Source organism: Dethiosulfatibacter aminovorans DSM 17477 (assembly GCF_900142005.1).
Lineage (GTDB): Bacteria > Bacillota > Clostridia > Tissierellales > Dethiosulfatibacteraceae > Dethiosulfatibacter > Dethiosulfatibacter aminovorans.
Window position 1 is genome coordinate 1 of record NZ_FQZL01000030.1, and the last position, 48556, is coordinate 48556.

Sequence of the window (48556 nt, forward strand, 5' to 3'; positions counted from 1 at the left end):
CCAGCACGACGAGGCGTGGCTCATATTCATAGACATGGTGAACAACCAGATACCGACATTCGAGGAAAAGGCGGAAGCCCTCCACTACTTCCCAATGTTCAGGACATGGTTCGGACTCCTTGGCCTGTGCAAGCTGCCGTGGAACGACATAGCACCTGCAAACAACTCCGAGACGGACGAACCTGCAAAGATACCCGAGCACGTTCAGAACTACCTTGACCTCTACTACGGAATAACAGGAACAAGGATGACTCCTGAAGAAATGGTAGACCAGTCGGAAAGGACATACAACTTCCAGAGGATATTCAACATAAGGATGGGCAAGGGACTGAGAATAAACGACAAGACCCCTTACAGGACCATGGGACCTGTAACACCCGAGGAATACGAATCAAGGGCTGAAAGATACGACAAGCAGCTGAAGGAGACAGTGGGATACGATCCAAAAGGAAAGACAGTTGAAGAAAAGATAGCTGCAATGAGGGCATACAGGGAAGACCAGTACGAGAAGCTTACGGATGCAGTATACAAAAGACGTGGCTGGACAGAGAACGGAGTGCCCACTCCGGAGAAGCTAAAGTCAATAGGCATGGACTTTCCGGAACTTCTTGATGTTGTGGAGAAGCATATATAAAAAATGATGATTTTTGATTATATATTGATGACATCATGGAACAGCTTAAAAAGTAGAAAATAAATAGTATAAAGCCTGATGATCATCTCTAATCATGAGATTGGTTGTGAGGCTTTTCTTTTTTACATATATAGAATTGAAAATGCTTATGACTTGATGTTGCAAACTACCTGAATTTTAAGTAGCTGACAGATATCATTAATAAATGTTATAATACTATTAAAAGATATTTATGAGGTAAGTTATGGATTATAAGAAAATACTTGAATTGGTAACGGATAATATAGATGACGGGATATTTGTAGTCAATAAAAATGGTGAGGTTATATTTTACAATGAATCTGCAGATAACCAGGCAGGTGTAAGCATGAAAAATGCTATTGGAAAGCATATACTTGATATATTTCCAAAGCTCACAGAGAAAACCAGTACAATATTGAGGGTGTTGAAGACAGGTACGCCCATAGTTGGCGATATACAGGAATATTACAATCATAACCACAAGAAAGTTACAATACTTTCCACTTCATATCCGATTATTGAAGATGGAGAGATAGTTGGAGTCGTTGAGGTGGCTAAGGATATGATTAAATACGGAGATTTCAACGAGAAAATAGACAAAATCAGAAACAATAAGGGCAAGAAAATCTCCAATGAAGAGATAATATACAGTCTCAACAGTATACTTGGTGAAAGTGATAAAATACTGGAAATCAAGGAGAAGATAAAAAAAGTGGCGAAAGCAAGTTCGCCGGTGCTCGTATGGGGAGAGACAGGAACAGGAAAGGAACTGGCTGTCCAAAGTATACACAACTGCAGCAAAAGAAAGAACAAGCCCTTTATAACCCAGAACTGTGCAGCCATACCTGTGACCTTGCTTGAAGGGATACTTTTCGGAACCTCACTGGGAAGTTTTACGGGATCAAAGGATTCGCCGGGACTTTTTGAGCTTGCAGACGGTGGAACGCTCTTTCTAGATGAAATCAACTCTATGGACATAACACTTCAGGCAAAGCTTTTAAGGGTCATACAGGATGGATATATTAGAAGGATAGGGGACAAGAAGACCAGAAAGGTGGATGTGAGGGTTATTGCTGCAATGAACATGAACCCTGTTAAAGCCCTTGAAGAAAAAAAGATAAGGGAAGATCTCTTCTATAGAATAAATGTATTGAATATGGAAATGCCTCCTCTTCGTGAAAGAAGGGAAGACATTTCCATACTGGCAGATTATTTCATGAAGGAAATGGAGTATAAGACGGGAAGAGAAATATCCGGACTGAGTGAAGATGTTTATGAGTTTTTCAATGCCTATGACTGGCCTGGAAACATAAGGGAACTTAAGCATGTTATAGAGCATGGGGTGATAATGTCCACAGGAGAAGAGATAACCCTAAAGGATATGCCTGTGGTACTGAATGAAAAAAGAAGTACTATTGAAAAATCGGTTCACGAAGAAACAATAGGAATCGGGGAAATAGTCTTTGATAAGCCTCTAAAGTCAATAGTCAATGATTATGAGAAGCAGGTAATAGAAAAGGCATTGAAGGAAAAGGACTATTCCATCAATGAAACATCCAGCCTTTTAAACATCCCAAGGCAGACACTTCACTATAAGATGAAGAATCTGGGAATAAGCATAAAAAAGACATTGTAAGTTGTTGGGGTGAGTCGAATGGACTGAAAACCAGTCCCTGACTTGGTTTTGGCGACCGGGACAAAAAATGACACGGGATGGATGATGAAAAACAGGTTTGACTAGAAAAAACCTGTTTTTTTATTGTTGAATTTAAATAAACCTAAATTATTTAAGGACTTAATAAAATAATATAAAAACTGCAAAAACTTTTCAAAATCAAATAAAATAACATAAAAACATTGTAAAAACTATTTATCCCATACTAAATAGATGCTATAATCCATAAGTATAACACATTGAAAAAAGAGGATATATTAGGAGGATACTTTGGCAACGGTAAACAAAAAGAGTTATTCGAGACTTAGGTCGACTATAGAGACGGCATTTTTCAGAAACAACATAAGGAATGTAGACAATTTGAAGGAAGCATATGAAATGGCTAAGGATTCACCTGGTACAATAGTAACGGACCAGGCTGTATATGGTGCCGAAACCATAGGTCTTGAAAAGGATTCAAAGGTATTGCTATTTAATGACGGGTCAATAACCGGGAGATACAAGGATGCCAGAGTAGTGCTGGGAGAGCCTGGAATCGATTCGGAAAAATATGCATCCATATTAAGGGATGCCATGTATCAAAGCAGATACAGCAGTCATTGGGCTGCAACATCATATATCGGACTTGACGAAGAGTTCATGCTTAAGGCCAGATTACTGATTACAGAAGGAAACGAGAACCTCGTGTACAACTGGCTTCTGAACTTCCAATATGTAAATGAAGAATATAAAGCACTGTACAATAAATCAACAGTTCACGATGAAGAGGATATACTTATATATTCCAATCCCGACTGGTATCATCCTGAACATCCATGCGGACTTGCAATCTTTGATCCTGACAACAATTGTGCTGCGATACTGGGCCTCAAGTATTTTGGAGAGCACAAAAAGGGAAGTTTGACACTGGCATGGAATGTAGGAAGAAAGCTTGGATATGCTCCATGTCATGGTGGAATAAAGGAGTTTACTCTTGGAGATGATGAAAAGTATGTAATGAGCTTCTTTGGACTGTCAGGTTCTGGTAAGTCAACATTGACTCACCATAAACACAACAATAAATATGAAACAAAAATACTCCATGATGATGCATTTGTCATTTCAACTGAAGACGGAGCGACTATAGCTCTTGAACCATCATACTTCGACAAGACACAGGACTATCCGGAAGGATGCGAAGACAACAAGTACCTTCTTTCCGTACAGAACTGCGGAGCAAGGATGAATGAAGATGGCAAGGTGGTACTTGTTACTGAGGATATAAGAAACAACAACGGCAGGGCAATCAAGTCCGTATTGTGGAAGGAGAACAGGGTAAACAAGTTTGACAGAAGCATAGATTCAATAGTCTGGATAACGAAGGATCCGGCGCTGCCGCCTGTACTGAAGGTCAGCGACCCTGTTTTGGCGGCCACCTTTGGAGCAACACTTGCAACCAAAAGGTCTTCAGCAGAAAGAATCAAGGAAGGTGCAAGCTACAACGACCTTGTAATAGAACCTTATGCAAATCCTTTCAGGACATATGCCTTGTCGGAAGACTATGCCAAGTTCAAGTATCTGTTTGAAAACATGGATGTGGACTGCTATGTAATAAACACCGGCAGCTTTGTGGAAAAGGATGTAAACAAGGAAGTGACGATAGAAGCTATTGAAAGGATTGTAGAAGGAAGAGCGGAGTTCAAGCCTTTTGGGTATCTTGAAAACATGGAATATCTGGATTTCGACGGATTCAACCCTGAGTTTGACAATGAAGACTACGACGAGCTTCTTAAAAACAGCATAAAGATAAGGATAGATTATCTCAAGAAAATGATGGTTGAGAGACAGGGAATAGATTCCCTTCCTGTAGAAACAATCAATGCGCTGGAGAAATTCCTCGCAAAAAGGAAGAAGGCAGCGTAGAGGGAAGATAAATAAGTTGAAAAATTAGATATAATTGGATTAAAACAGTACGAAAATCTAAACGGACTTGATGGTCCGTTTTATTTTTATATTTTTTTGTGGCTCTTTTTAAATTTAATTTATTTATCCCTTGACTTTTCAACAGATTCATATATAATCAAAAGGCAGTTTTATTTTTGATGGATTCAGCAGGATATGACATAAGCATACCTGCTATTATTTTGTTACAGGACAACAATTTTTGACAGGGCCGTTAAAGTAATGTGGTTGCTATGCCTGGATAAATGTTAAGTTTTTGTAACAATTAAAATTTATCTTGATTTATTACTGCGGTTTATGTAAAATGTTCTAGTGTGCCGCGTGCGAGGAAGCAGGAGGTTGCCGGTTTACCGGGTAATTTTTGCGGAGCAAGTCTTGCTATAAGCAAGGCGAAAAGGAGTTCCATCTTTTTAAAAAAAAGTCAGTGAACACCCGGAGGGGTGTACACGGGGATTGCCTTTTCGTATGAATGGTTTACAATACGAATAAATAAGGGAGGTAACACAATGGAAAATAGTCAAAAGATTAGAATTAGGTTGAAAGCATACGATCATCAGTTACTTGATCAATCAGCTAAGAAAATAGTTGAAACTGCTAAATCAACAGGAGCTGACGTTGCAGGGCCGATTCCTCTGCCAACTGAAAAGCAAATCATTACAATCTTGAGAGCTACTCACAAGTACAAAGATTCCAGAGAGCAGTTCGAACAAAGAACACACAAAAGATTGATTGATATTTCTAATCCTACGCCAAAGACTGTGGATTCACTTATGAAACTGAATCTTCCTGCTGGTGTAGACATTGAAATCAAACTGTAAAAGTAGAGAAAAATATAGACACTCTGCTTAGTATGATTGCAGTAATTGTAATCCGCTGTAAGAAAAATGGAGGTGTAAACGGATGAAAGCAATTATAGGTAAAAAAGTAGGTATGACTCAAATCTTTGTTGAAGATGGGTCCCTTGTACCTGTAACAGTAATTGAATCAAAAGGAATGGTTGTAGTTCAAAAGAAAACTGTCGACAAAGACGGCTACAATGCAATCCAGGTTGGATTTGGCGAGATTAAGGCTAAAAACGTCAACAAACCAAAAACAGGCCACTTTGAGAAAGCTGAAGTGGAAGCAACAAGACTTTTGAAGGAATTCAGAGTTGAAGATCCAGACGCATATGAGGTTGGACAGGTGATAACTGTTGAAGCATTTGCGGCAGGAGACAAAATCGACGTTGTAGGAACATCAAAAGGTAAAGGAACTGCAGGTGTAATCAAGAGACACGGACATTCAAGAGGTCCTGAGACTCACGGTTCCAAGTCACACAGAGTAACAGGTTCTTTGGGATCTTCTGCATACCCTGGAAGAGTATTCAAGGGAATGAAGAGCGCCGGAAGAATGGGTAACGAAAGAGTAACAATACAAAACCTGGAAGTGGTGAAAGTTGATGCTGAGAAAAACTTGCTGCTTGTTAAGGGTGCAGTACCTGGACCTAAGAAAGGTTTTGTAACAGTAAGGGAAACAGTAAGATAATCAATATTTAGTGAAAGGAGGATTATGTATGCCTAAAGTAGCTCTTTATAATGTATCAGGCGAACAGGTTGGAGACATCGAGTTGAAAGATGACGTGTTCGGCATTGAGATAAATACGCATGTAATGTATGAAGCGGTTAAGGTTTACCTGGCTAATCAGAGACAGGGAACACAATCGGCAAAAACGAGAAGTGAAGTAAGAGGTGGAGGAAGAAAGCCTTGGAGACAAAAAGGAACTGGTAGAGCGAGACAAGGTAGTATCAGATCACCTCAGTGGAAAGGCGGCGGAGTTATATTTGCTCCAAAACCAAGAGACTACAGCATGAAGTTGCCAAAGAAGATAAGAAGACTTGCATTGAAATCGGCGTTCAGCGCTAAAGTTGAAGCTAATGAAATAATAGTACTTGACGCTTTGACAATGGAAGCACCAAAAACAAAGGAAATGCTTAAAGTTCTTGGAAACCTTAAGGTTGAAAAGAAGGCATTGGTTGTAACTCCTGACAAGGATGAGAATGTTGTGTTGTCAGCAAGAAACATCCCTGGAGTAAAAACGGCACAGGTTGGAACATTGAATGTTTACGACATTTTGAATCACGATGCATTCATCATAACCAAGGATGCAGTTAATAAAGTGGAGGAGGTGTATTCCTAATGCGCAGTCCACATGATGTAATAATAAAACCAATAGTAACAGAAGCCAGTATGGATGCTATGGCTGAAAAGAAATACACATTCAAAGTAGATAAAAAAGCCAACAAGACTGAAATCAAAAATGCTGTCGAGCAGATTTTCAGTGTCAAGGTAGCTAAAGTTAATACTATGAATATGACTGGAAAGATGAAGAGAATGGGTGCGAATCTTGGTAGAAGGGCAAGCTGGAAGAAGGCTATTGTTACTCTTACTGAAGACAGCAACACTATCGAATTCTTTGAAGGAATGTAATAAACGAAGGAGGAACGAAAATGGGTATTAAAAAGTTTAGACCTACTTCTCCGGCTTTGAGACAAATGACGGTATCGACTTTTGAAGAAATTACCACTACTGAACCAGAAAAGTCACTGTTGGCTCCTCTTAAGAAAAATGCAGGAAGAAACGTAAGAGGAAAGATCACAGTTAGACACAGAGGTGGCGGAAACAAAAGAAAGTACAGAATCATAGATTTCAAGAGAAATAAAGACGGAGTACCAGGAAAAGTAGCAACTATAGAATATGATCCTAACAGAAGTGCGAATATAGCGCTTATAAACTATGCTGATGGTGAAAAGAGATATATCATTGCTCCGAACAAGATCAAGGTGGGCGACCAGATTCTTTCTGGACCAACTGCCGACATCAAAGTGGGTAATGCTCTTAAGCTTAAGAACATACCTGTTGGTACAATCATACACAATATAGAGCTTAAAGCTGGAAAGGGAGCACAACTTGTAAGATCTGCAGGTAACTCGGCTCAGCTTATGGCAAAAGAAGATAAATATGCACAGGTAAGACTTCCATCCGGTGAAGTTAGACTTGTAAGCGTTGAGTGTAAGGCAACTATCGGACAAGTTGGAAATCTTGATCACGAGAATATCACAATCGGTAAAGCCGGTAGAAAGAGACACATGGGTATAAGACCTACAGTTAGAGGTTCTGTAATGAATCCTAACGACCACCCACACGGTGGTGGTGAAGGTAGAGCACCAATTGGTAGACCTTCTCCTGTGACTCCATGGGGTAAGCCTGCATTAGGTTTCAAAACTAGACAGAAAAACAAGAAGTCTGACAAGATGATTGTTAAGAAGAGAAAGTAAAGGTATTCGGTGAAAGGAGGAACTTCTGATGGGTAGATCGTTAAAAAAGGGACCTTATTGTGAACCTAGTCTTTTGAAAAAGATTGACGACATGAACAGCAAAAATGAAAAGAAAGTTATCAAGACATGGTCTAGAAGATCAACAATATTCCCTGAAATGATAGGTCATACATTGGCAATTCATGATGGTAGAAAACATGTTCCCGTATATATTACTGAAGATATGGTAGGGCACAAGCTTGGAGAATTCGCTCCAACTAGAACTTACAGAGGACATGACAAAACTGAAAAATCTTCGAAAGTAAGATAGAAGAAGGGAGGTATTTTTAGTGGAAGCTAAAGCAACTGCGAAGTATATAAGAATCTCACATAGAAAAATGAAATTCATTTGCGATATGGTTAGAGGTAAAGATTTAGACGAAGCATTGGCAATTTTGAAATTCACTCCCAAAAAAGGAGCACGTGAATTAGAAAAGGTAGTTAAGTCTGCAGCAGCTAATGCGGAAAACAATTTTGATCTTGACAGAGACAAATTGTACGTAAGTAAAGTAAGCGCTGACATGGGACCAACTCTTAAGAGATGGAGACCAAGAGCAAAAGGTGCAGCGTATAAGATATTGAAAAGAACAAGCCACATAAACGTTACTGTTGAAGAAAGAGTATAGTAAAGGAGGTAGACGATGGGTCAAAAAGTTAATCCTCACGGACTTAGAGTTGGTGTAAACAAGAATTGGGACTCAAGATGGTATGCAGACAAGAAAAACTTTGCAGACAACCTTATTGAAGACCATCAAATACGTGAGTTTATTAAAAAAGAACTTTACTTAGCTGGAATAGCAAAGACGGAAATTGAGAGATTTGCTAACAGAGTTAAAGTGAATATATTTACTGCAAAGCCAGGAATGGTAATAGGTAAAGGCGGATCTGGTGTTGAGATAATCAGAAACAAGCTTGAGAAAATGACTGGAAAAACTGTAATAATCAATGTTGAAGAAGTTAAGCGTCCTGACTTGGATGCACAGCTTGTAGCAGAGAGTATTGCAAGCCAGATAGAGAGAAGGGTGTCCTTCAGAAGAGCTATGAAGCAGTCTATCCAAAGAAGTATGAGAATGGGAGCAAAGGGTATAAAGACTTTGGTTTCAGGAAGACTTAATGGAGCGGACATGGCTAGAAGCGAAGGCTACAGCGAAGGTAAGATACCTCTTCAAACTCTTAGAGCTGACATCAGTTACGGATTTGCTGAAGCAGACACTACTTATGGAAAAATCGGTGTCAAGGTATGGATCTGCAGAGATGAAATACTTAGAGCAAAGCAAAGACCTGAAGACGACAGAGACAAAAGAGACAATAGAGACAACAGAAAAAGAAAACCAAAGAAAAACTTTAATAAATAACAGTAATCCCGCAGGAAGGAGGACGTCGAATTATGTTAATGCCTAAAAGAGTAAAGCGTAGGAAACAACACAGAGGAAGAATGACTGGTGTAGCTACGAAAGGCAATAAATTATCTTATGGTGAGTTCGGTATCCAGGCATTAGAGCCAGCATGGATAACATCTAATCAGATAGAAGCAGCCAGAAGAGCTATGACTAGATATATAAAAAGAGGCGGTAAAATCTGGATAAAAATATTCCCAGATAAGCCTATAACGCAAAAACCTGCAGAGACAAGGATGGGTAAAGGTAAAGGATCTCCAGAGTACTGGGTAGCAGTAGTTAAGCCGGGCAGAGTAATGTTTGAAATGTCAGGTGTATCTGAAGAAGTAGCAAGAGAAGCGATGAGACTTGCTATTCACAAGTTGCCTATCAAATGCAAGTTTATAATGAAAACTGAGCAGGTAGAAAAGGAAGGTGAAGCTAATGAAAGCTAATGAATTGAAGAGTAAAACAGTTAGCGAATTGAACGGATTGTTAGTGGATCTTAAAACAGAATTATTCAATTTGAGATTTCAGTTAGCTACAGGTCAACTGGACAATACATCAAGAATCAATATAGTTAAGAAAGATATTGCTAGAGTTAAAACGGTTTTAAGAGAAAACGAACTAAGTATTAACGCACAGTAGTAAGCTAAGAAAGGAGGACTATTTGGTGGAAAGAGGAAACAGAAAAGTAAGAATAGGAAAAGTAGTTTCTGACAAGATGGATAAAACCATTGTAGTAGCAGTAGAAACTTTCGTATCACATCCTTTATACAGCAAAAAAGTTAAAAGCACCAAGAAGCTGAAAGCGCATGATGAAACAAACCAGTGCGGAATCGGCGACAGGGTAAAAGTAATGGAAACTAGACCACTATCTAAGGACAAAAGATGGAGATTGGTGGAAATAATAGAAAAAGCTAAATAAACCTTACGATTAGCGAAGGGAGGTTAACAAATGGTACAAACAGAATCGAGACTTAGGGTTGCCGATAATTCAGGAGCTAAGGAAATACTAGTAATCAGGGTTATGGGTGGTTCAAGCAGAAGATATGCCAATATAGGCGACATCGTGATTGCGACTGTTAAAAGCGCAACACCAGGTGGAGTTGTAAAAAAAGGTGATGTTATAAAAGCTGTAGTTGTTAGAACTAAGAAGGGTGTTGGAAGAAACGACGGCACTTATATCAAGTTCGACGAGAATGCTGCAGTAATAATAAAAGAAGATAAGACGCCAGTAGGTACACGTATATTTGGACCTATCACAAGAGAATTGAGAGCTGGTAACTTCATGAAAATAATATCATTAGCACCTGAAGTACTTTAATGGGAGGTGTAAACATGCACGTAAAGAAAGGCGATAAAGTAGTAGTTGTTTCCGGAAAGGACAAAGGCAAGTCTGGCAAGATATTGGCTTGCATGCCTAAGGAAAACAGAGTTATCATAGAAGGAATAAACATGCTTACAAAACACAAGAAAGCCAGCAATCAAATGCAGCAGGCAGGTATCATCCATCAGGAGGGTCCTATTAATGCTTCAAATGTTATGGTTTACTGTGAAAAATGCAAGCAGGGTGTTAGAACTTCTGTAAAAGTTCTAGACAATGGCAAGAAAGTAAGAGCTTGTGTAAAATGTGGAGAAATGTTCGAATAATTCATTGAAAGGAGGTACAGACAATGGCTTCAAGGTTACAAGATAAATATAATAATGAAGTGGTGCCGGCTTTAATGGAGAAATTTAAATATGACAACATTATGCAGGCACCAAAAATCGACAAGGTCGTAATAAACATGGGAGTAGGAGAAGCTAGGGAAAATCCCAAGGCTTTGGAAAATGCAGTCAATGAAATGACTATAATTTCCGGTCAGAAACCAGTTGTTACTAAGGCTAAAAAGTCGGTTTCAAACTTTAAACTTAGAGAAGGTATGAACGTAGGTTGCAAGGTGACTTTAAGAGGAATGAAAATGTATTATTTCCTTGACAAGTTCATGAATATTGCACTACCTAGGGTAAGAGACTTCAGAGGAGTATCAAACAAGTCTTTCGACGGAAGAGGAAACTATGCTATGGGTGTTAAGGAGCAATTGATTTTCCCTGAAATCGACTATGACAAGATAGATCAAATCAGAGGTATGGACATAATTATAACAACAACTGCCAACACTGATGAAGAGGCAAGAGAGCTTCTTAAATTAATGGGAATGCCTTTTACCAGGTAGAAGGAGGATAAAATGGCTAAAACGTCGATGAAAGTAAAGCAACAAAGAAAACAGAAATTTAGTACAAGAGAATATTCTAGATGTAGAATCTGTGGAAGACCACATGCGTACTTGAGAAAATATGGAATTTGCCGTATATGCTTCAGAGAATTGGCTTACAAAGGTCAAATCCCTGGCGTAAGAAAAGCAAGTTGGTAATCTATAGTATTAATGAAAGGAGGTTACATAAATGGTAATGACTGATCCTATTGCTGATATGTTAACAAGAATCAGAAACGGAAATCATGCAAAACACGAATCTGTTGATATCCCGGCATCAAATATAAAGAAGGAATTAGCAAATATTTTATTGTCTGAAGGATATATCAAGGGATTTGATGTAATCGAAGATGGAAAACAAGGTATAATCAGAGTTGAATTGAAATACACTGACGACAAAGGCAGAGTAATCACAGGAATAAAGAGAATTTCCAAGCCTGGATTGAGAGTATACGTTAAGAATGACGAGATACCAAAGGTACTTGGAGGACTGGGCATAGCAGTTCTATCTACTTCAAAAGGCATTCAGACTGGCAAAAACGCCAAGAAGCAGGGAGTAGGCGGAGAAGTAATCTGCTACGTTTGGTAATTTACACGAGGAGGTGCTAAAATGTCAAGAATAGGAGTAAAACCTATAGAAATACCTGCAGGTGTAGAAGTTAAGATAAGCGATAATAATTTCGCTGAAGTTAAAGGACCAAAAGGAACTTTGACTGAACAACTTCCAAGAGACATGCAGATAGATATAAACGACAATGTAATAGAAGTTAAAAGACCTACAGAAAACAAGAAACATAAGTCTTTGCACGGTTTGACAAGAACCTTGATCAGCAACATGGTTGTTGGAGTTACAGAAGGTTATGCAAAGAAGCTTGAGATTGTTGGTGTTGGTTACAGAGCTAAAAAAGAAGGAAAGAAGCTTGTTATGAACCTTGGATTTTCTCATCAGGTAATCATGGAAGATCCGGATGGAATAGAAACTGCTGTTGAAGGACAAAACAAGATAACAGTTTCAGGAATAAACAAGCAACAGGTAGGAAACTACGCTGCAGTCATAAGAGACTGGAGAAAGCCTGAGCCTTACAAAGGTAAAGGAATTAAGTACGAAAACGAGTATATCAGAAGAAAAGCTGGTAAGACTGGTAAATAATAGAAAGGAGTGAGTCCGGATGATAAAAAAAGTTAATAAGAATAAAAAGAGACAAAAGCGTCACATGAGATTGAGAAATAAAATCCAAGGAACTCCTGAGAGACCAAGATTGAATGTATTCAGAAGCTCGAAGAACATATATGCTCAAGTTATAGATGATTCTCAAGGATTTACTATAGCGTCGGCATCGAGCAATGATAAGGAAATTATCGAAAAAATAAATGGTCTTAACAAAACAGAAGCCGCTAAAATTGTTGGCCAGGAAGTAGCTAAGAAAGCTATGGATAAAGGCATCGAGACTGTAATATTTGATAGAGGTGGATATCTTTACCACGGTAGAGTTAAATCTTTAGCAGATGGAGCAAGAGAAAGCGGACTTAAGTTTTAGTAAAGGAGGTAATGATAGTTAATGGAACGTAGCCGAATAGATGCAAGTCAATACGATTTGCAGGAAAAAGTTATAAACATCAGCAGGGTAACAAAGGTTGTTAAAGGTGGTAGAAACTTTAGGTTCAGTGTTCTTGTAGTTGTCGGTGATGAAAACGGACACGTAGGTGTAGGAACAGGAAAAGCCATTGAGATACCTGAAGCAATCAAGAAAGCTATCGAAGCTGCTAAGAAAGCCATGATAGAAGTTCCTTTGGAAGGAACAACAGTACCTCATCAGATGGTAGGTGAGTTCGGAGCTGGTAGAGTTCTGGTTAAGCCTGCTTCACCGGGTACAGGAGTTATAGCTGGAGGACCGGTTCGTGCGGTACTTGAGTTGGCTGGAGTAAAGGACATAAGAACTAAATCATTAGGTTCTAACAACCCTAGAAATATGGTTAATGCTACAATGGTAGCTTTGAAAAGCCTTAAAAAGCCGGAAACAGTAGCACAACTTAGAGGTAAAACCTTAGAGGAAATCCTATAAAAAAGGAGGAAGAACCTTGGCAACAATTAAAGTAAAACTAGTTAGAAGTAAAATTGGAAAGACTCAAAAACAAAGAAGAACAGTCGAAGCTTTAGGTTTGAGAAAAATTGGTCAAGTGGTTGAAAAAGAAGATACGCCTCAATTAAGAGGAATGATCAACGTAGTAAATCACATGGTCCAAGTAGAAGAGTAAAAACAAACCAAAAGGAGGTGCAAAAATGAAACTTCATGAATTAAAACCAAATCCGGGCAGTGTTAAGAACAAGAAAAGACTTGGTAGAGGAACAGCTACAGGTCAGGGTAAAACTGCAGGAAGAGGCCAGGATGGTCAAAATTCAAGAGCTGGTGGAGGAACAAGACCAGGATTTGAAGGTGGTCAGATGCCTCTATACAGGAGAATTCCAAAAAGAGGATTCACAAATATATTCGCTACAAATTATTCAGAGATCAACATTGACACTTTGAACAGATTTGAAGATGGAACTGAAGTTACTCCTGAAATGTTGAAGGAACTTGGAATCGTTAAGAAGCAACTTGACGGCGTTAAGGTTCTGGGCAGAGGAGAACTTGAAAAGAAACTTACAGTAAAAGCTCACAAATTCAGCAAGAGCGCTATAGAGAAAATAGAAGCAGCAGGCGGAAAGGTTGAGGTGATATAAGTTGATTGAAACCCTAAGAAATGCATGGAAAATTCCGGATCTAAGAAAGAGGATATTATTTACTCTTGCGATGATTGCAGTGTATAGATTAGGTTCACAAATACCGGTACCTGGAATTGACAGGGCAGTTATTGCTCAGATGTTCAGCGGAAATACGGGTGCTGGATTATTAGACTTTTTCGACTTGATGTCTGGTGGAGCATTTAAGAACTTCACAATATTTGCTCTAAACATATATCCATACATAACTGCTTCAATCATTCTTCAATTGTTGACTATAGCAATACCAAAACTTGAAGAAATTGCAAAAAGAGAAGACGGAAGGCAGAAACTTGCTCAATATACAAGATACTTGACAGTAGTATTGGCATTGATACAGGCAGTAGCTTATACAGTGGGATTCTTTAACCAGGCGTTGTTGTCGTCAAGTGCTCTTGACATAATAACCGTAATCCTCACGTTGACTGCTGGTACGGCATTCCTGATGTGGTTGGGAGAAGAGATAACTGAAAAAGGTATAGGAAATGGAATATCCATTATTATCTTCATCGGTATAGCTTCGAGAATACCTGCAGGAATAGGTAAAACTTTTGGACTTCTACAGGCTGGAACGGTTAACATTTTCGAAGTATTGCTGTTTGTAGTATTTGCGCTTGTAATAATAGTTGCAGTTATTGCGGTACAGCAGGGTGAGAGAAGAATAAACGTTCAGTATGCCAAGAGAGTAGTAGGAAGAAAGATGTATGGTGGACAAAGCACACATATTCCAATTAAAGTATTGATGGCTGGAGTTATTCCTGTAATATTCGCATCATCATTACTGGCATTTCCACAAACACTTGCATTCTTCTTTAAAGGAGATTTTGTAAACTGGGTTGAGAAATACTTATCACCGGCTGGAAATCCTGGAGTTTGGATTTATTCCATACTCAACATATTGCTGATTATATTCTTTACATACTTCTATACGGCGGTTCAATTCAACCCGTATGAGTATGCAAACAACTTGAAGCAATACGGTGGATTCATTCCTGGCATAAGACCTGGAAAACCTACAGCAGAGTATTTGAACAAGGTATTGTCTAGGATAACAATAGTTGGAGCAGTAACACTGGCGTTTATAGCATCCATACCAACATTGATATTCTCATTCACAAACCTTAGCCTTAGATTCGGAGGAACAGCGCTGCTCATCGTAGTAGGTGTTGCCCTTGAAACAATGAAGCAGGTTGAATCTCAAATGCTTATGAGACATTACAAAGGATTTTTGAAATAAATCATTTAGGAGATGATACTATGAGATTGATACTTTTAGGACCTCCAGGAGCTGGCAAGGGAACGCAGGCAGAAGGTATATCAAAAGAATTTAATATTCCTCATATATCAACTGGAGATATATTCAGAAAAAACATAAAAGAAGGAACCGATCTTGGCAAGAAGGCACAGGAATACATGAACAAGGGACTTTTGGTTCCCGACGAGTTGGTTGTTGATCTTGTAAAAGACAGAATTACTCAGGATGATTGTGAAAACGGATTTTTGCTGGATGGATTTCCAAGGACGATTCCACAGGCTGAAGCACTGGATACAGAGCTTGACAAGCTTGGAATGAAACTGGACAAGGTAGTAAATATAGAAGTTGACAAAGAGATTTTGGTTGAGAGAGCAGTGGGCAGAAGAGTCTGCAAGCAATGTGGAGCTGCTTTTCACGTAAAATTCAATCCACCTGAAGCTGAAGGCATTTGCACAAAGTGCGGTGGGGAACTTCAACAGAGAAAAGATGACACAGAAGAAACTGTTACAACCAGAATAGAGGTTTACCTGGAACAAACTGAACCTTTGATAGACTACTATTCACAAAAGGAAGGAACAGTATTGAATATTAACGGACAACAGGAAATCAAGACTGTTTCAAACGACATAATAACTGGTCTTAGGGGCTAGTGTAATGATCATTATAAAAACTGACAGAGAAATCCAACTTATGAGGGAAGCGGGCAGGATTAATGCTCAAGCCCACGAGGTGGTAGAAGAGATGATTAGACCTGGAATAACAACAATGGATATTGACAAGGCTGTTGAAGCCTTTATCAGATCCAAAGGTGGAATTCCAACGTTTAAGGGTTTCCAAGGATTTCCAGCGTCCATATGTGCGTCTGTAAATGAAGAAGTGGTTCATGGAATACCGGGAAACAGAGTTTTGGAAGACGGAGACATAGTAAGCATTGACATCGGAACAACCTATGAGGGATATGTCGGAGACAGCGCCAACACTTATGCTGTAGGCAAAATCAGCGACGAAGCACAAAGACTTATAGATGTTACAAGACAAAGTTTCTATGAAGGTATCAAGTTTGCTAAAGAAGGTTACAGATTATCAGATATTTCTCACGCTATACAGGAATGTGTAGAAAATGAGGGATTTTCGGTAGTAAGAGATTTTGTAGGTCACGGCATAGGGAAAGACATGCATGAGGATCCGCAGATTCCTAACTTCGGAAAACCAGGAAGAGGTCCCAGATTACAAAAGGGAATGGCCCTTGCCATTGAACCCATGGTAAATCAAGGTGTGTACAATGTCTGGCTGTTGGAAAATGACTGGACAGTAATAACGAGAGATAAAAAACTCTCGGCACATTATGAACATACCATTGCAATAACAGATGGAGATCCGGTAATATTGACAGCACTGTAAGAGGTGATAAAATGGAAATTACAAGTGACTTGAGAGTAGGTCAAATTGTAAAATCTAAAGCTGGAAGAGACAAGGGACGTATTTTCATAATAACCGAGATTGTAGATGACATATATGTAAAGATTTGCGACGGCGAGCTCAGGAAAGTGAGCAAGCCAAAGCTAAAAAAAATCAAACACTTGATAGTATACAACAGGGTATTTGAAGAAATCGAGACCAGAGTCGGCAAAAACGAAAAACTAAACAATGCATACATAAGAAGGTTATTGGAGCCTTATAATATCCAAATATAACACAGAATGGGGGTTAAAAAACTAATGTCAAAGAAAGATTTAATTGAATTAGAAGGTAAAGTGGTAGAAGTTCTTCCAAATGCAACATTCAAGGTGAAACTGGAGAATGGACACGAGATTTTGGCTCACATTTCTGGTAAGCTGAGAATGAATTATATAAGAATTCTACAGGGCGATAAAGTCACAGTCGAATTGTCACCGTATGATTTGACAAAGGGCAGAATCACCTGGAGAAAAAAGTAGTAAGGAGGTATTACAGTGAAAGTTAGACCATCAGTAAAGCCTATTTGCGAAAAATGTAAGATTATCAAAAGAAAAGGTAAAGTAATGGTGATATGCGAAAACCCTAAGCATAAACAAAAGCAGGGTTAACAATAAAGTAGCGCGGCTAAATACTAATTGTAGGAGGTGTAGTCTTAATGGCCAGAATTGCTGGTGTAGACCTACCAAGAGATAAGAGAGTGGAAATTGGTTTGACGTATATTTTCGGTATAGGAAAATCAACTTCACAAAAGATTTTAGCAGAAGCTGGAATCAACCAAGATACAAGAGTCAAGGATTTGACTGAAGAAGAAGTAAGTAAATTGAGATCCGAAATAGACAAGATTCCTGTTGAGGGAGACTTGAGAAGAGAAGTAGCGATGAACATCAAGAGACTTAAGGAGATTAATTGCTACAGAGGATTGAGACATAAAAGAGGACTTCCTGTTAGAGGACAAAACACAAAGAACAATTCTAGAACTAGAAAAGGTCCAAAAAGAATATCAGGAAAGAAGAAATAGTTAGGAGGGACTTAAGTGGCTAAAAAAGTACAAAAGAAAGCTACCAGAGTTAGAAGAAGAGAACGTAAGAACATTGAAAGAGGTCAGGCTCATATCCATTCAACTTTCAATAACACTATAGTTACTTTGACTGACGTTCGTGGTAATGCTATTTCATGGGCTAGTGCAGGAATGATGGGCTTTAAAGGTTCAAGAAAGTCTACTCCTTTTGCAGCTTCAATGGTTGCTGAAGAAGCAGCCAAGAAGGCAATGGAACATGGATTGAAAACAGTTGAAGTATATGTAAAAGGTCCTGGAGCTGGTAGAGAAGCAGCTATCAGATCACTTCAGGCAACAGGATTGGAAGTAAGCCTAATCAAGGATGTTACACCAATTCCACACAATGGTTGTAGACCACCAAAACGCAGAAGAGTTTAATTAGGAACGGAGGTGTAATTAATGGCAAGATATACTGGACCAGTATGTAGACTTTGCAGAAGAGAAGGTACAAAACTTTATCTCAAAGGAGATAGATGTTATACTGATAAATGTGCTCTCAGCAGAAGAAATTACGCACCTGGTCAGCATGGACAAAGAAGAACCAAGCTGACAAACCACGGTGTGCAGTTGAGAGAAAAGCAGAAAGTTAGAAGATACTACGGAGTATTGGAAGGACAGTTCAACAAATACTATGACATGGCTTCAAAGCAACAAGGTGTTACAGGTGAGAACTTCCTTAAGATACTTGAGAGAAGATTTGACAATATAGTATTCAGACTAGGACTTGCAACTTCCAGAGCGGAAGCTAGACAACTCGTAGTTCACGGACATTTCAAGATCAACGGCAAGAAAGCTGACATTCCATCAATGCTTTTGAACGTTGGAGATGTAATCGAAGTTGTCGAGAAGAGCAGAGCTTCAGCTAAATTCAAGGCTTTAGTTGAAAATCACAAGGCAACAGCACCGCAATGGCTGTCTGTTGATGCAGAAAACCTTCAAGGAAAGGTTATAGCTGAACCGAGCAGAGAAGATATTGAGCTGCCAATAGAAGAACACTTGATCGTTGAGTGGTATTCTAAGTAAAACCATCCTCAAAACTAAAATTCGAAGGAGGGTTTCTGGATGATAGAAATTGAAAAACCAAATATCACCTTAGTGGAACAAAACGAAAGCAAGACTTACGGCAAAATTGTATTGGAGCCTCTTGAAAGAGGTTTCGCTACAACTTTGGGGAACTCATTGAGAAGAATCCTGTTGTCTTCATTGCCTGGAGCAGCAGTTACATCAATCAATATCCAAGGAATTCTGCATGAATTTTCAGCAATTCCGGGAGTTAGGGAAGATGTAACGGAAGTAATTCTTAACATTAAGAATATTGCTGCTGTAATGCACTCAAACGAACCTGTTCAATTATTGATAGATGCAAAGGGTCCTAGAGAGCTTAAGGCTGGTGATATAATCACCGGAGGAGAAGTTGACATTATCAATGAAGATCTTCATATAGCAACACTTGAAGATGGAGCAGAGCTCATAGTTGAAATGGAAATGGAAAAAGGCAGAGGATACGTAAGGGCTGAAAACAACAAAAAGGAATCTCATGCAATAGGTGTTATACCAATAGATTCCATCTATACTCCTGTAAAAAAAGTAAACTTTTTAGTTGAAAATACAAGAGTTGGCAACAGGACCGATTTTGACAAACTTACACTTGAAGTTTGGACAGATGGTACTATAGAGCCGGAAGAAGCAGTTTCACTAGGTGCTAAAATCTACAATGAACACCTTAACCTGTTTATTTCACTTACTGACCACATCAGCGATGTGGAGATTATGGTAGAGAAGGAAGAGGATGAAAAGGAAAAAGTTCTAGAGATGACAATAGAAGAGCTTGACTTGTCAGTAAGATCATACAACTGTCTGAAGAGAGCAGGAATCAACACAGTTGAGGAACTGACCCTTAAATCAGAAGAAGATATGATGAAGGTAAGAAATCTCGGAAAGAAATCTCTTGAAGAAGTTCAGAAGAAGATAGCAGAATTGGGACAGCATCTGAAAACATCTGATAATTAATCTGAGGCAAAGGAGGTTAAGTATGGGTAAATACAGGAAACTGGGTCGTCCGTCTGATCAAAGAATGGCTATGCTTAGAAACATGACAGCAAGCTTGATTGAAAACGGAAGAATTCAAACTACAGATACAAGAGCTAAAGAAGTAAGAAAGTTTGCTGAAAAGATGGTTACTCTTGGTAAAAGAGGCGATCTTCACGCAAGAAGACAGGCACTTTCATTCATATACGACAAGAATACAGTGGCTAAACTTTTTGAAGAAGTAGCTCCTAAATATGAAGATAGAAATGGCGGTTACACAAGAATATTAAAGATAGGACCACGTAGAGGCGATGGTGCTGAAATGGTAATAATCGAATTAGTGTAAACATCGGGGATTAAGCAGCAATTGTGTCTGCTTAATCCTTTTCCATTTGACATTTCATTGCAACCGGAGTATCCTTGAGTATGTTGCAAAAGATAAATAAATCATTGAATAAATCCATTGATTGAAATTTTTCTAAATATCAGCATGAGTTCAAGCTCAATCAGGACAGGAGGCTGCTATTTAAAAAGATTTTAAACTGATGGATGTTGCTTAAGGAGACAGACATGAATCCAATAATAAAAATAGAAAATGTAAGCTTTAAATACAGTGAGGAAGACAAAACGCCGGCCCTTGACAATGTAAGCCTCAATATTGAAAAAGGTGAGTTTGTAGCAATTCTGGGTCACAATGGATCCGGAAAGTCAACTCTTGCAAAGCTAATAAATTCACTGCTTCTTCCCACAGAGGGAGATATCATAGTCAAGGATATGAATACAAGAGACGATGACAAGCTTTGGGAAATCAGGCAGACAGCAGGTATGGTATTCCAGAACCCCGATAATCAGCTTGTAGCAACAATTGTGGAAGAAGATGTTGCATTCGGACCTGAAAACCAGGGTGTAGAGCCGGATATGATAAGAGAACTAGTGGACAGGTCCCTTAAAGCTGTAGACATGTACGAATACAGAAAAAGACCGCCCCATCTGCTTTCTGGAGGACAGAAGCAGAGAATAGCAATAGCAGGAGTGCTGGCCCTGAATTCAGACTGCATAATACTTGACGAACCTACAGCCATGTTGGATCCTTCCGGTAGAAGCGAGGTTATGGAAACCATAAAAATGCTCAACAAGGAAGAGGACAAGACAATACTCCTCATAACCCATTATATGGATGAAGCCGTTCAGGCAGACAGGGTTGTTGTAATGGATGGAGGGAAGGTGCAGCTTCAAGGCACTCCAAAGGAAGTATTCAAGAACATAGACCAAATCAAGAAATTCGGACTGGATGTGCCCCAGGTTACGGAACTGGCTCATAATTTGAGAAAAGAGGGAATAAGCCTTCCCGAGGACATAATAATGATAGAGGAACTGGTGGAAGAACTATGTCGATAAAAACAGATAAACTTTCATTTTACTACAGCCAGGGTACGCCATTTGAAACCAAGGCTCTTGATGAGGTTACTTTAGAAATTAAAAAAGGTGATTTTGTAGGGATCATAGGACATACGGGGTCTGGAAAATCAACCTTGATACAACACTTCAACGGGCTTATACTGCCGGAGGAGGGAATTGTCAAGATAGATGACAGAAACATCAAGGACAAGGACCTCAAGATCAAGCTCATAAGGCAAAAGGTTGGACTTGTGTTTCAATATCCGGAATATCAGCTTTTTGAGGAAACTGTATACAAGGATGTATCCTACGGTCCCATGAATCTTGATATTGACAGTGAAGAAATAGACAAGAGGGTGAGATACGCCCTGGAGCTGGTTGGATTCAAATTTGAAGACATAAAGGACAAGTCTCCATTCGACTTGAGCGGAGGACAGAAAAGAAGGGTTGCCATAGCAGGAGTGCTTGCAATGAAGCCGGACTATCTTGTTCTTGACGAGCCTACGGCAGGACTGGATCCTGCCGGAAGAAACGAGATACTTTCGAGGATAAGACAGCTTCATGAAAGCGGAATAACCATAATACTGGTTTCCCACAGCATGGAAGACATTGCAAGACTTGTAAAATACATTTATGTAATGTATAAGGGTAAGATTCACATGGAAGGGACCCCTCATGAAATATACAGGGACTCGGAAGAGCTAAAGAAGATAGGGCTGGGTGTTCCACAGGTTGTTGATGTTATGAAAGCTCTGAAACAAAAGGGTATAGATGTGGATACCAATAAGCTTACAGTGGAGGAAGCCTCCGAGGAAATACTAAAGGCATTAAGGAGTAGACAAGATGTTTAAAAACATAACAATTGGACAACACTATCCTGTTGAATCCAAAATACACAATCTTGATCCAAGACTCAAACTGGTCGTTACCCTTTTGTTTATAATATCACTGTTTTTAATAAATCAGTTTCCTGTATATCTGTTGGTAGTTGCATTCCTTGGACTGATTATCAAGCTGTCCAAGGTGCCTGTTAAAATGGTTATCCTTGGATTGAGACCTATACTCATAATAATTCTGGTCACTTTTTTCATAAACCTTTTTATGACCACCGGAGAAGTGATATGGCAAATGGGGCCACTGGATATAACAAGGGAAGGCTTAAGACAGGCAGGATTCATGGCATTGAGGCTTATGCTTCTCATAATGGGTACATCAATGCTGACTCTCACAACTTCACCCATACTGCTGACGGATGGAATAGAGAGTCTCTTGAATCCATTCAAGAAAATAGGATTGCCAGCACATGAGCTGGCAATGATGATGACCATAGCATTGAGATTCATTCCTACGCTTATGGAAGAGACAGAGAAAATAATGAAGGCTCAAAAGGCGAGGGGAGCAGATTTTGAAAGCGGCAATCTTGTAAGGAGAGCTAAAAGCCTCGTACCTCTTCTGGTACCTCTCTTCGTAAGCTCCTTCAGAAGGGCGGACGATCTGGCAATGGCTATGGAAGCAAGATGCTACAGAGGCGGAGAAAACAGGACAAGAATGAGAAGGCTTACTATAACCGGTACCGATTATGTAGCAATGGCAATAACGGCGGTATACGTTGCAGCAATAATCGTTATTAGAATAATAGGGTGATGGATTGGAGAAGAACTATAAACTGACAATTGCCTACAAGGGAACGGACTACAGTGGCTGGCAGGTTCAACCTCAGTTGAAGACTGTTCAAGGCGTTGTAAAGGAAACATTTAAATCTATGTTCAAGTCGGAAATCAGGCTCATGGGGTCCGGAAGAACAGATGCAGGGGTACATGCCCTCGGACAGGTGGCAAATTTCAAATCAGAAATAAGCATACCTCCAGAAAAGCTCGTGCAGGCTCTCAACAGCAATCTGCCAAGAGACATAAGGATAAAGGAATGCTGCATAATGGATGATGAATTCCATTCGAGATTTTCTGCAGTGGGGAAGACTTATCTTTACTATATATACAACAGCAGGGTAGGAAGTCCATTTTTGAAGGACTACAGTTATTTGATCCCCTACAGACTGGATTTTCACAAGATGGAAAAGGCAGCGGAAGGATTCAAGGGAGAGCATGATTTCTTTGGATTCATGTCTACAGGATCCCCTGTCAAGGATACTGTAAGGACCATTTATGATATAAAGCTTCAAAAGCAAAATGATATGATAGCCATGGAAGTTACGGGGAACGGATTTCTGTACAATATGGTGAGAATAATTGCAGGTACCCTCATAGATGTTGGAAGGGAAAAAATACATGCAGAAGATATAGGTAAAATAATAGATTCAAAGGACAGAAGCAGGGGAGGACATACGGCAAAGGCCAATGGTCTTTTCCTGAAAAAGGTATATTATAGCGAAGATGAGATACTAAAGTGTACAAGCAAAAAAACACTTGACACACTAGGCGCCTTGTTATAAAATATCTTAGTGTGTGAGATTAGGAATCCACTAGCCCCGGGTTCTTGATATACGAAATAGATTAATTTAGAATATGAATATAAGGAGGAAAAGCTATGAGAAGTTACATGGCTAAGCCTAGTGAAGTAGAAAGAAAATGGTACGTTATAGATGCCGAAGGCAAGACTTTAGGTAGACTTGCAACTGAAGTGGCAACACTTTTAAGAGGAAAGCATAAACCTATATACACTCCACATATAGATACTGGAGATCATGTTGTAGTTATAAATTGTTCAAAAGTTGTATTGACTGGAAAAAAATTGGATCAGAAGATGCATAGACATCATACAGGATATCCTGGTGGTCTTATAGAGGTTACATACAAAGAATTCATGAGCAAGACTCCTGAAAGAGCAGTTTTCCTGGCAATTAAAGGAATGCTTCCTAAGAACAAGCTTGGAAGACAAATGGTTAAAAAACTTAGAGTATATGCAGGTGCTGAGCACGGACACGAAGCACAGAAGCCTGAAATATACGAATTTTAATTAGGAGGATATGATGAAAGCTCAATTTTACGGAACTGGAAGAAGAAAGAAAGCTGTTGCAAGAGTGTTTATGACTCCTGGTAACGGTAAAATCACTATAAACAAGAGAGACATCGACAACTATTTCGATTATGAAACACTGAAGACAATAGTTAAAGAGCCTCTTATGATAACAGATTCACTTGACAAGTATGACATTAACTGTACAGTAGCAGGTGGCGGATACACTGGACAAGCTGGTGCAGTAAGACACGGTATCTCAAGAGCATTGCTTCAAGCTGATGTTGATCTTAGACCTATACTTAAGAAAGCTGGATTCCTTACTAGAGACTCAAGAATGGTTGAAAGAAAGAAGCCAGGACTCAAGAAAGCAAGAAGAGCACCACAGTTCTCAAAGAGATAATCTCAGAGATTTTTCAATCCCTCAGACCTTATGGTTTGGGGGATTTTTACTATGTAAAGTTAAGATATGAAAAAGCCATAGTTTTAAAAACTATGGCTCGGAATCATTGATTAGATTTTTGATTTTTCTATGGTTATATTGTTGTATCCAGTTTAAAGATACTCATTAGTGTCAATTCCAGTGTAAAGTTTGAGAGGACTTGTTGCATATCCTTTCATTTCAACACGTTCCATCAATGATTTGTTGAAAGGTTTTTCTGTATCATCGATTTTAAATATATTATCAATGCCCATATCGAATCTTTCAGTATCCGTTTCGGTTTCGGCGTATGCTGATAATGTGAATAATAATATTGCGATTATCAACATTGTTGTAATTGATTTCATTATGTACTCCTATACAAATTCTTATTTGATTTATACTTCAAAAATCATTATACTCTTAAAACTAATAAAGTCAATAGAAAAGTAGAAAAACGATGGATATCAAGGAATAAGCTTTAAATACTTTTGATTGGTATGTAAAATTCCATATTTTGATGTTAAATAAAATAAATCATGTAAAACATCTTGCGTGGAATCATTAAAACTGATATAATTTTTCAGTCTTTAAAAGGACACAAATCAATAGAGTGTTTTCTTGGTACCCACTTAAAAAAACAAGTAATGAATATTTATATTTATTTACAGGTAGGTACTCCGGAAACATAATCTTATGTCAAGGAGTTTTTTTATGAGAAAATTTACAACGGAATCTTTGGTTAGGAGCGCAATGCTGGCAGCTTTGTATGTCGCAGTTACTCTGGCGTTTGAGCCAGTAAGCTACGGTCAGGTTCAGTTTAGGATTTCTGAAATCCTTGTACTGTTTGCATTTCTTGATCCAATGTATTCAATAGGACTTACCCTTGGATGTGCAATAGCAAACATGTTCAGTCCCCTTGGAATAATGGATGTACTATTCGGAACAACGGCAACATTCATCGCCATCATGCTCATTGTACAGACTAGAAAGAGTCTTGGATTCAATGTGAAGTCGTTGTTTGTGGCGAGCCTTTGGCCTGCAGTGGCAAACGGCGTAATAATAGGTATAGAGCTTAACTATCTGTTCCAGCTTCCGCTTTTGGCTTCAATGGTTTATGTGGCTGCAGGAGAAGTGGTAGTTGTCTCAATCGTTGGCGTTCTGATTTTCAACGCAATCATTTCAAACAAGAAATTTGTTGAAATGATGACGATTCGATAATTTGTATTTACCTTACCCATGCTGGGATAAAACATCGTGCATCAGTTTCGAAAGGTCAAGCCTTTACTGATATCACGATGTTTTTTATTTTGATTCAAATGATTTATCCATATCAATTCAAATTTATCGATAAAAATGATATAATAAATATATATTTATGAGTTGAGATAAATACGATATTTTAGTAAAAAAGAAAATTAATGTAGTTTTATCTCATAACAAGTTTCGTACTGATTCATATAACATTTGATATATAATTGAACAGTTTATATATCAAACAACACATGAATCAATTCAACTAAAGTTATGATATAAAGACTAGGAGGGAGTATTTATGAGTATTTTAAGCGGCTACCTCATGCCCCATCCGCCTCTTATCATTCCCGAAATTGGCAGGGGAGAGGAAAGAAAGATTCAGAATACAATTGACTCTATGAATGATATAGGACTTGATGTTAAAAGTCTTGCACCTGACACAATAATCGTCATAACGCCCCATGGCAATCTTTTCAGGGATGCTGTCACTGTGAACTGTGACAGGAATCTGAGAGGAGACTTTGGGTCTTTTGGCTACAGGGACATAAAGATGAATTTTGACAATAATTTTGAACTTGCCAACAGGATTGTTGATAATTCAGAGAAGAAAAATGTTTCGGCTATAAGGGTGGACGAGGAATTGAAGAAGGACTACATGCTTGATTCAAGGATTGACCACGGTACAATGGTGCCTCTTCATTTCGTCATCAGTCACTACAATGATTTCAAGCTTGTACACATAACATATGGGATATTGTCCAATGAGGAACTGTACAAATTTGGGAAGATAGTAAAGGATACAGTGAATGAGCTTGGTATAAGAGCCGTTGTCATAGCAAGCGGCGACCTGTCCCACAAATTGATTCAGGGAGCTCCTGCAGGATACTCTCCAAAGGGAAAGGGCTTTGACAAGAATATAATGGAATATATTGGAAATAACAACAGACTTGGAATAATGTCTGTTGACGAAACCTATGCCGACGAAGCGGGAGAATGCGGACTCAGGTCCCTGCAGATTCTTATGGGTGTACTGGACGGTCTTGAAACTGAAAACAGGGTGTTGTCCTATGAAGGTCCCTTTGGTGTAGGATACGGATGTGCGGAATTGAAGGTCAAGGGAGAATCTGAGGAATACAGGATATTTGATGATATATCAAGAGAAAACAAATCCTGGCTAAGAAAGATAAGGGATGAGGAGGACGGTTATGTAAGACTTGCAAGGAAGACTTTGGAAACCTATCTTCATGAAAACAGGACAATAAAACCGAACGAGGAAAAACTGGACGAGGAACTTCTTCATAACAGGGCAGGGGCCTTCGTATCCATTAAGAAGGATGGAAACCTTAGAGGATGCATAGGCACAATAAATCCCACCAAGGGAAGCATAGCTGAAGAAATAATAAACAATGCCATAAGTGCCGGCATATATGATCCAAGATTCAACCCCGTTGAAGAGGATGAGCTTGAAGACCTTGTATATTCCGTGGATATTCTGTCGCCGGCTGAAAAAATACATTCAAAGACCATGCTGGATCCATACAACTATGGAGTGATAGTTACCAGCGGAAGAAAGAAGGGCCTATTGCTTCCTAATCTGGAGGGGATAGATGATGTGGATGAACAACTGCGGATTGCTCTCAGCAAGGCAGGTATTAATCAGTGGGAAGAATACGAAATGGAAAGATTCAAAGTAACCAGGCACCATTAGGAGGAAGTATGGAAAAAGCCAGATTCTGGGAACTGGAAGAAAAGGGAATAAGGTGTACCCTCTGTCCCCATTATTGCCTGATTCCCATAAACAAGAAGGGTATATGCAGACAGAGAAAGAATATCAACAATGTTCTCTATACCCTCAATTATGGAATAGTTACTTCTTATGCCATAGATCCCATAGAGAAGAAACCTCTGTATCATTTCATGCCAGGTACCAAAATTATGTCCTTTGGCAGCAGTGGATGCAATTTCAGCTGCAAGTTTTGTCAGAATCATGAAATATCTCTTGATGAGAATCCAAGAAGCGTGTTTCTCTCCCATGAGAGGCTTGTTGAAATAACAATGAATGAAGGCCTTGATTCGATTGCCTTTACATACAATGAGCCTACGGTATGGTACGAATATATGATAGATACGGCCATGTTGGCCAAATCCTATGGTCTGAAGACTGTTTGTGTAACAAACGGATTCATAAACCCAAAGCCTCTCAAGGAGCTTTTAAAGTATATGGATGCATTCAATGTGGATTTGAAGTCGTTTTCTGACGAATATTACCGAAGCATTTGCGGAGGAAGGCTTGAGCCTGTAATGGAAACAATAAGAACAATTCATGCCAGCAATTCCCATCTTGAAGTTACAACTCTTGTTGTAGAAGGTGAAAATGATGATATTGACGATCTTGAAGACCTTTTCAAGTGGCTTGGATCCCTGGATAGTGAAATAGTCCTTCACCTGTCCAGATATTATCCTGCCTACAAGATGAATAATCCTCCAACGAAGGTGGAGACACTTCTGAAGGCTAAGAAACGGGCAAAAAAGTATCTCAAGCATGTTTATATTGGGAATGTGCCGGGAATTAGTTGAAAGGTGCGGTGAATAAAGATTGTGAAGACAGAGAGGCAGCGATTAGAAATCGCTGCCTCTCTTTATTACCTCGTCCATCTTGCTCATTATATAGTCATATCCGCCAGGTGAATGGGGAATAGCACAGTTTGTACAGTCCTTTATGTCGTTTTTTACCTCATAGTTGCCGCCGCATTCGTCCTTCAGCATATAAAGGGGGCAGAAGCAGAACAGGCAGTTGAACTTGTCTTCTGGAACTCCCTTGTGACAGGGGAAGTATTCACAGGCTCTGTTTTGCACGAACTTGAAGTTTTCCGTTTCGAAATCTCTTCTATGTTTTCCCATAATGGTCTCCTTTATTAAACAATTGAATTATGCTTTTATATTGCACTTAACCAATATATCAGAAAAAACCTGAAACATCCATGGTTTTACTGAAAAATAAGTCATAAATAATATTTAATACAAAAATTTCAGAAAAGGGTTTAATTATGAAGGCGTTTGTATTATTCTATTAGATGAACAATTGTGTTATAATAATATGATATCAACTATTTGACAGTTTAGTAGAATAAGAGGATAGGAAAATGAAAAAGACAATAATAATGACCCACGGAGATTTTGGCAAGGAATTGTTGAAAAGCGTAGAAATGATAGTTGGGAAGCTGGAGGATGCATGTGCAATTTCGCTGAAGCCGGGAGACAGCCCTGAAGAGCTGAAGAAGAGATTGCTGGAAGCCATGAAGGGTGCTGAGCAAGTCATGGTGTTTACAGACATGTACGGAGGGACACCTTTCAATGTGTCTGTAGACGTACTGCAGAACAGATATTTTCATCTCGTGACAGGCGTAAACATGCCTATGCTTCTTGATTACTTCATGAAGGATGAAGTGGACATTGATGAGCTTGTTGAAGCTTCAAAGAACACACTGGTATTTGTAAACAAGGAAATGGGACATTTACAGGAGGAAGAATGAGAGAGATAATACTGGCGAGAATTGATGACAGGCTGCTTCATGGACAGGTTGTGGTGAAGTGGATACCACATCTCGAGGTAGACGCCGTTATAGTGATAGATGATGAGCTTGACAACAATCCTTTTTTGAAGAAGGTTACATTGACAGCAGCACCAAATACTATTGATGCACGAATTACATCAGTGGACAATTTCATTAAATGCTATGAAACTGTGATGGGAAGGACACTTCTTATTGCCAAGACACCTCAGGTTTTTGAAAGTCTCATTAATCAGGGCGTTGAGATAAAGAGAGTGGTTCTTGGTGGAATGGGCTCTGGAGACAACAGAAAAAGCTTATACAAAAGTATTCATGTATCAACAGAGGAGATGGCTTCGCTGGTCAAGATGGCAGATCATCATGTAGAAGTTGATATTCAGATCATACCTGACGATAAACCAAAAAACATCTTGAAAATATAGTTAGGAAGGTGAGTAATGACTTTATTCAACTACATTACACTAGGCATAATATATTTCATAGGCAGTTCAACATCCTTCACCTTTGGTGTGGGATACTACATCTTATATAGATCCATCTTTTCAGGATTGCTTACAGGTATTGCACTGGGGGATCCAGGGGCCGGTCTTATGGCCGGAGCACTGACAAATCTTCTGTTCATTGATTTCACATCTACGGGAGGGTCTTTGAAGGGAGATCCCTGCATGGCTGGAATTCTGTCGGCAATGGCGGCGATCAAATTTGACATTGTGCCTGCAGCTGCCATATCCATGTCATTTCCCATAAGTATGATAGGACTTGTATTGTGGAAATACAGACTTTCGATAAATTCAATATTCATTAAGAATCTTAGGAGAACCATGTACAAGGATGCTGAAAAGGCCGTCAAGTTGAACAATATATATTTGCCTCAGCTGTTGCTTATGGTCATAAGTGTTGCTTTGGCATTTGTTACGGCATGGTTCACTTACAGTCTTGGTTCAAGGCTCCTTGGCAGGTTTCCGGAGATGGAGGTTGTTTTCAATACGACGGGTATAATGCTAATAATACTTTCGTCATCATCAGCCATTTTGTGGTTTAAGTACAAATACAATATAATAATGTTTTCAGCAGCATATCTTGTAGCTGTATACTTCCATTTTGATACATACCTTGTTCTCATAGTCATCCTGCTTTTGTCTGCTCAGAAAAGGAAAACCATGGATATGGAGAAATATAACTCTAAAAGGATTGGCAAGAAGGAAATAGTCAGGTCATGGATGATATGGATGAATTACACTCATTCCTGCTACAGCTTTGAAATGATGCAGGGAGTTGCATTTTCCCACAGCATGATTCCTGTATTCAAGAAGCTGTATAGAGGAAACAGGGAGAAAAAGGATGAAGCTATCAGGAGGCATCTTGAATTCTTCAATACCGAGCCCAATGTCGGCTCAGCCATACATGGATATATAATGCAGCTGGAAGACAGGATGCTTGAGGATAGACAGATATCGGAAGAAATGATATCGGAGTACAAGAAAGGTCTAATGGGAGCTGTTGCGGGAATGGGTGACTTCACAACCCAGACGGTCATAGCGCCTATTACAATACTTGGAATGGTCTATGGAGTGGTGTCCGGCGAGTTGTCGATGTTTGTTTTTTCAACTGCGGTAATGATAGGAACCGTATTGTTCCTTTCTCTCAAGGGATTTTTTGATGGCTTCTACTACGGTGAAGAAGGTGTATTGAGAAGGGTCAACCTTCCCAATGAAATAAAGATATTCAAGTATTCACACAAGATATTTATTGTTTTGCTTGGTTTGGTTGCAGGAGAGTCGATATTTTCCATATTGTCCGACATGGGCATAGTGAGTCTGACAGGTGGGTCTGCAGCCCTCATACTGCTTTTCATTATTTTCAATTATATACTGAGGAAGGGAGTAGAGCTTAGACTTTTGGTTCTATCCATATATATATTAAATATAATTTTTTTGATCATAAGATAAAACAAAGCGGAGGTATTGAATGAAGAAACTTGAAGATTTGAAAAAACTTGTGGACAGGAACAACAGAATGAAACTTGTTGTTGCATCGGCAGAAGAGGAAAATGTTCTGGTAGCAGTGGAAAAAGCATTCAGTGACGGACTCATAGAGCCGGTGCTTGTAGGAGACAAGGAAAAGATAGCTGAATATGTGGAAAAGAACAACCTGGATTTTGGAGACTGTGAAATCATTGGGGCATCTTCATTTGAAGATGCTGCTGAAAAATCTGTAAGAATGGTGAGTGAGGGAAAGGGAGATTTTCTCATAAAAGGACTTCTCGACACAGGAATACTTCTGAAGGCTGTCCTGAACAAGGACTGGGGACTGAGAACGGGGAAACAGCTCAGTCATGTGATGCTTTACGAAATTGAAGCATACCATAAGCTTCTTATGATGACAGACGGAGGAATGGTTACATATCCAGACCTTGATACAAAGGTTCAACTCATAAACAATGCTGTCGAAGCTGCAAAAGGTCTTAAATATGAAACTGTCAAGGTTGCTTGTCTGGCTGCGAAGGAAAAGGTGAACCCAAAGATGCCGGCTACAGTTGACGCCGGTTTTCTCAAGGAAATGTACCAGGATGGAAAGTTCCCTGAAAATGTAATAGTCGAGGGACCTATGGCGCTTGACCTTGCAGTATCTAAGGAAGCTGCAGAGATCAAGAATTATGAAAGTCCTGTTGCAGGTGATGCGGATGTACTTCTGGTGCCGAATATAGAAATGGGCAACGGAATAGGAAAAGCCATTACATATTTTGGCAATGGAACAGGAGCGGGAGTTGTTATGGGAGCAAAGGCTCCAATAGTTCTCGTTTCGAGAGCCGATACCTTCGATTCAAAGTATTATTCAATACTTTTTGGAGGGCTGGTAGCCTCTGCAAACAAGGAATAGAAAAACAGCAGTTAAACAGCAGCAAAACATTGTTAAGCGATATAGTGAAACAATTGTAGAATAAAATAATAGAGCCGGAAACTTCAGCGGTATTGCTGAAATTTCCGGCTTTTTATTTTTCATGGATTGCCGGCTCAAGTTTCCAGCCGTCTCTTCCTTTCGAAATACAGACCCATCATCAGGATCACAACTCCTCCGACAAAGAAGAATATGGACCTTGGCATGAGACCGTAGAACATGTCGAAATAAAATCTGAATATGAGTACGCACAGGAAGAAGAGGGATGTCATTGACTTGTGCTTTATCATAACCAGAAAATAAATGGCAAGAACGGTTCCCCATACGATGGCATAGGTATTACCATCTTCTATTCCAAGGAGGTTTTCCCAAGCTTCCCTGCTGGTCATCAGTACAGCCATTGTGGAAGCCAATATGAAGCCTATGTATTCAGACCACAGGTTGTGGTACTTGAATCTTCTGTAGAAGAGGTAGAAGCCTATTAGCATATATGAAATTATTATCAGTGCTGAATTTGTTTCAAGATATACAAAATACTGAAGAACCAGTGCGCATATCACTCCTACATTTATTATACTGCTTGTGAGCGGGTATTTGTGATATATGTTTGTGAGATAAAATATGGGAATCAAAATTGTGGGCAATATCAGATAGACCTGATCAAGTCCGGATACTGCAAAGAATATTGCCACTACCTGGGCAAAAATGAACATAAGTTTGTCCTTGAATAATATGGACAGTAAAATCAGTATCAGAGACCAGGCGAAAAGCCCTACGCTTTGGTGATAAGGCAAGTCAACAATATTGTAGGCCAGTGACAGTATCCCTCCTATCAGAAAACCGTTTATGTATAGAAATGAATAGGAAGTTTTGGGATTGTGCTTCTTGAGATAAAGATAAAGGACCAGAGATGCAAGGAAAAGCACAAAGAGAATGGAAAGTTTTATGGGATTTGTCATAAATTCCCATTGAGCAGTTACAAAGCTCAGAGCGCTAAGACCCACAAGTGTTGCACCAACGGTAATGACAACCTTAATGAAGTTTATTTCATCAGGCTGTTCATATTGATTCAGGATCTGATTTTTTGTTTCTTCATTGATGACGTGCATTTCTTTTTGGTATTCAAGTTCTTTTTCTAGAAAGTCAAGTTTGAAGGTGCTTATTTTCTTTTTCATGAAACTTCCTCCTAGATTACTTCTTTTGTTTTAGATTAAGAAAGTTAAATATGTTCCTATTTATATTATATCACGATTCAGTATTTGAGTGATTAATTAATGAGAAAAAAGGTGAAATTTTCTTTTGGTTAATGTATAATATTATGACTAATTACATAAATGAAACATTAATGCAGCTTCAAATCTGTTATACTTAAGTGACAGTCGACTTATGTGGAGGAAAAATGATATTTATTAAGAATGGATACATAAAAACAATGGCCGGAGAAGATATTGAAAATGGCCAGATACTCATAGAGGAAGGGATAATAAAGGCAGTAGGAAAAGAAATCGAAGCACCTGCAGATGCTCAGGTAATTGATGCCCGGGGCCTTATTGTAACCCCCGGACTTGTAGATGCACATTGTCATCTTGGAATGTGGGAGGAGGGTATAGGTTTCGAAGGTGCTGATGGAAATGAAGCCGTTGAACCTGTCACCCCTCAATTAAGAGCCATAGATTCAATAAATCCCATGGATATTTCATTCCAGGAAGCCAGGGAGGGTGGAGTTACAACTGCCGTATCTGGACCTGGAAGCGCCAATGTAATAGGTGGAACCTTTGTTGCAATGAAGACATGGGGTAAAAGAATTGACAATATGATTGTGAAGGATCCTGTAGCAATGAAAGTTGCTTTTGGTGAAAATCCCAAAAGGGTATATGATGACCAGCACAAATCCCCTACAACAAGGATGGCTACGGCTGCAATCCTGAGGGAGATGCTTTTTGAAGCGAAAAAATATGCTGAAGACAAGGAAAGAAGCATTACAGAGCCTGATGAGAAGCCTGAATTCGATCTTAAGCTTGAAGCATTGCTGCCTGTAGTCAAAAAGGAGATACCTCTTAAGGCTCATGCCCACAGAGCTGATGACATATTCACTGCACTGAGGATAGCAAAGGAATTTGACCTTGACATAACCCTTGACCACTGTACTGAGGGACATCTCATAGCTGATGAGCTTGCAATAGATGGAAAAGCGGCAATAGTGGGTCCTTCTTTTGGAAGCAGAACCAAATTCGAGCTGAAGAATATGACATTCGACACGCCAAGGGTTCTTAATGACGCAGGAATAAAGATAGCAATCATGACGGATTCTCCAGTTATTCCTCTGCAGTTTTTGAGCATGTGTGCAGGACTTGCCGTGAAGTCCGGACTTCCTGAAGAAGACGGATGGAAGGCAATTACCATCAATGCTGCAGAAATAGCTGGGATAGCCGACAGGGTAGGATCAATAGAAAAGGGCAAGGACGCCGATATTGCAATATTCAAGGGGAATCCATTGAAAAGCATAGACCATGAGGTGAAGGCTACAATCATCAACGGAAAGCTTGTATACAACAACCTTTAATGGGCAAAAATGCAAAAAACTTGAAGCTGACTACTTCAAGTTTTTTCAGTTCTTCCAGATTCTTTTACAGTAGATCTGTATAAGGTGAGTTTCAAACACCTGTCCTGTGTGCTCTATGACAACAGTATCACCTATGCTTACTTTATTGTTCACTGAACCGCTGAAAACAGTCTCGTCCATAAGATAAGCCATGTATGACTTGCTTTTTTCGGATTCGATTAGAAATCCGTTGGAGTAGATTTGCGCCACCCTTCCGTTCATTATATTGTCATTGTTTACCTTTTCAGGGTAGAAGTTGATTATGATTGTAGCTAATAGAATTACCGATATAATAAGAATTGACATATAATCCATCCATGGGTTTTGGTTTATTATTTTAAGGTTTGGTTTATGTTAACATTTGAACCTTTAATTAATCTTAAAATGTCATTAAGATTGGGTAAAAAATTATTTATACTGGTTTTGACGGAAAAATTTGTGTAAAGTTCCCTTATATTGTGCATATTTGATAGATAATGAATAAAACTTGTGTTAATATTAGTAGTAAGAATAAGAGAGGGTGCTGAAATGGTGAAAAGCGTATTTGACATAAAACAATCATTGATATTATATACGGTCATAGTAATAAGCTTTTATTTTACAAGCATTGCTTTTTTCAAAGCATTTGATATAAATGGAATACCCCTTACACATGTTCTTACACTTTTTTTACCTGGCATCCTTGTGACCATTATGGACAAGAAGGATATAAGGGAAGTATACATGTTGAGGAAACCTGCAGCATCCAGGTACATATATATAGGTTTGGGCATGTGGCTTGTAGTACTGATAATCAGCGGCATCTATTCGGTGTTTGCAGTAAAGATTCTTCCTGAGGAAGCGGAATTGCTTGAGGCATTTGATTATTTGTTTTCAAACATGTCTTTGACTTATCAGCTTTTGGTAATAGCGGTTATTCCTGCAATTATCGAGGAACTTCTGTTCAGGGGGCTTTTTCTTTCATCGTTTTTAGAACATTTTAAGCCTTGCAAGGCGATGGTGTGGACATCTCTGATGTTTGCATCCATGCATTTCAGCCTGCTAAAGCTGTTTCCAACCTTTATGCTGGGAATGGTCTTTGCATACACGGTCTACAAGACCAAATCCATACTTCCTGCGATAGCACTCCATTTCATAAACAATGGTTTTTCAGTTGTGGGGACATATTTTTTGTTAAATACGGAGCTTGATACAGGATATATTTATTCAGTTGATTTATTGGCTGTAATTATAACCGCCTCAGTTTCTTTGGTATTTATAAAGACAGGTCAAAAATCAAGAGGAGAATATGGACAAAACTAATTCAAAAATATCTATATTTGTTAAAGCAGGCTATGGAATAGGAAACCTGGGATTCGGTATAGTATTTCAATGCATTGCTGCCTATATGCTGTTCTATACAACGGCTGTACTTGGAATAAAGGGCAGCTATATAGGAACGATTATGGCAATAGGAGTATTTTGGGATGCAATAACGGATCCACTCATGGGATACATTTCGGATATTTCCAATTTTGCGAAGTGGGGCAGACGACATCTGTATATGTTGGCGGGCACCATTCTTATTTCTGTGTTCAACATGTTTTTATGGCATATCAGCACTGCATTTTCACCTGCGGTAAAGCTTGGCCTGATACTGACTTTTCTTTTGCTGCTAAAAACATCACTTACTGTATACGGCACTCCCTATACGGCGCTTGGAGCGGAGCTTTCCACTGATTATGATGAAAGGACCTCGGTACAAAGCTACAAGTCTGTTGCATTTATGTTTGGTCTGGCCTTCCCAATGGTTGCAGGACTTCTCATATTCTTCAGGCCTACTGAGCAATATCCCATAGGACAGTTGAATCCAGCAGGATATTCTCTCATGGGTACGGCCACATCATTGCTTATGATATTGACGGGATCTCTTTGCATATGGGCAACCTACAAATACAGATTCAATTCCATGCCGGACACGAAACTGCAAAGTATTAAAAAAGAAAAAGGTGGGATGTCCTTCATAGGAGCATTTAAAAACAAATATTTTATATATGTGTTTTTTGGCTATCTTTTTTTCAATGTGTCATCAGCACTGATAGGAAGCATAGGACTCCACGTATTCACCTATACATTTGGGCTGGACAACAAGGGAATAGCACTGGTAATGGGAACCTTTTTCGGAATAAGCATATTGTCCCTTCCATACTGGAGTGTCCTTTCGAAGAAAACGGATAAAAAGCCTGTCATGCTAAAATGCTTGAAGATTTCAAGCATTGCAAGCCTGTTGTTTCTTATGGCTGTTTTACTGAGAATCATCGTGATGAAATTCAATTTCATACTCATTGCAGTAATAGCAATATTGGGCTTCGGTACGGGAGGCTTGTTTCTTCTTCCGAATTCCATGACTGCAGATACAATAGACTATGAGGAGCTGGAACAGGGTTTCCGTTCAGAGGGAATCTATTATGGAGCTCTAACATTCGGATACAAGATTACCCAGTCGGCAGTGCTTTTCATAGTGGGAATATTGCTTGATGTAATTGGATTTGATTCTTCATTGGCAATGCAGTCCACATTTACAACCATAATGCTTGGTGTCATACTTGCAGTAGGAAGCCTGGCTGCATTTGGACTGTCATATTTCAGCATGAACAAATACGATCTCAACAAGGAAAAAATTGAAGAAATTCAAAGCAAAATAATGAATAATGGAAAAGATATTGATACGGAGATAGAGAAAACAAATGACTAGAAAATATGAAATTACTTATATAGCCAATTCGGGAGTTATGATAAAACATGAAGATGTGAAGCTCATAGTAGATGGTTTGCATACTAAAAAGGCTGTAGAATTCAGCAGGGTGAAGGAAGATACCCTTGAAAAGATAGTACGGGGGTATAAGCCCTTTGATGATGTAGACTATCTGCTTTTCACACACAGACATGTCGACCACATGTGTCACAAATCCATTGTGGAATTTCTAAAGAACAATGATAATGCGGAAGTGCTGTATCCTAAAGACGAGGGTTGTGTGATAGAAGCTGTTGATACCTTTGTAAAGGAAGGTGAATACCTCGGCGGAGCTCTGGACATCGAACTTGGAAGAAAGATGAAATATCCCATAAAAAATGGTGAGATCATATTTTTCAAGTCGAAGCATATGGGTGATGAAAGTCTTCAGTGCAGCAATATCTGTTATATAATAGAACTTGACGGTATAAGGTTCCTGCATCTTGGCGACGGAAACATTGACTACGATTATCTGGAAAGGATGCTTTCTGACGAGAAAATAAATGTAGCGTTTATGAATTTCCCCTTCATGCATCTGCCTGAGGGAAAAAAGATAATAAGGGAAATAATCAAGCCTGATCATATGGTAGTGTTTCATCTTCCCTTTGAAGAAGATGACATGAGCAACTATATAAAAAGCACCCTTAGAAGATATGAAAAGGACAGGGATAAGCTTCCTGAAGTTGAAATATTCATAGAAGAAGGTGCGAAGGTGGAATATATCTATTGACCAGTAGTACATAAACTTGTATATGGAGGTTAACATGATCAATCATTTTAGATTTATAATACCTACGAAAATCAATTACGGTGCAGGGAATTTGTCCTTGTTGCCAAGAGAACTGGAAAAACTGGGTTCTGAGAAGGTTATGGTTGTAACGGACTCGAAACTCATACGGTTAAAGCTGGTTGAGCGGCTGGAAAAGCTTCTGGCGGGGTATGACTATGTCATTTATGACGGAATAGAACAAAATCCCAAGGATTACAATATTACCAATGCAACCGCATACGCAGTAAGAGAAGAAGTGGATACAATAATAGCCTTTGGTGGAGGAAGCCCCAATGATGCTGCAAAGATGATTGCAGTTATGGCTGCCCAAGGCGGAGACATCAAGGAATATATGTTTGGCAAAAGGGAAATCGAGAAAAAGTTAAACCTCATTGCCATTCCCACAACGGCAGGTACCGGCAGCGAGGTTGCTTTTTGGTCGGTTATAACCAATTCGGAAGAGAAGCTTAAGTATTCCATAAGGAATCCTATTTTGGCACCTGATGTAGCTATAGTCGATCCGGAGCTGACTCTTACTGTTCCTCCGGAAATAACTGCAACATCAGGTATTGATGCATTGACACATGCAATAGAGGGCTATACATCCCTTCGTTCCGAGCCTATTGCAGATGCTATGGCCCTTTGTGCCATAAGCCATATCACCAAATATATTGAAGCGGCAGTCAATGATGGAAGTGATCTGGAAGCAAGGGACAAGATGATGATTGGAAGTCTCATGGCCGGCATGTCTATTGTCAATACGGATGTGGGAGCTGTTCACTGTATGGCTGAAGCACTTGGAAGCACTTATGATTCTCCTCACGGAATCTGCAATTCGGTACTCCTTCCTTATGTAATGGAATATAATGTAATCAAATCTGAAGAAAAATATGCAAGAATGGCAAACTATATGAATGTATATGGACCAAATGACCTTATGACGGCCAGTGAGGGAATAGAGCATATAAAGATATTGTCTAAAAGGATAGGTCTGCCTAATATTAAATCCTTGAAAGTTACTCCGGATGACTTTTCCATGCTTGCCAACATGGCGGAAAGGAATGCATCATCCCTTAACAATCCGAGAAAGATAGGGAAGGAAGACTACTTGAAAATATTCATTAGAGCATATGAAGACAGCGATGATTAGAAAAGAATGACAACGTTGTCCGGATAATGAATTAGCCCTTGAAACACTTGTGAAAACGTTGTACAATATATAAGTACTGATTATATATTTTATTGATTGAGGGAATGGTACGATATTATAATAAAAACTCAATAACCTGCTAAAGAGGGAGCAGGTTGTTGAGTTTTTATTTTTTTGATTTTTTTTATACGTAAACGTTAATTTCTGATATAATAGTAATACCGGGATAAATTCAAAAGGAGTATGGAAATGCTTGATATTGGAGATATTATCGATTTGGCAAACAATATAGATGTGTTTGAGAAGGGGGTTGACTGTTACAAGTCAGGCCTTGTTTCTGATGTGAAATACAACAAGATCAGCGAAACAATACAGGCCACGGTACATGGAACCAGGGATTACAAGGTTAAGGTGTTTCTGGATGATGAAAAATATGTCAATTCCAAATGCGAGTGTCCGGCTTATGAAACATGGGGAGGAGTATGCAAGCACATAGTGGCTGTATTTTTGTTTTTAAAGAACCAGGATAAAATCGATATAAAGGTGAAAAGTAAAAGAAACAATACCGATGTTTTTGACAATATACTTTCACACTATACCCTTTTCGACGACATGGACAGTGCGGAAGGAAAGAAGAGGATAAATGTCAAGTATTTCATCGATTTCGACAAATACAGGAAGAATATGGTTCTTTCAGTGAAGCTGGGTACGGAGCAGATGTACGTGCTGAAGGATGTAAGGGGATTCATCAAGGCTTACAAGGAGGGCAAGGAATTCGAATTTGGGAAGAGCTTCACCTATGATCCTGCAAATGAATATTTTGACAGGAAGGATGCAATGGTAATGGAGCTCATTGGAGACATTGTCAATGAGATCGACTATATAAAGAACTACAGCTGGACAGCCTATCATGTAGACTTCATAAGCGGAAAGAACATTTTGCTCACAAACAACAACTTCATTAAATTTATTGAGATTCTGGATGGAGGAAGCATAGAGCTTAAGGCCGACTATTTGAAATACAAGAAAACGGATACGGTCAGGGGCGATATAGACCTTGTGTTTGACATAGCAAGCTATGGAGACTATATCAGATTTGCCGTAAGGGATATGAAGAACATCACAATTCTGACCGACAACTATTCCGCAATACTATACAAGGACACCATATACAGGATTTCAGACAGGCAGAGGGACAATCTAAAACCTGTATTGAGCCAGCTTGAAAACAAGAAGGAAAGCCTTGTGATATCAAGGGAAAAGATAAACAGTTTCATGTCCTATCTTTATCCAATAATAAGCGAAACAAACAAGATTGAAATAGACAGGGAGTTAAAGGAAAAGATATACAGCAGGAAATGTCAGCCAAAGCTGTATCTGGATAAGGATGGTAATGGAATTAAGGCGAAGCTTAAATATATTTACGGAGATTATGTGTTTGATTCAATTACAGGTATGGAATCTGAACCGGTTAAGGACGACATGGTGATAAGGGATTTGAAACTTGAAAACAAGATAATGTCAATACTGGAAAATTCTGACTTCAAGGTTCTTAACGACAGCTATCATATCAAGAAGGAAAAGGATGTATACAAGTTCGTCGTGGGAGGGCTTCCCGAGCTTACGGATAAGATTGAAGTATATTATTCGGATGATTTCAACTCTATTTCACTCAGAGACAAGTCGTCGGTCCATATAAACACATTCATGAATGAAAACATGAATTATTTTGATTTCGGCTTTTCAATAGAAGGCATATCACAGGATGAAATTCCCGACATATTGAATACTTTAAGGGAAAAGAAAACATACTACAGACTGAAGGACGGGTCTTTTTTGAGTCTTGAAGAAGAAGTTTTTGATACCATAGTGGAGGTACTTCAAGACCTTGAACTTGGTGATGACTCCTTTTCAGACGGCTTGGTGGAAATAAGCAGCAACAATGCTTTTTACGTCAACGGGAAGATCGAAAAGCTTAACCTTAAGCATTACAAGAGAAACATACTGTTCAAGGAACTTATAATGAGAATAAGAGAACCTGAAGATGAAAGTTATGAACTTCCTGAAGGATTGAATTGTCAGCTAAGGGAATACCAGATGACTGGATTCAACTGGATAAAAAATCTTTCTTCCTTCAATTTCGGGGGAATACTGGCTGATGAGATGGGACTTGGCAAGACTGTACAGATGCTTACATATATCAAGTCTGAGCTAGAAGTTGATGGAGACAGGCGTTTTCTGGTCATTGTACCCACTTCGTTGCTCTACAACTGGTATGAGGAGGTAAAAAAGTTCACTCCTGGAGTAAAGGCTGAAATAATTGCCGGTGCCAAGAAGCTTCGTGATGAAAAGCTTGAAAATACCGATGCCGATATTATTATAACATCATACGCCACCTTCAGGAATGATGCAGACATTTACAAGGGCATGAAGGTGTACTGCTGTATACTTGACGAAGCCCAGCATATAAAAAACAACTTGTCCAAGACTTCAAAAGCTGTGAGACAGGTTAAGGCTGTCAAGCGTTTTGCTTTGACGGGTACTCCGATAGAAAACTCCCTTGCCGAGCTGTGGTCGATATTCGATTTTATAATGCCCGGATATCTGCATAGTTACAGTAAATTCAGGAAGAATTTTGAAAAGCCAATAGTAAAGAACCAAGATGAAGAAAAGCTCGCGGACCTTAAGGGAAGAATCGCACCATTCATTATGAGAAGGATGAAAAATGACGTGTTGAAGGAACTTCCGGACAAGATAGAAGACAAGATAACAGTGGAGATGAATATTGAACAGAAGAAAATCTATCTTGCATGGCTTGATAAAATCAAGAGTGAACTGGAGGATGAATATTTTACAAGGGGGTTCAACAAGAGCAGAATCAAGATACTCGCCGGTCTTACAAGGTTGAGACAGATATGTTGCGACCCTTCACTCTTTATAGAAAACTACCAAGGTGAAAGTTCCAAGCTCAACCTCCTTAATGAATTGTTAGACGAGCTTCTGGAAGCGGGTCACAGGACTGTAATCTTTTCACAGTTCACATCCATGCTTTCAATAATAAAGGAGCAGCTGGATTCGAGGGAAATAGACTACTATTCTTTGGATGGAAGTACCAAGGCCATAGACAGAAGCAACATGGTCAATGAATTCAACGATGGAAACAAGGATATATTTTTGATTTCACTGAAGGCGGGAGGGACAGGACTGAATCTTGTGGGAGCCGATACTGTAATACACTACGACCCATGGTGGAATCCGGCAGTTGAGGAACAGGCAACAGACAGGACGCACAGGATAGGTCAGAAAAACAAGGTGCATGTAATCAAGCTCATTACAAGAGGTACAATAGAGGAGAAGGTGTATGAGCTTCAAAAAATAAAGAAAAAAATGGTTGAAGATGTTTTAAGCATTGAAGAAGGAATGATTTCATCAATGTCGGAGGATGAAATAAGAAATCTCTTTGAGGTGGAGGATGAATAAGGATTATCTGGACATTAAAGAGGACAAGCTCATATGGAAATTCTGTTTTTACGGGTTTTTCAAGAATCTTAAGTTTTTTGAGCCATATCTTTTCATATATCTTTTGAGCAAGGATTTGAGTTTTCTTGAGATCGGTTTTCTGTATTCCATAAGGGAGGCTTTCAAGTACATATTCGAGATTCCTTCAGGAATAATAGCTGACAACTATGGAAAGAGAAATGAACTTATGGCATGTTTTCTGTTCTACATAGCATCCTTTGTTTTCTTTTTCCTTGGAAACGGTTTTGGTCTAATATCTGTCGGAATGGTATTTTTTGGACTGGGAGAGGCGTTCAGGTCAGGAACCCACAAGGCTATGATATATTCGTATCTTGAAAGAAGGGACTGGTTCAAGCATAAGAGTTTTGTATATGGACGGACAAGATCATTCTCCCTTCTTGGCTCATCAATATCCGCGTTTTTATCAATAATATTTGCCCTCAATATTGAAAATTTGAACATGCTCTTTCTATTGTCGATAATCCCATATATTGTTGATTTTTTTCTCATCAAGTCCTATCCCGATTATTTAAATGAGAGAAGGGAAAGTGAAATAAGCATTTCGAAATTTTTCCATCTAATGATTAGGCATATAAGGGATGTTGTCCATGATTTTGACTTGGTGAAGCTGATACTGAACGTATCCATATATGACTCCATATTCAAGTCCTTGAAAGACTATATTCAGCCTCTCATACAAATTGTACTTCTTGGGGGAGGAGCCATTGTCATATTGAATCTGGGTGAAGAACAGACTGCAAGGCTATATATGGGCATGTTTTACGGAATAATATATATCATGAATTCAATAGCGTCTAGAAATGTTTACAGGCTTGTTGAAAATGCTGATACGGAATATGTCATGAATATATACTATTTGATTTTTGGAGTTCTAAGCATGGCCATTTCAGGGGCCCTGCTCATTGACAGCAAGGTTTTACTGATATTGAGCTATGCTGTTGTGTTTCTCCTGTATGATACCAGGAGGCCTCTTTTTGTAGATGCTGCCGGCGATATGATGGACAAGGAGGAGCGGGCTACCGTCTTTTCTGTGGAAAGCCAGATGAGAGCCCTTCTTGTAGTGGTATTGGCGCCGTTGTTTGGAATGATAGTGGATGTATTTTCCATATACACTTTGTTTGTGGTTGTTGGGATATTCAGTCTGGCCATGGGATTATGGCTTTTGAAAACAGGAAGGTGATAGCATGAAATACAATATGGAAGCTGATTTAAGCAGAAAATTCATAAAAGAATCAAACGACAGAAGCAAGGCTTATGGAATAAAAAGAAATCAGGTGACAAGCAACAAGGTACTGAACGACAGGGAGCTTAATGACCTCATAAAGGAAAATCAGGAGCTTGTTTATGTTGCAAATCCTTTTATAGAACAACTCTATGATTTTGTTAAAAAATCAAATTTCATAGTGATACTGAATGATGTGGATGGATGCATCCTGAACATAATAGGAAACAGCGAGATGTTGAAAAAAGCCTTCAATTCAGCGTTGGTCCCTGGAGCCTACATGGGAGAGGAATATATCGGTACAAACGGTATGGGTACATGTATCCACGAGGGAAGGCCTCTGCAGGTTTCAGGAGATGAGCATTATATTAAAATATTCCATCAGTGGACTTGTTCCGGCGCGCCTATCAGAAACCACAATGATGAAATCATAGGCTGCATTGATTTGACAGGAGACAAGGAGCTTGTGAATTCACATACTCTTGGAATGGTGGCCGCTGCAGCAAATGCCATTGAAAGCATGATGAGGATCAGACACTATGCGGAAAATCTTTCCATGAACAACAAGTATTTGGAAGCCATTATGAACTCCTTCCAGGCAGCTATTTTTTCAGCTGATTTTGAAGGGAATCCCAAGCTTATCAACAAGAATACTTCCGATATGTTCGGTTATGAAATTGAAGAACTCAGGAAATCAAATGTTGCCGATATAATTCTGGACTGGGAAAGAATAAGGAATACTGTCAAAAATAATGGCAGCATATTCCAGGAAGACGTATATGTCAATCTTAAGGTCAACAAGATGGAAGTGAATTTAAGTGCCTATCCCATAAACGACAAATTGGGCAAACCCATGGAAATAGTTTTTGTAATCAAGGATGTGAAAAAGCTGAGGAAACATGCGACAAGGGTAATGGGTTCAAAGGCTGTCTATACCTTCGACAAGATAGTAGGTGAGGATGAAAGCTTCGTCAAGACTATAGAATTTGCCAAGAAAATTGCGGATTCAAAATCAACGGTCCTCATTATGGGTGAAAGTGGAACGGGAAAGGAATTGTTTGCACAGTCCATTCAAAATTACAGCAATAGGAGAAATGAGCCATTTGTTGCCCTAAACTGTGGTGCAATACCGAAGAATCTTATAGAATCGGAATTGTTTGGATATGTTGGCGGAGCCTTTACGGGAGCAAAGCAAGGAGGACATCCCGGGAAGTTTGAAATAGCCGACGGAGGTACAATATTTCTTGATGAGATAGGCGAAATGCCCATAGACCTGCAAACAAGACTTCTTAGAGTCATTGAGGAAGGTGTTGTAAGAAGAGTGGGGTCTTCTGAAGAGAAACCGATAGATATAAGAATTATAGCGGCTACAAACAAGAATTTAAAGGAGGAGGTTGAAAAGGGGAATTTCAGAAAGGACCTTTATTATAGATTGAACGTTCTTCCCTTGAGGCTGCCTCCTCTAAAGGAGAGGGCGGGAGATATTCCGCATCTTATTGAACACTTCATGAAGAAAAAGTCCCATAAGCTTAACAAGAGGGAGGTTGTAATTCCCGAGGAATATATGAATTATCTCATGGAATATGAATGGCCGGGAAACATAAGGGAGCTTGAAAACATAGTGGAACTCATCATAAATACAGAATCCCTTCCTTCGAATATTGGCTCCAAGTCGGGGTTTATTCACAGTGGTGATGAAGCCATGGGAGATGATATCACTCTCGACAGCATGGAAAGACTACATATTGAAAAGATTTTGAAAAAATACAAGGGAAATATAACGAAAACAGCCACAGTTCTGGGAATAAGCAGGAATACATTGTACAGAAAGATGGAAAAATATGATATAAACGCTCAATAATGGAGCGGTGTAACGAAATAGAGCAGGGTACATTGATTGGCAATGCGCAATAATGAAACACAAAACATTGTTAATTAATGTACAAGCTTTGACTTTGCCTGCGAGTGTTCAAATACAACACTTTAAACAGAAATATGACTTAATGTTTCACTGGCATGTTTATTGCAATAATCTTCTATATAAAGCATAGGAGGTTTTTTTATGTTTGGATACAATGGTAAGATTTTAAGAATCGACTTGAAAACCGGAACACACAAAGTGGAAAGACTTGATTTGGAAATGGCAAAAAAATTCATCGGTGGAAGAGGACTGGGTACCAAAATAATGATGGACGAAGTAGATCCGAAGGTGGATGCATTGAGTCCGGAAAACAAACTTCTTGTAGTAACAGGACCTATGACTGGAACTCCCGTAGCAACAGGCGGCAGATATATGATAGTTACAAAATCACCGCTGTCAGGAACAATTGCTTCCTCCAACTCTGGCGGTAAATTTGGAGCAGAGCTTAAATTTGCAGGATATGATGTCATCATATTTGAAAACAGGGCGGAAAACCCCGTATATGTAAACATTGAAGATGACAAGGTTGAAGTGCTTCCTGCCGATGCGCTTTGGGGAACAGTAGTTTCGAAGACTACTAAAATGCTTGAAGAAAAACATGCAAAGGGCTGCAAGGTAATGGCAATAGGACCCGGAGGAGAAAATCTTTCAAAAATTGCTTCAATCATCAACGACGAGGACAGGGCAGCAGGCAGATCTGGAGTGGGTGCCGTAATGGGATCAAAGAACCTGAAGGCTGTAGTTGTAAAAGGATCCAAGAAGCTTATGGTTCCAGACAAGAACAAGCTCAAAGAGGTTAGAAATGCTCAGCTGGCAAAAATCAAGGAAAACGGAGTTACCGGAGAAGGTCTGCCAACCTATGGAACTGCAGTTCTTGTAAACATTATGAACGAACTGGGAAGTTTTCCTACTGACAATTTCCAGAAGTCGCAATTTGATGGAGCGGAAGGAATCAGCGGTGAAACGCTTAAAGAAAAGCATCTGATCAAGAATACAGCATGCTTTGGATGTCCCATAGGCTGTGGAAGGTTTGTAAACATGGGGGATCAGAAGGTTGGAGGACCTGAATATGAAACTTTATGGGCCTTTGGTGCTGACTGCGGCATTAGAAATATGGATGCCATTATTGAAGCCAACTACTGGTGCAATGAAATGGGAATAGATACAATTTCTGCAGGAGCGACAATAGCTGCGGCAGTAGAGCTTAAGGAAAGAGGATTTATCAAGGAAGAGGAACTTGACGGACTGAAGCTTGAATTTGGAAATGAAACAGACATAGCGGAATGGGTAAGAAGAATGGGCTACAGGCAAGGGCTTGGAGACAAGATGGCTGACGGTTCATATAGACTGACTGAAGGATATGGAGTACCTGAATTTTCGATGACAGTCAAAAAGCTTGAAATGCCTGCCTACGACCCAAGGGGCGTACAGGGACAGGGACTTAATTATGCTACATCCAACAGAGGAGGATGTCACGTAAGAGGATATCTAATTTCTCCAGAGGTTATTGGACTACCGGAACAGCTTGACAGATTTGCTGTTGAAGATAAGGAAAAATGGGCCAAGACATTCCAGGATCTCACAGCAGCAATAGATTCCCTTGGAGTATGTTTGTTCACTTCATTTGCACTTGGCGCCGAGGATTATGCAGACATGTACAATGCAGTATGCGGAAGCAACCTGACAGGAGCGGATCTCCTTGAAGCAGGAGACAGGATCTGGAATCTTGAAAGAATGTTCAACCTTGAAGCGGGGATATCTCCAGCTGAAGATACCCTGCCTAAGAGACTTCTTACAGAACCTATCGCTGAAGGACCATCAAAAGGCCATGTTCACAGACTTTCAGAAATGTTGCCAAAATACTACAAGGAAAGAGGCTGGGACAAGAATGGAATACCTACTCAAGAGAAGCTTGAATCACTTGGACTTGGAAAAGGAAAATCAAAATCCAAGAAATAGACAGAATATGCAATAGAAAACATTGATATACGGAATAGAACCACTTCTTGTCTGCTAACCGGCGGGGGGTGGTTCTATTTTATTTTTAAATTTCAAAAAATACATAATATAATGTTTGATAACGATTTCATTTTATGCTATCCTAAAGCAGTACCGCAATAAAATATAACGTTTCACAATATAAAACAAAAGGAGGAAAAAGTGAAAGGAAAAATCAACAAGATGTTCAGTAGTGATTCGATGCTTATATTCGTTTTTATAGGACTAATGCTTTCAATACTTAC

Annotated in this window: 61 protein-coding genes; 57 read left to right on the top strand and 4 right to left on the bottom strand. The window is 39.2% G+C overall.

Annotation, left to right across the window (positions count from 1 at the left end; translation table 11 throughout):
- The 41 genes from BUB05_RS15030 to rpsI all read left to right on the top strand — a co-directional run.
- On the top strand, positions 1-634 hold a 634-nt coding region (locus tag BUB05_RS15030), incomplete at its 5' end, for an aldehyde ferredoxin oxidoreductase C-terminal domain-containing protein (RefSeq protein ID WP_217683721.1).
- A gap of 244 nt (positions 635-878) precedes the next feature.
- Complete coding sequence (locus tag BUB05_RS15035; RefSeq protein ID WP_073050443.1) at positions 879-2291, top strand: sigma-54 interaction domain-containing protein; 1413 nt, start codon at positions 879-881, stop codon at positions 2289-2291.
- 309 nt (positions 2292-2600) lie between these two features.
- Positions 2601-4232: a phosphoenolpyruvate carboxykinase (ATP) gene (locus BUB05_RS15040; RefSeq protein ID WP_073050444.1), complete on the top strand. Its 1632-nt coding sequence runs from the start codon at positions 2601-2603 to the stop codon at positions 4230-4232.
- A 545-nt stretch (positions 4233-4777) separates the two neighbouring features.
- Entirely contained in the window at positions 4778-5089 is a 312-nt protein-coding gene (gene rpsJ, locus BUB05_RS15045; RefSeq protein ID WP_073050445.1) for a 30S ribosomal protein S10, read from the top strand.
- Positions 5090-5171: 82 nt separating this feature from the next.
- Positions 5172-5795 carry a 50S ribosomal protein L3 gene (gene rplC, locus BUB05_RS15050; protein WP_073050446.1) on the top strand — a complete coding sequence of 208 codons (624 nt, stop codon included), beginning with the start codon at positions 5172-5174 and terminating at the stop codon, positions 5793-5795.
- Between the two features lie 28 nt (positions 5796-5823).
- Complete coding sequence (rplD, locus tag BUB05_RS15055; protein ID WP_073050447.1) at positions 5824-6447, top strand: 50S ribosomal protein L4; 624 nt, start codon at positions 5824-5826, stop codon at positions 6445-6447.
- A complete protein-coding gene (gene rplW, locus BUB05_RS15060; protein ID WP_073050448.1) occupies positions 6447-6737 on the top strand; it encodes a 50S ribosomal protein L23 in 291 nt (96 codons plus the stop codon). Before rplD ends, rplW begins: the two co-directional genes overlap by 1 nt.
- A 20-nt stretch (positions 6738-6757) precedes the next feature.
- Positions 6758-7585, top strand: coding sequence for a 50S ribosomal protein L2 (rplB, locus tag BUB05_RS15065; RefSeq protein ID WP_073050449.1), 828 nt, complete (start codon positions 6758-6760; stop codon positions 7583-7585).
- Between the two features lie 28 nt (positions 7586-7613).
- Complete coding sequence (rpsS, locus tag BUB05_RS15070; RefSeq protein ID WP_073050450.1) at positions 7614-7895, top strand: 30S ribosomal protein S19; 282 nt, start codon at positions 7614-7616, stop codon at positions 7893-7895.
- A gap of 19 nt (positions 7896-7914) precedes the next feature.
- A complete protein-coding gene (gene rplV, locus BUB05_RS15075; RefSeq protein WP_073050451.1) occupies positions 7915-8250 on the top strand; it encodes a 50S ribosomal protein L22 in 336 nt (111 codons plus the stop codon).
- A gap of 15 nt (positions 8251-8265) precedes the next feature.
- Complete coding sequence (rpsC, locus tag BUB05_RS15080; protein ID WP_073050452.1) at positions 8266-8979, top strand: 30S ribosomal protein S3; 714 nt, start codon at positions 8266-8268, stop codon at positions 8977-8979.
- A gap of 32 nt (positions 8980-9011) precedes the next feature.
- Positions 9012-9455, top strand: coding sequence for a 50S ribosomal protein L16 (gene rplP, locus BUB05_RS15085; protein ID WP_073050453.1), 444 nt, complete (start codon positions 9012-9014; stop codon positions 9453-9455).
- Positions 9445-9648, top strand: coding sequence for a 50S ribosomal protein L29 (gene rpmC / locus BUB05_RS15090; RefSeq protein WP_073050454.1), 204 nt, complete (start codon positions 9445-9447; stop codon positions 9646-9648). Before rplP ends, rpmC begins: the two co-directional genes overlap by 11 nt.
- Before the next feature lie 22 nt (positions 9649-9670).
- A complete protein-coding gene (gene rpsQ, locus BUB05_RS15095) occupies positions 9671-9928 on the top strand; it encodes a 30S ribosomal protein S17 (protein WP_175548578.1) in 258 nt (85 codons plus the stop codon).
- A gap of 30 nt (positions 9929-9958) precedes the next feature.
- On the top strand, positions 9959-10327 hold the full coding sequence (rplN, locus tag BUB05_RS15100) for a 50S ribosomal protein L14 (protein WP_073050455.1): 369 nt from the start codon (positions 9959-9961) through the stop codon (positions 10325-10327).
- 14 nt (positions 10328-10341) lie between these two features.
- A complete protein-coding gene (gene rplX / locus BUB05_RS15105; RefSeq protein WP_094762995.1) occupies positions 10342-10653 on the top strand; it encodes a 50S ribosomal protein L24 in 312 nt (103 codons plus the stop codon).
- A 23-nt stretch (positions 10654-10676) separates the two neighbouring features.
- Positions 10677-11219 carry a 50S ribosomal protein L5 gene (gene rplE / locus BUB05_RS15110; protein ID WP_073050457.1) on the top strand — a complete coding sequence of 181 codons (543 nt, stop codon included), beginning with the start codon at positions 10677-10679 and terminating at the stop codon, positions 11217-11219.
- Positions 11220-11231: 12 nt separating this feature from the next.
- Positions 11232-11417: a type Z 30S ribosomal protein S14 gene (locus BUB05_RS15115; RefSeq protein WP_073050458.1), complete on the top strand. Its 186-nt coding sequence runs from the start codon at positions 11232-11234 to the stop codon at positions 11415-11417.
- A 31-nt stretch (positions 11418-11448) separates the two neighbouring features.
- Positions 11449-11847, top strand: a complete 399-nt coding sequence (gene rpsH / locus BUB05_RS15120) for a 30S ribosomal protein S8 (RefSeq protein WP_073050459.1) — start codon at positions 11449-11451, stop codon at positions 11845-11847.
- Between the two features lie 21 nt (positions 11848-11868).
- Positions 11869-12408: a 50S ribosomal protein L6 gene (gene rplF, locus BUB05_RS15125; RefSeq protein ID WP_073050460.1), complete on the top strand. Its 540-nt coding sequence runs from the start codon at positions 11869-11871 to the stop codon at positions 12406-12408.
- A 19-nt stretch (positions 12409-12427) separates the two neighbouring features.
- Positions 12428-12796 carry a 50S ribosomal protein L18 gene (gene rplR / locus BUB05_RS15130; protein WP_073050461.1) on the top strand — a complete coding sequence of 123 codons (369 nt, stop codon included), beginning with the start codon at positions 12428-12430 and terminating at the stop codon, positions 12794-12796.
- Positions 12797-12817: 21 nt separating this feature from the next.
- Entirely contained in the window at positions 12818-13321 is a 504-nt protein-coding gene (gene rpsE, locus BUB05_RS15135) for a 30S ribosomal protein S5 (RefSeq protein ID WP_073050462.1), read from the top strand.
- Positions 13322-13337: 16 nt separating this feature from the next.
- Positions 13338-13514, top strand: coding sequence for a 50S ribosomal protein L30 (gene rpmD, locus BUB05_RS15140; protein WP_073050463.1), 177 nt, complete (start codon positions 13338-13340; stop codon positions 13512-13514).
- 25 nt (positions 13515-13539) lie between these two features.
- Positions 13540-13980, top strand: a complete 441-nt coding sequence (rplO, locus tag BUB05_RS15145) for a 50S ribosomal protein L15 (RefSeq protein ID WP_073050464.1) — start codon at positions 13540-13542, stop codon at positions 13978-13980.
- Between the two features lies 1 nt (position 13981).
- A complete protein-coding gene (secY, locus tag BUB05_RS15150) occupies positions 13982-15256 on the top strand; it encodes a preprotein translocase subunit SecY (RefSeq protein ID WP_073050465.1) in 1275 nt (424 codons plus the stop codon).
- A gap of 20 nt (positions 15257-15276) precedes the next feature.
- On the top strand, positions 15277-15924 hold the full coding sequence (locus BUB05_RS15155) for an adenylate kinase (protein WP_073050466.1): 648 nt from the start codon (positions 15277-15279) through the stop codon (positions 15922-15924).
- Between the two features lie 4 nt (positions 15925-15928).
- Positions 15929-16675, top strand: a complete 747-nt coding sequence (gene map / locus BUB05_RS15160) for a type I methionyl aminopeptidase (RefSeq protein ID WP_073050467.1) — start codon at positions 15929-15931, stop codon at positions 16673-16675.
- Between the two features lie 11 nt (positions 16676-16686).
- Positions 16687-16968 (top strand): KOW domain-containing RNA-binding protein, encoded by a 282-nt coding sequence (locus BUB05_RS15165; RefSeq protein WP_073050468.1) that lies wholly within the window; start codon positions 16687-16689, stop codon positions 16966-16968.
- A 24-nt stretch (positions 16969-16992) separates the two neighbouring features.
- Positions 16993-17211 (top strand): translation initiation factor IF-1, encoded by a 219-nt coding sequence (infA, locus tag BUB05_RS15170; RefSeq protein ID WP_073050500.1) that lies wholly within the window; start codon positions 16993-16995, stop codon positions 17209-17211.
- Positions 17212-17226: 15 nt separating this feature from the next.
- On the top strand, positions 17227-17340 hold the full coding sequence (gene rpmJ, locus BUB05_RS15175; protein WP_008516283.1) for a 50S ribosomal protein L36: 114 nt from the start codon (positions 17227-17229) through the stop codon (positions 17338-17340).
- A 47-nt stretch (positions 17341-17387) separates the two neighbouring features.
- A complete protein-coding gene (gene rpsM, locus BUB05_RS15180) occupies positions 17388-17750 on the top strand; it encodes a 30S ribosomal protein S13 (protein WP_073050469.1) in 363 nt (120 codons plus the stop codon).
- Between the two features lie 15 nt (positions 17751-17765).
- Positions 17766-18167, top strand: a complete 402-nt coding sequence (gene rpsK, locus BUB05_RS15185; protein WP_073050470.1) for a 30S ribosomal protein S11 — start codon at positions 17766-17768, stop codon at positions 18165-18167.
- A gap of 21 nt (positions 18168-18188) precedes the next feature.
- Positions 18189-18812, top strand: a complete 624-nt coding sequence (gene rpsD / locus BUB05_RS15190) for a 30S ribosomal protein S4 (protein ID WP_073050471.1) — start codon at positions 18189-18191, stop codon at positions 18810-18812.
- 39 nt (positions 18813-18851) lie between these two features.
- Positions 18852-19799 carry a DNA-directed RNA polymerase subunit alpha gene (locus tag BUB05_RS15195; protein ID WP_073050472.1) on the top strand — a complete coding sequence of 316 codons (948 nt, stop codon included), beginning with the start codon at positions 18852-18854 and terminating at the stop codon, positions 19797-19799.
- Positions 19800-19821: 22 nt separating this feature from the next.
- The gene (rplQ, locus tag BUB05_RS15200) at positions 19822-20163 is read left to right on the top strand and encodes a 50S ribosomal protein L17 (RefSeq protein WP_073050473.1); all 342 of its coding nucleotides are present in this window, start codon (positions 19822-19824) and stop codon (positions 20161-20163) included.
- A 224-nt stretch (positions 20164-20387) separates the two neighbouring features.
- Entirely contained in the window at positions 20388-21215 is an 828-nt protein-coding gene (locus BUB05_RS15205) for an energy-coupling factor transporter ATPase (RefSeq protein WP_073050501.1), read from the top strand.
- Positions 21206-22066 (top strand): energy-coupling factor transporter ATPase, encoded by an 861-nt coding sequence (locus BUB05_RS15210; protein WP_073050474.1) that lies wholly within the window; start codon positions 21206-21208, stop codon positions 22064-22066. The genes BUB05_RS15205 and BUB05_RS15210 overlap by 10 nt, the downstream gene beginning before the upstream one ends.
- The gene (locus BUB05_RS15215; RefSeq protein WP_073050475.1) at positions 22059-22859 is read left to right on the top strand and encodes an energy-coupling factor transporter transmembrane component T family protein; all 801 of its coding nucleotides are present in this window, start codon (positions 22059-22061) and stop codon (positions 22857-22859) included. Before BUB05_RS15210 ends, BUB05_RS15215 begins: the two co-directional genes overlap by 8 nt.
- Positions 22860-22863: 4 nt before the next feature.
- Entirely contained in the window at positions 22864-23664 is an 801-nt protein-coding gene (gene truA, locus BUB05_RS15220; RefSeq protein WP_073050476.1) for a tRNA pseudouridine(38-40) synthase TruA, read from the top strand.
- A 95-nt stretch (positions 23665-23759) separates the two neighbouring features.
- The gene (gene rplM, locus BUB05_RS15225; protein WP_073050477.1) at positions 23760-24188 is read left to right on the top strand and encodes a 50S ribosomal protein L13; all 429 of its coding nucleotides are present in this window, start codon (positions 23760-23762) and stop codon (positions 24186-24188) included.
- Between the two features lie 10 nt (positions 24189-24198).
- Positions 24199-24591, top strand: a complete 393-nt coding sequence (gene rpsI / locus BUB05_RS15230; RefSeq protein ID WP_073050478.1) for a 30S ribosomal protein S9 — start codon at positions 24199-24201, stop codon at positions 24589-24591.
- 152 nt (positions 24592-24743) lie between these two features.
- Here rpsI and BUB05_RS15235 read toward each other — a convergent pair whose 3' ends face one another.
- Positions 24744-24977, bottom strand: a complete 234-nt coding sequence (locus BUB05_RS15235) for a hypothetical protein (RefSeq protein WP_073050479.1) — start codon at positions 24975-24977, stop codon at positions 24744-24746.
- A gap of 346 nt (positions 24978-25323) precedes the next feature.
- Here BUB05_RS15235 and BUB05_RS15240 point away from each other — a divergent pair, with 346 nt between their 5' ends.
- The 3 genes from BUB05_RS15240 to amrS all read left to right on the top strand — a co-directional run bounded on the left by BUB05_RS15240 (position 25324) and on the right by amrS (position 28443).
- On the top strand, positions 25324-25830 hold the full coding sequence (locus BUB05_RS15240; protein ID WP_073050480.1) for a QueT transporter family protein: 507 nt from the start codon (positions 25324-25326) through the stop codon (positions 25828-25830).
- A gap of 334 nt (positions 25831-26164) precedes the next feature.
- The gene (gene amrA / locus BUB05_RS15245) at positions 26165-27574 is read left to right on the top strand and encodes an AmmeMemoRadiSam system protein A (RefSeq protein ID WP_073050481.1); all 1410 of its coding nucleotides are present in this window, start codon (positions 26165-26167) and stop codon (positions 27572-27574) included.
- Positions 27575-27582: 8 nt separating this feature from the next.
- Positions 27583-28443, top strand: a complete 861-nt coding sequence (amrS, locus tag BUB05_RS15250) for an AmmeMemoRadiSam system radical SAM enzyme (RefSeq protein ID WP_073050482.1) — start codon at positions 27583-27585, stop codon at positions 28441-28443.
- A gap of 42 nt (positions 28444-28485) precedes the next feature.
- Here amrS and BUB05_RS15255 read toward each other — a convergent pair whose 3' ends face one another.
- The gene (locus BUB05_RS15255; RefSeq protein WP_073050483.1) at positions 28486-28767 is read right to left on the bottom strand and encodes a cysteine-rich small domain-containing protein; all 282 of its coding nucleotides are present in this window, start codon (positions 28765-28767) and stop codon (positions 28486-28488) included.
- 242 nt (positions 28768-29009) lie between these two features.
- Between BUB05_RS15255 and BUB05_RS15260 the strand changes: the two genes are divergently transcribed.
- The 4 genes from BUB05_RS15260 to BUB05_RS15275 are packed head-to-tail and all read left to right on the top strand — an operon-like array spanning position 29010 to position 32318.
- Positions 29010-29399, top strand: coding sequence for a PTS sugar transporter subunit IIA (locus tag BUB05_RS15260; RefSeq protein ID WP_073050484.1), 390 nt, complete (start codon positions 29010-29012; stop codon positions 29397-29399).
- A complete protein-coding gene (locus tag BUB05_RS15265) occupies positions 29396-29860 on the top strand; it encodes a PTS sugar transporter subunit IIB (protein ID WP_073050485.1) in 465 nt (154 codons plus the stop codon). Before BUB05_RS15260 ends, BUB05_RS15265 begins: the two co-directional genes overlap by 4 nt.
- Before the next feature lie 15 nt (positions 29861-29875).
- Positions 29876-31387, top strand: coding sequence for a PTS system mannose/fructose/sorbose family transporter subunit IID (locus BUB05_RS15270; protein ID WP_073050486.1), 1512 nt, complete (start codon positions 29876-29878; stop codon positions 31385-31387).
- Between the two features lie 19 nt (positions 31388-31406).
- Complete coding sequence (locus tag BUB05_RS15275) at positions 31407-32318, top strand: phosphate acyltransferase (RefSeq protein WP_073050487.1); 912 nt, start codon at positions 31407-31409, stop codon at positions 32316-32318.
- 134 nt (positions 32319-32452) lie between these two features.
- Here BUB05_RS15275 and BUB05_RS15280 read toward each other — a convergent pair whose 3' ends face one another.
- Entirely contained in the window at positions 32453-33511 is a 1059-nt protein-coding gene (locus BUB05_RS15280) for a DUF2157 domain-containing protein (protein WP_073050488.1), read from the bottom strand.
- A gap of 224 nt (positions 33512-33735) precedes the next feature.
- Here BUB05_RS15280 and BUB05_RS15285 point away from each other — a divergent pair, with 224 nt between their 5' ends.
- Positions 33736-34899, top strand: a complete 1164-nt coding sequence (locus tag BUB05_RS15285; protein ID WP_073050489.1) for an amidohydrolase — start codon at positions 33736-33738, stop codon at positions 34897-34899.
- Between the two features lie 45 nt (positions 34900-34944).
- Here the strand turns inward: BUB05_RS15285 and BUB05_RS15290 are convergent, their stop codons facing one another.
- Positions 34945-35244 (bottom strand): hypothetical protein, encoded by a 300-nt coding sequence (locus BUB05_RS15290; protein ID WP_073050490.1) that lies wholly within the window; start codon positions 35242-35244, stop codon positions 34945-34947.
- 222 nt (positions 35245-35466) lie between these two features.
- Here BUB05_RS15290 and BUB05_RS15295 point away from each other — a divergent pair, with 222 nt between their 5' ends.
- From BUB05_RS15295 to BUB05_RS15330, 8 genes are all read left to right on the top strand, one after another.
- Complete coding sequence (locus BUB05_RS15295; protein ID WP_073050491.1) at positions 35467-36240, top strand: CPBP family intramembrane glutamic endopeptidase; 774 nt, start codon at positions 35467-35469, stop codon at positions 36238-36240.
- A complete protein-coding gene (locus BUB05_RS15300; RefSeq protein WP_073050492.1) occupies positions 36227-37672 on the top strand; it encodes an MFS transporter in 1446 nt (481 codons plus the stop codon). The genes BUB05_RS15295 and BUB05_RS15300 overlap by 14 nt, the downstream gene beginning before the upstream one ends.
- Positions 37665-38441: an MBL fold metallo-hydrolase gene (locus BUB05_RS15305; protein ID WP_073050493.1), complete on the top strand. Its 777-nt coding sequence runs from the start codon at positions 37665-37667 to the stop codon at positions 38439-38441. Before BUB05_RS15300 ends, BUB05_RS15305 begins: the two co-directional genes overlap by 8 nt.
- 34 nt (positions 38442-38475) lie before the next feature.
- A complete protein-coding gene (locus BUB05_RS15310) occupies positions 38476-39630 on the top strand; it encodes an iron-containing alcohol dehydrogenase family protein (protein WP_073050494.1) in 1155 nt (384 codons plus the stop codon).
- A gap of 249 nt (positions 39631-39879) precedes the next feature.
- Positions 39880-43110, top strand: a complete 3231-nt coding sequence (locus BUB05_RS15315; RefSeq protein ID WP_175548579.1) for a DEAD/DEAH box helicase — start codon at positions 39880-39882, stop codon at positions 43108-43110.
- The gene (locus BUB05_RS15320) at positions 43103-44350 is read left to right on the top strand and encodes an MFS transporter (RefSeq protein ID WP_073050496.1); all 1248 of its coding nucleotides are present in this window, start codon (positions 43103-43105) and stop codon (positions 44348-44350) included. Before BUB05_RS15315 ends, BUB05_RS15320 begins: the two co-directional genes overlap by 8 nt.
- A gap of 4 nt (positions 44351-44354) precedes the next feature.
- Entirely contained in the window at positions 44355-46253 is a 1899-nt protein-coding gene (locus tag BUB05_RS15325) for a sigma-54-dependent Fis family transcriptional regulator (RefSeq protein ID WP_073050497.1), read from the top strand.
- 201 nt (positions 46254-46454) lie between these two features.
- Complete coding sequence (locus BUB05_RS15330; RefSeq protein WP_073050498.1) at positions 46455-48272, top strand: aldehyde ferredoxin oxidoreductase family protein; 1818 nt, start codon at positions 46455-46457, stop codon at positions 48270-48272.
- Positions 48273-48556: the final 284 nt, after the last annotated feature.

Coding starts and splice junctions, on each gene's coding strand:
- BUB05_RS15325 (WP_073050497.1), top strand. CDS start 44,355: ATGAAATACAATATGGAAGCTGATTTAAGCAGAAAATTCATAAAAGAA.
- BUB05_RS15290 (WP_073050490.1), bottom strand. CDS start 35,244: ATGTCAATTCTTATTATATCGGTAATTCTATTAGCTACAATCATAATC.
- BUB05_RS15310 (WP_073050494.1), top strand. CDS start 38,476: ATGATCAATCATTTTAGATTTATAATACCTACGAAAATCAATTACGGT.
- rpsI (WP_073050478.1), top strand. CDS start 24,199: ATGATGAAAGCTCAATTTTACGGAACTGGAAGAAGAAAGAAAGCTGTT.
- rplB (WP_073050449.1), top strand. CDS start 6,758: ATGGGTATTAAAAAGTTTAGACCTACTTCTCCGGCTTTGAGACAAATG.
- rplC (WP_073050446.1), top strand. CDS start 5,172: ATGAAAGCAATTATAGGTAAAAAAGTAGGTATGACTCAAATCTTTGTT.
- BUB05_RS15320 (WP_073050496.1), top strand. CDS start 43,103: ATGAATAAGGATTATCTGGACATTAAAGAGGACAAGCTCATATGGAAA.
- BUB05_RS15205 (WP_073050501.1), top strand. CDS start 20,388: ATGAATCCAATAATAAAAATAGAAAATGTAAGCTTTAAATACAGTGAG.
- rpsC (WP_073050452.1), top strand. CDS start 8,266: ATGGGTCAAAAAGTTAATCCTCACGGACTTAGAGTTGGTGTAAACAAG.
- BUB05_RS15155 (WP_073050466.1), top strand. CDS start 15,277: ATGAGATTGATACTTTTAGGACCTCCAGGAGCTGGCAAGGGAACGCAG.
- rpsH (WP_073050459.1), top strand. CDS start 11,449: ATGGTAATGACTGATCCTATTGCTGATATGTTAACAAGAATCAGAAAC.
- rplP (WP_073050453.1), top strand. CDS start 9,012: ATGTTAATGCCTAAAAGAGTAAAGCGTAGGAAACAACACAGAGGAAGA.
- BUB05_RS15280 (WP_073050488.1), bottom strand. CDS start 33,511: ATGAAAAAGAAAATAAGCACCTTCAAACTTGACTTTCTAGAAAAAGAA.
- BUB05_RS15295 (WP_073050491.1), top strand. CDS start 35,467: ATGGTGAAAAGCGTATTTGACATAAAACAATCATTGATATTATATACG.
- BUB05_RS15235 (WP_073050479.1), bottom strand. CDS start 24,977: ATGAAATCAATTACAACAATGTTGATAATCGCAATATTATTATTCACA.
- BUB05_RS15330 (WP_073050498.1), top strand. CDS start 46,455: ATGTTTGGATACAATGGTAAGATTTTAAGAATCGACTTGAAAACCGGA.
- rplF (WP_073050460.1), top strand. CDS start 11,869: ATGTCAAGAATAGGAGTAAAACCTATAGAAATACCTGCAGGTGTAGAA.
- BUB05_RS15215 (WP_073050475.1), top strand. CDS start 22,059: ATGTTTAAAAACATAACAATTGGACAACACTATCCTGTTGAATCCAAA.
- rpsE (WP_073050462.1), top strand. CDS start 12,818: ATGGAACGTAGCCGAATAGATGCAAGTCAATACGATTTGCAGGAAAAA.
- rpsM (WP_073050469.1), top strand. CDS start 17,388: ATGGCCAGAATTGCTGGTGTAGACCTACCAAGAGATAAGAGAGTGGAA.
- infA (WP_073050500.1), top strand. CDS start 16,993: ATGTCAAAGAAAGATTTAATTGAATTAGAAGGTAAAGTGGTAGAAGTT.
- BUB05_RS15300 (WP_073050492.1), top strand. CDS start 36,227: ATGGACAAAACTAATTCAAAAATATCTATATTTGTTAAAGCAGGCTAT.
- BUB05_RS15315 (WP_175548579.1), top strand. CDS start 39,880: ATGCTTGATATTGGAGATATTATCGATTTGGCAAACAATATAGATGTG.
- BUB05_RS15260 (WP_073050484.1), top strand. CDS start 29,010: ATGAAAAAGACAATAATAATGACCCACGGAGATTTTGGCAAGGAATTG.
- BUB05_RS15255 (WP_073050483.1), bottom strand. CDS start 28,767: ATGGGAAAACATAGAAGAGATTTCGAAACGGAAAACTTCAAGTTCGTG.
- BUB05_RS15195 (WP_073050472.1), top strand. CDS start 18,852: ATGATAGAAATTGAAAAACCAAATATCACCTTAGTGGAACAAAACGAA.
- BUB05_RS15240 (WP_073050480.1), top strand. CDS start 25,324: ATGAGAAAATTTACAACGGAATCTTTGGTTAGGAGCGCAATGCTGGCA.
- rplE (WP_073050457.1), top strand. CDS start 10,677: ATGGCTTCAAGGTTACAAGATAAATATAATAATGAAGTGGTGCCGGCT.
- rpsJ (WP_073050445.1), top strand. CDS start 4,778: ATGGAAAATAGTCAAAAGATTAGAATTAGGTTGAAAGCATACGATCAT.
- rplD (WP_073050447.1), top strand. CDS start 5,824: ATGCCTAAAGTAGCTCTTTATAATGTATCAGGCGAACAGGTTGGAGAC.
- BUB05_RS15035 (WP_073050443.1), top strand. CDS start 879: ATGGATTATAAGAAAATACTTGAATTGGTAACGGATAATATAGATGAC.
- rplM (WP_073050477.1), top strand. CDS start 23,760: ATGAGAAGTTACATGGCTAAGCCTAGTGAAGTAGAAAGAAAATGGTAC.
- BUB05_RS15275 (WP_073050487.1), top strand. CDS start 31,407: ATGAAGAAACTTGAAGATTTGAAAAAACTTGTGGACAGGAACAACAGA.
- rplO (WP_073050464.1), top strand. CDS start 13,540: ATGAAACTTCATGAATTAAAACCAAATCCGGGCAGTGTTAAGAACAAG.
- amrA (WP_073050481.1), top strand. CDS start 26,165: ATGAGTATTTTAAGCGGCTACCTCATGCCCCATCCGCCTCTTATCATT.
- BUB05_RS15305 (WP_073050493.1), top strand. CDS start 37,665: ATGACTAGAAAATATGAAATTACTTATATAGCCAATTCGGGAGTTATG.
- rplR (WP_073050461.1), top strand. CDS start 12,428: ATGATAAAAAAAGTTAATAAGAATAAAAAGAGACAAAAGCGTCACATG.
- BUB05_RS15270 (WP_073050486.1), top strand. CDS start 29,876: ATGACTTTATTCAACTACATTACACTAGGCATAATATATTTCATAGGC.
- BUB05_RS15165 (WP_073050468.1), top strand. CDS start 16,687: ATGGAAATTACAAGTGACTTGAGAGTAGGTCAAATTGTAAAATCTAAA.
- rplW (WP_073050448.1), top strand. CDS start 6,447: ATGCGCAGTCCACATGATGTAATAATAAAACCAATAGTAACAGAAGCC.
- rplX (WP_094762995.1), top strand. CDS start 10,342: ATGCACGTAAAGAAAGGCGATAAAGTAGTAGTTGTTTCCGGAAAGGAC.
- rpmC (WP_073050454.1), top strand. CDS start 9,445: ATGAAAGCTAATGAATTGAAGAGTAAAACAGTTAGCGAATTGAACGGA.
- amrS (WP_073050482.1), top strand. CDS start 27,583: ATGGAAAAAGCCAGATTCTGGGAACTGGAAGAAAAGGGAATAAGGTGT.
- rplQ (WP_073050473.1), top strand. CDS start 19,822: ATGGGTAAATACAGGAAACTGGGTCGTCCGTCTGATCAAAGAATGGCT.
- BUB05_RS15265 (WP_073050485.1), top strand. CDS start 29,396: ATGAGAGAGATAATACTGGCGAGAATTGATGACAGGCTGCTTCATGGA.
- BUB05_RS15115 (WP_073050458.1), top strand. CDS start 11,232: ATGGCTAAAACGTCGATGAAAGTAAAGCAACAAAGAAAACAGAAATTT.
- BUB05_RS15210 (WP_073050474.1), top strand. CDS start 21,206: ATGTCGATAAAAACAGATAAACTTTCATTTTACTACAGCCAGGGTACG.
- BUB05_RS15285 (WP_073050489.1), top strand. CDS start 33,736: ATGATATTTATTAAGAATGGATACATAAAAACAATGGCCGGAGAAGAT.
- rpsD (WP_073050471.1), top strand. CDS start 18,189: ATGGCAAGATATACTGGACCAGTATGTAGACTTTGCAGAAGAGAAGGT.
- map (WP_073050467.1), top strand. CDS start 15,929: ATGATCATTATAAAAACTGACAGAGAAATCCAACTTATGAGGGAAGCG.
- rpsS (WP_073050450.1), top strand. CDS start 7,614: ATGGGTAGATCGTTAAAAAAGGGACCTTATTGTGAACCTAGTCTTTTG.
- rplN (WP_073050455.1), top strand. CDS start 9,959: ATGGTACAAACAGAATCGAGACTTAGGGTTGCCGATAATTCAGGAGCT.